General features: G+C 73.7%; 52 protein-coding genes (2 of these 52 cut by a window edge). 30 read left to right on the top strand and 22 right to left on the bottom strand.

Annotation, left to right across the window (positions count from 1 at the left end; translation table 11 throughout):
* A protein-coding gene (locus ACU436_RS04800; protein ID WP_459021997.1) for an ArsR/SmtB family transcription factor crosses the window boundary here: on the bottom strand, positions 1–782 show its 5' portion. 220 nt of this gene lie to the left of the window's left edge; only the first 782 of its 1002 coding nucleotides appear in the window; it begins with the start codon at positions 780–782; its stop codon lies off the left edge, out of view.
* Here ACU436_RS04800 and ACU436_RS04795 point away from each other — a divergent pair.
* Entirely contained in the window at positions 739–2100 is a 1362-nt protein-coding gene (locus tag ACU436_RS04795; protein ID WP_459021995.1) for an MFS transporter, read from the top strand. The two genes, ACU436_RS04800 and ACU436_RS04795, sit on opposite strands and share 44 nt — an antisense overlap.
* A 50-nt stretch (positions 2101–2150) precedes the next feature.
* Here ACU436_RS04795 and ACU436_RS04790 read toward each other — a convergent pair whose 3' ends face one another.
* Both ACU436_RS04790 and ACU436_RS04785 read right to left on the bottom strand, forming a co-directional pair.
* Entirely contained in the window at positions 2151–3968 is a 1818-nt protein-coding gene (locus ACU436_RS04790; protein WP_459021994.1) for an HNH endonuclease signature motif containing protein, read from the bottom strand.
* Between the two features lie 289 nt (positions 3969–4257).
* Positions 4258–4914: a hypothetical protein gene (locus tag ACU436_RS04785; protein ID WP_459022620.1), complete on the bottom strand. Its 657-nt coding sequence runs from the start codon at positions 4912–4914 to the stop codon at positions 4258–4260.
* 137 nt (positions 4915–5051) lie between these two features.
* On the opposite strand from ACU436_RS04785, the gene ACU436_RS04780 reads away from it, so the two are divergent.
* Positions 5052–6224, top strand: coding sequence for a sensor histidine kinase (locus ACU436_RS04780; RefSeq protein ID WP_459021992.1), 1173 nt, complete (start codon positions 5052–5054; stop codon positions 6222–6224).
* The gene (locus tag ACU436_RS04775) at positions 6212–6892 is read left to right on the top strand and encodes a response regulator transcription factor (protein WP_459021990.1); all 681 of its coding nucleotides are present in this window, start codon (positions 6212–6214) and stop codon (positions 6890–6892) included. Before ACU436_RS04780 ends, ACU436_RS04775 begins: the two co-directional genes overlap by 13 nt.
* Before the next feature lie 90 nt (positions 6893–6982).
* Here ACU436_RS04775 and ACU436_RS04770 read toward each other — a convergent pair whose 3' ends face one another.
* Genes ACU436_RS04770 through ACU436_RS04760 form a run of 3 tightly spaced genes read right to left on the bottom strand, consistent with a single transcriptional unit; the run spans position 6983 to position 10313 of the window.
* On the bottom strand, positions 6983–7747 hold the full coding sequence (locus tag ACU436_RS04770) for an enoyl-CoA hydratase (protein WP_459021988.1): 765 nt from the start codon (positions 7745–7747) through the stop codon (positions 6983–6985).
* Between the two features lie 34 nt (positions 7748–7781).
* Positions 7782–9101: an SLC13 family permease gene (locus ACU436_RS04765; RefSeq protein ID WP_459022618.1), complete on the bottom strand. Its 1320-nt coding sequence runs from the start codon at positions 9099–9101 to the stop codon at positions 7782–7784.
* A gap of 24 nt (positions 9102–9125) precedes the next feature.
* The gene (locus ACU436_RS04760) at positions 9126–10313 is read right to left on the bottom strand and encodes a CaiB/BaiF CoA transferase family protein (protein WP_459021986.1); all 1188 of its coding nucleotides are present in this window, start codon (positions 10311–10313) and stop codon (positions 9126–9128) included.
* A gap of 121 nt (positions 10314–10434) precedes the next feature.
* Here ACU436_RS04760 and ACU436_RS04755 point away from each other — a divergent pair, with 121 nt between their 5' ends.
* Complete coding sequence (locus tag ACU436_RS04755) at positions 10435–11346, top strand: LysR family transcriptional regulator (RefSeq protein WP_459021984.1); 912 nt, start codon at positions 10435–10437, stop codon at positions 11344–11346.
* Here the strand turns inward: ACU436_RS04755 and ACU436_RS04750 are convergent.
* On the bottom strand, positions 11313–12869 hold the full coding sequence (locus ACU436_RS04750) for a flavin-containing monooxygenase (protein ID WP_459022617.1): 1557 nt from the start codon (positions 12867–12869) through the stop codon (positions 11313–11315). The two genes, ACU436_RS04755 and ACU436_RS04750, sit on opposite strands and share 34 nt — an antisense overlap.
* 132 nt (positions 12870–13001) lie before the next feature.
* Here ACU436_RS04750 and ACU436_RS04745 point away from each other — a divergent pair, with 132 nt between their 5' ends.
* The 5 genes from ACU436_RS04745 to ACU436_RS04725 all read left to right on the top strand — a co-directional run bounded on the left by ACU436_RS04745 (position 13002) and on the right by ACU436_RS04725 (position 17874).
* Entirely contained in the window at positions 13002–13949 is a 948-nt protein-coding gene (locus ACU436_RS04745) for an alpha/beta hydrolase (RefSeq protein WP_459021982.1), read from the top strand.
* On the top strand, positions 13949–15397 hold the full coding sequence (locus tag ACU436_RS04740) for a thioredoxin family protein (RefSeq protein ID WP_459021980.1): 1449 nt from the start codon (positions 13949–13951) through the stop codon (positions 15395–15397). The genes ACU436_RS04745 and ACU436_RS04740 overlap by 1 nt, the downstream gene beginning before the upstream one ends.
* Positions 15394–15906: a UGSC family (seleno)protein gene (locus ACU436_RS04735; protein ID WP_459022615.1), complete on the top strand. Its 513-nt coding sequence runs from the start codon at positions 15394–15396 to the stop codon at positions 15904–15906. The genes ACU436_RS04740 and ACU436_RS04735 overlap by 4 nt, the downstream gene beginning before the upstream one ends.
* A gap of 104 nt (positions 15907–16010) precedes the next feature.
* Entirely contained in the window at positions 16011–16661 is a 651-nt protein-coding gene (locus ACU436_RS04730; protein ID WP_459021979.1) for a GPP34 family phosphoprotein, read from the top strand.
* Positions 16662–16716: 55 nt separating this feature from the next.
* On the top strand, positions 16717–17874 hold the full coding sequence (locus tag ACU436_RS04725; protein WP_459021977.1) for a mandelate racemase/muconate lactonizing enzyme family protein: 1158 nt from the start codon (positions 16717–16719) through the stop codon (positions 17872–17874).
* Here the strand turns inward: ACU436_RS04725 and ACU436_RS04720 are convergent.
* Together ACU436_RS04720 and ACU436_RS04715 are read right to left on the bottom strand one after the other, a co-directional pair.
* Complete coding sequence (locus ACU436_RS04720) at positions 17816–18796, bottom strand: iron-siderophore ABC transporter substrate-binding protein (RefSeq protein ID WP_459021975.1); 981 nt, start codon at positions 18794–18796, stop codon at positions 17816–17818. The genes ACU436_RS04725 and ACU436_RS04720 overlap by 59 nt on opposite strands.
* A gap of 103 nt (positions 18797–18899) precedes the next feature.
* Positions 18900–20498: a flavin-containing monooxygenase gene (locus ACU436_RS04715; RefSeq protein WP_459021973.1), complete on the bottom strand. Its 1599-nt coding sequence runs from the start codon at positions 20496–20498 to the stop codon at positions 18900–18902.
* Positions 20499–20657: 159 nt separating this feature from the next.
* Here ACU436_RS04715 and ACU436_RS04710 point away from each other — a divergent pair, with 159 nt between their 5' ends.
* Both ACU436_RS04710 and ACU436_RS04705 read left to right on the top strand, forming a co-directional pair.
* Positions 20658–22229 (top strand): AMP-binding protein, encoded by a 1572-nt coding sequence (locus ACU436_RS04710; protein ID WP_459021971.1) that lies wholly within the window; start codon positions 20658–20660, stop codon positions 22227–22229.
* A 31-nt stretch (positions 22230–22260) separates the two neighbouring features.
* Positions 22261–23037 carry a crotonase/enoyl-CoA hydratase family protein gene (locus ACU436_RS04705; protein ID WP_459021969.1) on the top strand — a complete coding sequence of 259 codons (777 nt, stop codon included), beginning with the start codon at positions 22261–22263 and terminating at the stop codon, positions 23035–23037.
* A gap of 8 nt (positions 23038–23045) precedes the next feature.
* Here the strand turns inward: ACU436_RS04705 and ACU436_RS04700 are convergent, their stop codons facing one another.
* Positions 23046–23852: a crotonase/enoyl-CoA hydratase family protein gene (locus ACU436_RS04700; protein WP_459021967.1), complete on the bottom strand. Its 807-nt coding sequence runs from the start codon at positions 23850–23852 to the stop codon at positions 23046–23048.
* A 79-nt stretch (positions 23853–23931) separates the two neighbouring features.
* On the opposite strand from ACU436_RS04700, the gene ACU436_RS04695 reads away from it, so the two are divergent.
* From ACU436_RS04695 to ACU436_RS04665, 7 genes are all read left to right on the top strand, one after another.
* Complete coding sequence (locus ACU436_RS04695; protein ID WP_459021965.1) at positions 23932–25185, top strand: acyl-CoA dehydrogenase family protein; 1254 nt, start codon at positions 23932–23934, stop codon at positions 25183–25185.
* Complete coding sequence (locus ACU436_RS04690; RefSeq protein ID WP_459021964.1) at positions 25182–26546, top strand: phosphotransferase family protein; 1365 nt, start codon at positions 25182–25184, stop codon at positions 26544–26546. The genes ACU436_RS04695 and ACU436_RS04690 overlap by 4 nt, the downstream gene beginning before the upstream one ends.
* A gap of 79 nt (positions 26547–26625) precedes the next feature.
* The gene (locus tag ACU436_RS04685) at positions 26626–27192 is read left to right on the top strand and encodes an SMP-30/gluconolactonase/LRE family protein (protein WP_459021962.1); all 567 of its coding nucleotides are present in this window, start codon (positions 26626–26628) and stop codon (positions 27190–27192) included.
* Positions 27189–28922 carry a class I adenylate-forming enzyme family protein gene (locus tag ACU436_RS04680; RefSeq protein ID WP_459021960.1) on the top strand — a complete coding sequence of 578 codons (1734 nt, stop codon included), beginning with the start codon at positions 27189–27191 and terminating at the stop codon, positions 28920–28922. The genes ACU436_RS04685 and ACU436_RS04680 overlap by 4 nt, the downstream gene beginning before the upstream one ends.
* Positions 28915–29682 (top strand): enoyl-CoA hydratase/isomerase family protein, encoded by a 768-nt coding sequence (locus ACU436_RS04675; protein WP_459021958.1) that lies wholly within the window; start codon positions 28915–28917, stop codon positions 29680–29682. The genes ACU436_RS04680 and ACU436_RS04675 overlap by 8 nt, the downstream gene beginning before the upstream one ends.
* Positions 29669–30742: a phosphotransferase family protein gene (locus ACU436_RS04670; RefSeq protein ID WP_459021956.1), complete on the top strand. Its 1074-nt coding sequence runs from the start codon at positions 29669–29671 to the stop codon at positions 30740–30742. Before ACU436_RS04675 ends, ACU436_RS04670 begins: the two co-directional genes overlap by 14 nt.
* Before the next feature lie 13 nt (positions 30743–30755).
* Complete coding sequence (locus ACU436_RS04665) at positions 30756–32042, top strand: acyl-CoA dehydrogenase family protein (RefSeq protein WP_459021954.1); 1287 nt, start codon at positions 30756–30758, stop codon at positions 32040–32042.
* Between the two features lie 386 nt (positions 32043–32428).
* Here the strand turns inward: ACU436_RS04665 and ACU436_RS04660 are convergent, their stop codons facing one another.
* Together ACU436_RS04660 and ACU436_RS04655 are read right to left on the bottom strand one after the other, a co-directional pair.
* Positions 32429–33574 (bottom strand): acetyl-CoA C-acetyltransferase, encoded by a 1146-nt coding sequence (locus ACU436_RS04660; protein ID WP_459021952.1) that lies wholly within the window; start codon positions 33572–33574, stop codon positions 32429–32431.
* A 352-nt stretch (positions 33575–33926) separates the two neighbouring features.
* The gene (locus ACU436_RS04655; protein ID WP_459021951.1) at positions 33927–34547 is read right to left on the bottom strand and encodes a TetR/AcrR family transcriptional regulator; all 621 of its coding nucleotides are present in this window, start codon (positions 34545–34547) and stop codon (positions 33927–33929) included.
* 85 nt (positions 34548–34632) lie between these two features.
* Here ACU436_RS04655 and ACU436_RS04650 point away from each other — a divergent pair, with 85 nt between their 5' ends.
* From ACU436_RS04650 to ACU436_RS04620, 7 genes are read left to right on the top strand one after another with little or no spacing between them, the layout of a single operon-like run.
* Entirely contained in the window at positions 34633–35838 is a 1206-nt protein-coding gene (locus ACU436_RS04650; RefSeq protein ID WP_459021949.1) for an acyl-CoA dehydrogenase family protein, read from the top strand.
* Positions 35835–36944: an acyl-CoA dehydrogenase family protein gene (locus ACU436_RS04645; RefSeq protein WP_459021947.1), complete on the top strand. Its 1110-nt coding sequence runs from the start codon at positions 35835–35837 to the stop codon at positions 36942–36944. Before ACU436_RS04650 ends, ACU436_RS04645 begins: the two co-directional genes overlap by 4 nt.
* Before the next feature lie 10 nt (positions 36945–36954).
* Entirely contained in the window at positions 36955–37740 is a 786-nt protein-coding gene (locus tag ACU436_RS04640) for an enoyl-CoA hydratase/isomerase family protein (protein ID WP_459021946.1), read from the top strand.
* Entirely contained in the window at positions 37737–38624 is an 888-nt protein-coding gene (locus ACU436_RS04635) for a crotonase/enoyl-CoA hydratase family protein (RefSeq protein WP_459021945.1), read from the top strand. Before ACU436_RS04640 ends, ACU436_RS04635 begins: the two co-directional genes overlap by 4 nt.
* Entirely contained in the window at positions 38621–39388 is a 768-nt protein-coding gene (locus ACU436_RS04630; RefSeq protein ID WP_459021943.1) for an SDR family NAD(P)-dependent oxidoreductase, read from the top strand. The genes ACU436_RS04635 and ACU436_RS04630 overlap by 4 nt, the downstream gene beginning before the upstream one ends.
* A 16-nt stretch (positions 39389–39404) precedes the next feature.
* The gene (locus ACU436_RS04625) at positions 39405–40166 is read left to right on the top strand and encodes a 3-hydroxyacyl-CoA dehydrogenase (RefSeq protein WP_459021942.1); all 762 of its coding nucleotides are present in this window, start codon (positions 39405–39407) and stop codon (positions 40164–40166) included.
* An 18-nt stretch (positions 40167–40184) separates the two neighbouring features.
* Positions 40185–41330 carry a thiolase family protein gene (locus ACU436_RS04620; protein WP_459021940.1) on the top strand — a complete coding sequence of 382 codons (1146 nt, stop codon included), beginning with the start codon at positions 40185–40187 and terminating at the stop codon, positions 41328–41330.
* A 248-nt stretch (positions 41331–41578) separates the two neighbouring features.
* Here the strand turns inward: ACU436_RS04620 and ACU436_RS04615 are convergent, their stop codons facing one another.
* Genes ACU436_RS04615 through ACU436_RS04590 form a run of 6 tightly spaced genes read right to left on the bottom strand, consistent with a single transcriptional unit; the run spans position 41579 to position 46731 of the window.
* Positions 41579–43150 carry a long-chain-fatty-acid--CoA ligase gene (locus ACU436_RS04615; protein WP_459021938.1) on the bottom strand — a complete coding sequence of 524 codons (1572 nt, stop codon included), beginning with the start codon at positions 43148–43150 and terminating at the stop codon, positions 41579–41581.
* Between the two features lie 57 nt (positions 43151–43207).
* The gene (locus ACU436_RS04610; protein ID WP_459021936.1) at positions 43208–43537 is read right to left on the bottom strand and encodes a Zn-ribbon domain-containing OB-fold protein; all 330 of its coding nucleotides are present in this window, start codon (positions 43535–43537) and stop codon (positions 43208–43210) included.
* Positions 43534–44673, bottom strand: coding sequence for a thiolase family protein (locus ACU436_RS04605; protein ID WP_459021934.1), 1140 nt, complete (start codon positions 44671–44673; stop codon positions 43534–43536). Before ACU436_RS04605 ends, ACU436_RS04610 begins: the two co-directional genes overlap by 4 nt.
* Entirely contained in the window at positions 44670–45146 is a 477-nt protein-coding gene (locus ACU436_RS04600) for a MaoC/PaaZ C-terminal domain-containing protein (RefSeq protein WP_459021932.1), read from the bottom strand. The genes ACU436_RS04605 and ACU436_RS04600 overlap by 4 nt, the downstream gene beginning before the upstream one ends.
* A gap of 16 nt (positions 45147–45162) precedes the next feature.
* Positions 45163–45927 (bottom strand): IclR family transcriptional regulator, encoded by a 765-nt coding sequence (locus tag ACU436_RS04595; RefSeq protein ID WP_459021931.1) that lies wholly within the window; start codon positions 45925–45927, stop codon positions 45163–45165.
* Between the two features lie 6 nt (positions 45928–45933).
* Complete coding sequence (locus ACU436_RS04590; protein ID WP_459021929.1) at positions 45934–46731, bottom strand: IclR family transcriptional regulator; 798 nt, start codon at positions 46729–46731, stop codon at positions 45934–45936.
* A 191-nt stretch (positions 46732–46922) separates the two neighbouring features.
* On the opposite strand from ACU436_RS04590, the gene ACU436_RS04585 reads away from it, so the two are divergent.
* From ACU436_RS04585 to ACU436_RS04565, 5 genes are read left to right on the top strand one after another with little or no spacing between them, the layout of a single operon-like run.
* Complete coding sequence (locus ACU436_RS04585) at positions 46923–48134, top strand: ABC transporter substrate-binding protein (protein ID WP_459021927.1); 1212 nt, start codon at positions 46923–46925, stop codon at positions 48132–48134.
* Positions 48135–48147: 13 nt separating this feature from the next.
* Entirely contained in the window at positions 48148–49014 is an 867-nt protein-coding gene (locus ACU436_RS04580; protein WP_459021925.1) for a branched-chain amino acid ABC transporter permease, read from the top strand.
* Positions 49015–49024: 10 nt separating this feature from the next.
* Entirely contained in the window at positions 49025–50782 is a 1758-nt protein-coding gene (locus ACU436_RS04575) for a branched-chain amino acid ABC transporter ATP-binding protein/permease (RefSeq protein WP_459021923.1), read from the top strand.
* On the top strand, positions 50769–51464 hold the full coding sequence (locus ACU436_RS04570; RefSeq protein WP_459021922.1) for an ABC transporter ATP-binding protein: 696 nt from the start codon (positions 50769–50771) through the stop codon (positions 51462–51464). The genes ACU436_RS04575 and ACU436_RS04570 overlap by 14 nt, the downstream gene beginning before the upstream one ends.
* A gap of 16 nt (positions 51465–51480) precedes the next feature.
* Complete coding sequence (locus ACU436_RS04565) at positions 51481–53058, top strand: AMP-binding protein (protein WP_459021920.1); 1578 nt, start codon at positions 51481–51483, stop codon at positions 53056–53058.
* Positions 53059–53176: 118 nt separating this feature from the next.
* Here ACU436_RS04565 and ACU436_RS04560 read toward each other — a convergent pair whose 3' ends face one another.
* The 4 genes in view from ACU436_RS04560 to ACU436_RS04545 are tightly spaced (at most 2 nt apart) and all read right to left on the bottom strand, a layout consistent with a single transcriptional unit that may run on beyond the window.
* Positions 53177–54241: an acyl-CoA dehydrogenase family protein gene (locus ACU436_RS04560; RefSeq protein WP_459021918.1), complete on the bottom strand. Its 1065-nt coding sequence runs from the start codon at positions 54239–54241 to the stop codon at positions 53177–53179.
* The gene (locus ACU436_RS04555; RefSeq protein WP_459021916.1) at positions 54238–55380 is read right to left on the bottom strand and encodes an acyl-CoA dehydrogenase family protein; all 1143 of its coding nucleotides are present in this window, start codon (positions 55378–55380) and stop codon (positions 54238–54240) included. Before ACU436_RS04555 ends, ACU436_RS04560 begins: the two co-directional genes overlap by 4 nt.
* Before the next feature lie 2 nt (positions 55381–55382).
* Positions 55383–56636 (bottom strand): CaiB/BaiF CoA transferase family protein, encoded by a 1254-nt coding sequence (locus tag ACU436_RS04550; RefSeq protein WP_459021914.1) that lies wholly within the window; start codon positions 56634–56636, stop codon positions 55383–55385.
* Positions 56633–56661 carry the 3' end of an ABC transporter ATP-binding protein gene (locus ACU436_RS04545; protein WP_459021912.1) on the bottom strand. Its footprint extends 994 nt past the window's final position, so only the last 29 of its 1023 coding nucleotides appear in the window; the start codon falls outside the window, past its right edge; its stop codon occupies positions 56633–56635. The genes ACU436_RS04550 and ACU436_RS04545 overlap by 4 nt, the downstream gene beginning before the upstream one ends.

Genomic DNA, 56661 nt, shown 5'->3' with positions numbered 1-56661 from the left:
CCGAGTAGCCGCACGGTGCTGTCGCCCGGTGGTTGGGCGCCGACGGTCCAGAGCGTTGCGGCGCCGCGTGCGGGGTAGCGCACCGTCGTCCGGGTGGAGGTGCGCTTCTTGATCAGGACGAATGAGGATCCGAGGACGACGGGCATGAGGACGAGCCCGCCGGGGCCACGGTTGACAACGCGGTCCGTGCGCCAGCGCTCGCCCGTGAGGATCAGCCGGCCGTCGCGCCAGTGCAGGTCCCGGTGCAGGTCGGGAAAGAGCGCTTCGGCTCCGCGGAGCGCGAGCTGACGAGCGCGGTAGGTGATGTCGGCCTCGAGCACGGCGCGGATGCGTGTCCAGTGCGGGGCGATGAGCCGCTCGTGGGTGAGCCGGAGCTCGTCCGCGACGGCGCGCAGACCTGACGCAGGACGAGCGGCGAGCGCAGCAGCAGCGGGAGGTGGATCGTCACCGAAGACGCGGGCGAGGCTGTGGCGCACCTGCCGCGCGGTGGTTCTGCGCAGGGCGTCCAGGTCCTCGTCGATGGAGGCGGAGGTGCCCTGCGGGGCGGGGACGAGGAACCCGGGCCAGTTGGGGCGGGTGCTCACCAACAGCGGCCAGGTGTTCGAGAGGTCGAGCGGGTCACGGGCGAGCTGATCCTCGGCCCAGCGCAGCCATCGCAGGTTGGCGGCGTTCCGGTCGCGCCCGCTCAGCTGCTGCAAGCCGGCGACCGTCTCCGACAGCGGCGAGACCGCGAACCGCGTGGCCGCCAGCTCGGCCACGCCCACCTCGATCGTGAGTGCCACACCGTCATCATGTAGCTGTCCGCTGAAACGTGTCGGAACTCCCCGCGGCGCCATGAGGCTGTCGTTCATGCGTGGGAAGGCCCGCGCGGCGCGGTCGTCCGCCGCGTACCGGCGGTTCCTCGTGGCGACTGTGATCGACAACGTCGGCAACGGCGCCTACTTCGCCGGCGTGCCGTTGCTCGCGGTCAACGTCACGGACGACCCGCGGTTGGTCACCGCGATCTCGACCGCGACGTTCTTGCCCTGGTTGCTGGTTTCGTTGCCGGTCGGCACGCTGGTGGACCGGTGTGACCGAGCCGGGCTGATGTGGCGCACCCAGCTGGTCGCCGGGGTCATCGTGTCCACCACGGCTGTGCTGGTGGAACTCGACAGGATCAGCATCACTGCGTTGGCACTGCTGGCGTTCGCGTTGGGGACATGTGACGTCGTGTTCAGCAACGCCGCCCAAGCACTCCTGCCGGGCATCGTTGCCCGCCAGGTGCTCCATCGGGCCAACGGCAACCAGCAGGTGGTCATCACCGCGGGCCAGCAGTTCGTCGGTCCCCCGGTGGGCAGCGGCCTGTTCGCGGTGGCGGCCGCGTTGCCGTTCGCTGTCGACGCCTGCTCGTTCCTGGTGTCCGCGTCGTTGCTGGCGAGGTTGCCCAAGGTGCGGCACCCGGTCCGTGAGCAGCAGTCGATGCGGGCTGCGATCGCGTGCGGCTGGACGTGGCTGAAGCGGCACCGGCTGATCCGGACGTTGGCCGCGTTGTTGGGGGTGAACGCCTTCTGCGGGCAGATGGCGAACGCGGTCCTGGTGCTGCTGGCGACGAAGGTCCTGAACATCAGCGCGCAGGCTTACGGCGTGCTGCTGGCCGCCGCAGCGGTGGGAAGCGTGCTCGGCGGGGTGGTCAACGCGCGCATTGTGCGGCGTACGGGTCCATTGCCGGCGCTGGTGACAGGGCTGGCGGCCAACATCGTCGCCCTCGCGGCGATCGGGTTCAGCCCCGATCCGTTCGTTCTCGGCGGCTTCCTGGCCCTGAACGGGTTCGCCACGACGATGTGGAACGTCGTGACCACGACCCTGCGGCAGGAGCTCGTGCCCTCCACGCTGCTCGGCCGTGTCACCAGCGTCTACAAGATGGTCGGCTGGGGCATGATCCCCGCGGGCACTCTCGCGGGTGGTCTGATCGCCCACTCCCTCGGTGTGCGGGCCCCGTACGAGCTTGCCGCCGCGGTACGGACCATCGCGCTGGTGGTGGCCGTGCCGGTCCTGGTGGTCGCCAGTCGCGCCGTTGCCACCGATGTCGGTCACTCCGATCCGGATGCGCAGTCCGGGTGATCCGGCGATCGCCTGTGATCGGCCGCTCGGTTCGGCCGCGGTTCCGATGGTCAGAACGGCGGCGGTTCGTCGTCGGGGAGTGGGGCCGGCTCGGGTGGCGGGGGTCGTGGTGGTTCGGTGGCTGGCCGCTGCAGGATTCGTGGTTCGTGGCGGCGTAGCCGCAGGTCCAGCTCGGCGGCGCTCTCCTCCTCGACGTCGTGCGTGGGTTCCGGGTCGGGAAGGTCCGGGCGGATCGGCTCGCCCCGGGTGCGGTGGGTGCGCCCGAGCGGGCTGATCCACACGAAGACTCCCGGTTCGGGCTGGGTGAGGGTCCAGCCGCGGTCCTTGTCGGGGTGGTGGCGCTTGCACGCGGGCCCGATGTTGACCTCGACGGTGCGGCCGCCGCGGCCGTGCTCCCGGGTGTGGTCCAGGTCGGAGCGCCGGGCTGAGCGGGTGCATCCTGGTCCGACGCAGTTGCGGTCGCGGATGCGGATGTGGTCGGCGAGTGCGCCGCGGGCGAACCGCGCCCTGGGGTGGGCGGCCAGGCGTTGACGGAACCGGTCGCGGTCGGTCCAGGCGTCGGCGATCTCGGCCAGGACTCCCGCCCACGCGCCGAGGTCGGGGTTGGTGCCGTGACGGTGCAGCTCCTCGACGGTCACGTGCAGCTCGACCACCCCACCGCGGACCGCGGAGGGCCTGATGGCAGTGCGGGGCCGCCGGCGTAGCGGTCCGGCCAGCAGCAGGTAGCCGTTGGCGTCGACGATGGCGAACCTCCACGCCGCGCCCCGGTGCTGCGCAGCGGCCGCGGTGCGGGCCACGTCGGCGCCGACCGGGCCGAGGCCGGGGATCTCACCGGGCCGATCGTCCAGCCCGGCCAGCGTGGCCAGGCCGGCCCGCACCTCAATGCCCTCCCGCACCGCGCCCCGACCGCTACCCGCGGGCGGTGCCGTCTCGGGAACGGTCGCCGCGGGAACCGTGGTCTCGGGGGCGGTGTCGGGTGCGTCTGTCTCAGAAACGGGAGCCTCGGGGTCGCGATGGTCCTCGGGCCGTCGCAGGGCGAGCAGCCGGTCGATGATCTCGTGTTCGGTCAGGCCGTGGAAGGTGCCGTTGAGCATGCCCAGGAACAGGTCCGCGGAGATCTGGGGTCGGGTGCCGGGGTGCCCGGCGCGTTTCGCGGTCTCGACCAGCCGGTCCAGCCTGGCGGCCGCGGCGGCGGCCTCGCCGGGCGGCAGGCCGTTGCCGACGAGGGTGGCGGTGCCGGTCCGGGGATCCAGGTACAGGGCGACGCTTCGCGCCTGCACGGCGCGTTGGTACTGCCGGCGCCGCAGGTTCGGGTCGATCGCGTGCAGAGCCCTGAGCAGCCGGTCCGACAGCTGTTTCGTCGTCAAGCGCGGGGCCAGTGGCACGAACCGTTCGCACAACCGCCGGGCCTGGACCTCGGTGACCTCGCCGTGGTCGGGGTCGAGGTAGTCGGCGAACACCCACGCCTTGCCCCGGTCGATGCGGCCTGCCAGCAGGGCTTCCTGCACCAGGGGGAGGCGCTGCACCAGGGCGGTGGCGAACCCGAGCTCCCGATCCGCCGCGGTGGGGGTCCAGGTGAGGGCGGCGGCGATCTCGTGCGCGGCCCACTCGAACCGCGTCGCGGCCCGCGCCACCACCTCGCCGCGCTCACCCTTCACATCGGCCAGGGCGACGGTGTGGGACAGCTCGACCAGCTCCGCGAACAGCTGGGCCTGTTCGTGCGCCAGCTGCCTCGAACGCGCCTGCAGGACCTCGACCCTCCGAGCGTTGGGCACCGGCTCGCCCGACAACTGCTCCAGCACCGCGGCCAGCCCGGCACCGGGCGGCAGGTCCACCGCCCGGTCCACGAGTGCTGCCACCCCGGCCATGACTCGAACCTACGTTCGACCCCCGACAGAACCGGGCCGTACCGACCGTCCCGCAGCAGTTCACCCGAAGAGCGCAATGCGACCGCCTCGGAGACCTGAAGAGGGAGGCTAGCTGGGAGGTCGGGACGGGCAGGGTCTCTCAATGAGCCGTCGTTGCGGCGTGGAGTCGAGCGCCCGTGGGCGTGACTACGAGCTCACCCCGCCCGTCGTTGTCGAGCGTGGTGGGTGGTGCAGAGGCGGTCAAGGGGCTGTTCGGGGGTCAGGCCGGCACCCAGGCGACGGAGCGCACCTATGCGCCGAGCCGGGTCAGCCATTGGCTGCGGAACGTCAGGGAGCGTTCGACAGCGGCGAGGGCCCCGGCGACGGGCAGGGCGACCTTGGCCCACGGGGGGAGGTGGATCGGGGAGGTGAAGGTGCCGGTGTGCTCGGTGACGACGGGGATCCGCGTGAGCGTCTCCGCGGCCAGGGAAAGGCTGGCGGCGAGCCCCACCAGGAGCGCGGCGACGGCCAGTGCGGCGACGACGGCGCTGGTACGGGGGTACCGTCGGCCGAACCTGGTTCGCCGTCCTTCCGGTGAACGGGGGTGTGGGCGCAGCGTGTGTTCGCGGCCGTCGTCGCGGACGTAGTGCATGCGTTTCAGCCCGTACTGGCTGGTGGCGACCTCGATGACGCCGCCGGGCACCGGGAACGCCGCCGGGAGGTTGGCGCGGTGGACCTGGACGCCGTCGCGGTAGAGCGCGGCCGGGCTCCTCCTGGTCGTGCTGTCCGCCATGTGTCGCACGTCGACCTCGAAGAGGTGCCTGCCCGTCGAACGGTCGGCGAGTTCGAGGCCGAACAGCGAACGGGAGAACATCTGCCAGAAGCGGTAGTCCTGGAGCGTGCTCCCGTCGCCGGGCTCGACCCTCGCGAGTTGCAGGCGCCGTCTGTACTTCTTCAACATCATCATCACCCGGTGTCGACGCTAGGGTGGCCACCCGCAGATGTGGATCACTCCACGGGCTCGGACCGCGCGACCGAAGTCGGAGCGGGCCTCCGCCCTCGGGGGGAGGTGGGCTCGCCGGCGGCCTGCCTAGGCTGGTCACGATGGTCGACACGGCAGGCACGCGGCGCGGGGCGGCCCGGGACTTGCTCGCCGACGGCGGGCTGGTCGCGTTCGCGGCACTGGCCGGGTTCGGGCCGGCCGTGTACTGGTACGGGACGGCCCCGGCGCAGCCCGTCGGGCTGCCGCACGTGGACTACCTCGCCGGTGCGCTCGGGTGCGTCGCGCTGTGGTGGCGGCGCCGCCTCCCGCTGGTGCTCGCCGCGGCCCTCGTCCTGCTGAGCGCCTTCTTCCTGTCCGCCGGAGCCGCGGCGCTCGTCGCACTGCTCACGGTGGCCGTCCACCGCTCGGCGAAGGCCACGGCGGTGGTGGCCGTCGGCAACGTGCTCTCGATCGTGGTCTTCCTGGTGCTGAGACCCGGGCCGTTCCCGTTCTCGTGGATGCTGGTCGCACTCCAGGCCGCGGTCGTCATCGGCGTGGCCGGGTGGGGGATGCTCATGCGCAGCCGGCGGCAGCTGATCGCGTCGTTGCGCGCGCGGGCCGCCGCGGCCGAGGTCGAGGCCGTGCTGCGGGCCGAACACTCCCAGCAGGAGGCACGTGCGGCCCTCGCACGGGAGATGCACGACGTCCTCGGCCACCGGTTGTCGCTGCTCAGCGTGCACGCGGGCGCGCTGACCTACTACCGCGGTGCCTCGGCCGACGAGATCGCCCGGGCCGCGGAGGTCGTCCGGGAGAACGCCCATCGCGCCCTGCAGGACCTGCGCGAGGTGATCGGCGTGCTGCGGGCCGCCGAGGGGGACCGCCCGCTGCCGGACGTCGACGACGTCGTCGAGCTGGTCGACGAGACCGGGCGTTCCGGCACCCCGGTCGACCTGCAGGACGTTCCCGGCGTGACGACCGGTGGTCGCGCCGTCCCCACGACGGTGGGCCGCACGATCTACCGGCTCGTGCAGGAGGGGCTGACCAACGCCCGCAAGCACGCCCCCGGTGCGCCCGTGCTCGTCCGGATCACCGGGGAACCCGGTGGCCACATGACCGTCGAGATCGTCAACGACCGGCCGCCCACGCTCCCCGCGGTCGTCGCGCCTCCGATCGGCGCAGGGGTCGGGCTGCGCGGGCTGGCCGAGCGGGCCACGCTCGTCGGCGGCCGGCTCGAGCACGGGCCGACCCGCTCCGGCGGGTGGCGGTTGGGCATGCGGCTACGGTGGCCGGCGTGAGCGAGGCCGGGCCGACCATCGACGTGCTCGTCGCCGACGACGACCCGGTCGTCCGCTTCGGGCTGAGCATGATGCTGCGCGGCGCCACCGATCTGCGGGTGGTCGCCGAGGCCGGTGACGGTGCGGAGGCGATCGAGCTGGCCGGCCGCCACCGGCCGCACGTCGTCCTGATGGACATCCGGATGCCCGGCATGGACGGGATCACCGCGACCGAGGCCCTCCGATCGCGGACCCCCGCGCCGCAGGTCGTCGTGCTCACCACGTTCGACGCCGACGCGCACGTCCTGCGCGCCCTGCGGGCCGGCGCGGCCGGGTTCCTGGTCAAGGACACCCCGCCCGACGAGCTCGTCGTCGCCATCCGGCACGCGGCGCAGGGGCGGCCGGTGCTGTCCCCGGAGGTCACCCGGCGGCTCATCGACCGCGTCGCCGGGTCCGAACAGGACACCCGTCGGGACGCGGCGCGCCGCAAGCTCGACTCCCTCGCCGGACGGGAGCGCACCGTGGCGATCGAGATCGGTGCCGGGCGGTCCAACGCGGAGATCGCTGCGCGCAACCACATCGGCCTGGCCACCGTCAAGACCCACGTGTCCGCGGTCCTGACCAAGCTCGACCTCACCAACCGCGTGCAGGTGGCCCTGCTCGTGCACGACGCGGGACTCGACTCCTGAGATCGGGGGCCGGCGACACCGAGAGCTGTGGCCGGACGTCGTGACCGCGGTCGTGCGCACGGCGCGACGGGGTGAGGAGCTCGCGGCCGGTCAGCGGCCGCGTTCGAGGAACGGGCGCATGTAGGCCTGCGGTTCACCGGTGGTGAAGGCCGCGCCGAACTCGGCGACGCTGGCGAGGGCGGCCTCGGCGACCGGCTGGTCTTCCCACTCCCGCAGCAGGCGCTTCTGCTGGCGGAGCACCTGCGGGCCGAAGCGGGTGAAGCGGGCGGTGTGTTCGGCGATGCGGGCGTCGAGCTCGGCATCGGGCGCGATCTCGTGCACCAGCCCCCAGGCCAGCGCGGTGTGGGCGTCGACGGACTCGCCGGTGAGGATCATCCAGGACGCCCGCGCGGCGCCGATCAGCCTCGGCATCAGGGCGGCGTGGATGACCGAGGGGATGCCGATGGCGACCTCGGGCATGCCGAAGCGGGCGGTGTCGCTGCTGATGCGCAGGTCGCAGGCCATCGCGAGCTCGAGGCCGGCGCCGAGGGCCCAGCCGGGGATGCGGCAGACGACGGGGACGGGGAACAGGCGGACGGCCTCGCACAGCCGGCGGAGGCCGTCGATGAACGTCTCGGCCGTGGCCTCGTCGAGGCGGGCCATCTCGTGGATGTCGGCGCCGGCGACGAACGCCTTGTCACCGGTGCCGCGCAGGACCAGTACCCGGAGGTCGTCGCGGTCGGCGAGGGCGGTGAGGGCCGTGGTGAGGTCCGCGACGACCGGGGTTCCGAGGATGTTCACCGGCTTGGCGTTCGTGATCGTCAGCGTGGCGAGCCCGGAGGCGTCCACGACGGCGGCCGCATGGGGGAGATCCATGCCGTCCATCCTCCGGCCTCCGGACCGGCCCGTCTCACCACCAGCAGAAGGCGAGCCAGGCGAGGAACGGGGCGACCACGACGGAGACGATCCCGTAGGTCAGCAGCTGGCGGAAAAGGCGCGGCCGGACCGACGGCTCGGCGGCGCCGAGGATCAGCCCTCCCGTGATCCCGAGCGGGTTGATGTCGACCAGCACCGAGGCCAGCGCGAGGGCGAGCACGCCGCCGACGGGGGAGAGCCCGTCGGCGACGAGCGCGGGCAGCAGCGGCATGACGGTCACGAACACGGCGATGGAACTGGCGGCGAACGACGTGATGCCGGCGAGGTAGCAGAGCACCAGCAGGCTGAGGGCGGGTGATCCGTGGACCTGGAGCAGGTCGTTCAGCTGCTTGAAGGCGCCCAGGTGCTGCATCAGGCCCACGTAGGTCAGCAGGCCCCCGATCAGCAGCACGACACCCCAGGGGATGCGCGACACGATCGCGTCCGGGTCCGACCGGAGCGCCAGTTGCAGGACGACCGCCGCAACCGCCCCGAGGTAGCCGACGTTCATGTCGAAGCCCACGGAGAGCACGACGACGGCGACCAGACACCCGACGGTGAGGGCGCGGACGCCGGGGGTCGCCGTCCTCGCCGCAGGCATGGTGGCCAGGGCGGTCGTGGGCCGGGCGCTCCCCACGCCGCCGGCGGGGTCGGGGTCCGGGCGCTCGTCGGGTTCGGCGGTCTGCGCCGCGGCCGGGACCCGGCCACGTGGCACGGCACCCGTGCGCAGACCGACGAGCAGGAGGCCCGCACAGACGAGCAGCCCGGTGAACAGGCCGCCCAGCAGGAAGGTCACCGGTGCCGAGCCGGGGAGCCCGATCCCGAACTTGGCGCTGAGCTCGCGGGCGGTGACGCCGTACACGGCGAGGGGTGACAGCAGCCCGCTGATGATGCCGGTGATACCGAGGACGGCCGCCACCAGCGGGGATATCCGGTACCTGGCGGCGAGGCCGAGGGCGATCGGCGCGACGATCGCGGTGGCGCCCGCGGGCAGCGTGCCGACGGCCGTCAGCACGGCGCCGATGACGAAGGGGACGAGCGCGACGAGCACCAGCCGGCCGCCGACCAGCCGGAGCAACAGGTCCAGCAGCCAGTCGAGCGTCCCGTTCAGCTGGGCGGCGCCGAACAGGGCGGTCACGCCGACGATGAGCACGAAGAAGTCGGCCGGGAAGAAGCCGGTCACGTCGGCGGCCGGCACGCCCGCGAGCAGGCCGAGGAGGAAGGCCGCGGCCAGTGCGGCCAGCCCCAGGTTGAACCCGGGTACCAGCGTCGCCACGAAGAGGGCGACGAGGACCCCGATGGACACGACTGCCATAGTCATGAGCACGCTCTTCCTCGGTCAGACCGCTCCTCGGCGGGTCAGGTCGTCGATCTCCGGTTCCGTCAGCCCGGCGAGGTCCCGCAGGACCTCGCCCGTGTGCTCCCCGAGGGCGGGGGCGCCGCCGCTGATCGTTCCCGCGAACCCGGAGAAGCGGCCCGCCGGGGCCTGCAGGAGCCGGGTCCGCCCGCTGCGTTCGTCCGCCACCTCCACCACCGAGCCGCGGGCGCGGATGTGCGGGTCCGCGCAGATGTCGGACGCCGAGTTCACCGGCCCGGCGGCCACGCCGGCCTCCAGGAGGAGGGACATCAGCGGCTCCAGGTCGTGCGCCGCGACGAACGCGGCGACCCTCGCCTCGATCTCCTCGCGGTGGGCGAGCCGGGCGGTCATGGAGTCGTGCACGGCGAGGTCCGGGGCGGCCATCACCCCGACCAGCCGCCGCCACATCTGCTCGGTCGATGCGGGGAGGGCCAGCCACCGGCCGTCCCGGGTCCGGTAGAGGCTGTTGGGGCTGATGTGCGGGTTGCGGTTGCCCTGGCGCTCCCGGTTCTCACCGGTCGAGCCGTACTCGACCACGAAGTCCTCCATCATCCGCAGCAACGGCTCGTAGAGGGGGATGTCGGCGAGCTGGGCCTCGCCGGTGCGGTCCCGCTGGCGCAGCGCCAGCAGCGCCGCGTACGCGGCGTAGATGCCGGTGACGCCGTCGGCGACGGGGTAGCCGGCGAAGACCGGCGGCTGATCCGGATCGCCGGTGCGGTAGGTCAGCCCGGCGAAGGCCTCCGCCACGCGGGCGAAGCCCGGCCGGTCGGCGTAGGGGCCGGTGCGGCCGAACGCGCTCACGTGCACCATCACCAGGTCCGGCCGGTAGGCCCGGAGGTCGTCGAAGTCGATGCGGAACCTGCGCAGCGTCGCCGGGCGGAAGTTGGTGACCACGATGTCGGCGACCGCGGCCAGCCGGCCGACGAGGTCGGCCGCGTCGGGGTGGTGCAGGTCGATCGTGACGCTCCGCTTGCCGCGCCCGAGCATCGCCCACGCCGTCGACTCGCCGTCCTCCAGCGGCGGGTACTGGCGCGCCGGGTCGCCGTGGACGGGGTGCTCGACCTTGATGACGTCCGCGCCGAACTCCCCGAGCAGCGAGGACGCCAGCGGGCCGGCCAGGATCGTCGACACGTCGAGTACGCGCACTCCGCTCAGCGGACCATCGGACACCAGGTATTCCCTTTCACCGGGGCTCGTATCGAGGACCGTGACCACGATGCCCTGCGGCTGCAGCGGGGAGAAGGCCTGATCGCCGCTCAGTGGTGAAAGGTGTTGCCTTTATGGTGGCGCGATGCGGGTGGAGAGAGCGCGGTACTTCCTGGCTGCCGTCGAGACCGGTTCGCTCCGGGCGGCGGCGGCTCGCTGCGGGGTCAGCCAGCCCACCATCGGCCAGCAGATCGCGTTGCTCGAGGAGGAGCTCGACCTGGTCCTGCTCACCCGCAGCCGCCGCGGCGTGCGGCCGACACCCGCGGGGGAGAACCTGCTCGATCCGCTGAACCGGCTGGTCGCCGCCGAGGACACGGTGCGCGAGTCGGCCATGGAGTCCAGCGGTGCGTACCGCGGCCGGGTCCAGATCGGCGGTGTCTCGGTGACGGCCGAGACGATCATCGGGCCCGTCGTGGGCCACCTGCGCGAGCACCACCCCGGGCTGCGGTTCACCGTCCGCGAGGGCGCCTCCGCCGACATCGAGGCCGCGGTGCTCCACGGCGAGCTCGACCTCGGCGTGATCACGATGCCCATGAGCCCGACCCCGAAGGGGCTGCAGCGGGTGCCGCTCGTCTCGGCGCCCGTCGGGGTCTGCGCGCGCACCGACCACCCGCTCGCGACGCGCGACCACCTGCACTGGCGCGACGTCGAGCCGCAGCCCGTCGTCACCATGCGGACCGGCACCGTGATGTGGGAGGTGCTGCACCGGCACGTCGCCGACCCCCGGGTCGTCGTCCAGGCCATGTCGGCGCGCACCGTCATGGTCATGGTCGGTCAGGGGGCCGGGCTGGGGATCCTCGCCCGGTTCGACACGTCGGCGGACATCCCCGGCCTGGTGTGGCTCCCGCTGCTCGACGCGCCGCCCGTCACCCTGTGCCTCAGCCAGCGCCGGGACAGCCGGCCCTCCCGGCCCGCGCTCATCGTCCGGCAGCTCATCCGGGCCAAGGCGGAGGAGCTGGCGCCTCAGCGGGCCGGCGTGAGGACGAACCCGTCGTAGCCCGCCGAGACGACCTCGTCGCACCTGCGGGCGTAGGTGGCGAACCCGCCGGCGTAGGGCAGGAACACGCGCGGCTTCCCGGGCACGTTGGCGCCCAGGTACCAGGACGTCGAGGCCATGGGGAGGAGCGTGCGGTCGGCGGCCTCGGCCACGTGCGCGCCCCAGGACCGTTCGGCGTCCTCGGTGGCCTCGATCCGGGCCAGGCCGCGGTCGCGCATGAACCCCATGCAGTCGCTGATCCAGTCGACGTGCTGCTCGATCGAGGTGGGCATGTTGGTCAGGACGGAAGGACTGCCGGGACCGGTGATCGTGAACATGTTCGGGAAGCCGGACACCTGCAGGCCGAGGTAGCTGTGTGGCCCCTCCGACCACTCATCCCGCAGCGACCGGCCTCCCTCGCCCCGGATGTCGACGGCCAGCAGGGGTCCGGTCAGGGCGTCGAAGCCGGTGGCGAAGACCAGGCAGTCGAGCGGGTAGGACGCCGACGCCGTGCGGACGCCGCTCTCGGTGATCTCGACGATCGGCGATTTCCGGACGTCGACGAGCGTGACGTCGTCGCGGTTGTAGGTCTCGAAGTAGTCGGTGTCGATCGGTGGCCGTTTGGTCGCGAACGGGTGGTCGTGCGGGAGGAGCCGCTCGGCCGTCGCCGGGTCCCGCACCATCTCCCGGATCTTCGCGCGGATGAACTCCGACGCCGTGTCGTTGGCCTCCTTGCTGGTCAGCAGGTCGGCGAAGGCGGCCCGGAACCGGAGCCCGCCGCGCTGCCAGGCGGCCTCGTAGATCGTTCTGCGTTCGTCGTCCACCACCGAGAGGGCGGACCGCGGGTCGAGGTCGAACGGGTGGCCGTTGGTCGACCCGCGCTGCGCGCGGCGGATCGCGTCGTAGTCGGCCTTGACCTCGCGCTGGAACGCCGGATCCATCGGCCCGTTGCGCGCCGGGATGCTGTAGTTCGGGGTGCGCTGGAAGACCGTGAGGTGCTGTGCCTGCTCGGCGATGACCGGGATCGCCTGGATCCCGGTCGAGCCCGTTCCGACCACGCCCACGCGCTGACCGGTGAAGTCGACGCCCTCGTGCGGCCAGCTGCCGGTGTGGAACCACCGCCCGTCGAACGTGTCGAGCCCCGGGATCCGCGGGACGTTGGCCGTGGACAGGCACCCCACGGCGGTGATGAGGAAGCGCGCCGCGTAGCGCTCGCCGCCGTCGGTGCGCAGCTGCCAGCGGTCGCCGCCGTCGTCGAAGGCGGCCTCGGTCACCCGCCTGCCGAACCGGATGTCCCGGCGCAGGTCGAACCGGTCGGCCACGTGGTCCAGGTAGCGCAGGATCTCCGGTTGCCGGGGGTAGCGCTCGGTCCACTCCCACTCCTGCTGCAGCTCGTCGGAGAACGAGTACGAGTAGTAGTAGCTCTCGGAGTCGCAGCGGGCGCCCGGGTACCGGTTCCAGTACCAGGTGCCCCCGACCCCGTCCCCCGCCTCGAGGACCACCACGGAGAACCCGAGGTTCCGGAGCCGGTGGAGCATGTACATGCCGGCGAAGCCGGCACCCACGACCACGGCGTCGAACGTGCGGAGCGGGGCGTCCTCCGGTGGCACGGCGGGTCCTCCTCATATCTCGCTGTGATCCGGGAAGCTCGTTTGGCATGCTAAGCGATCGTTCCGGTGCGCACCGTCCCGCTGGAGGAAGCGATGCCGCTCGACCCGCAGTTCCGCACGGTGATCGACCAGCTCGCGGCGGGGGGCGCCCTCCCCCTGGTCCGCGGGACCGGCCAGGAGACGAGGAGCCACTACCGCTCCCTCGCGATGGCCCGCCGCGGTGCCGGCTACACACCGGAGCCCGTCGAGAAGGTGGCGGACCACCTGGTCGACGGCCCGTCCGAGCCGGTGCCGGTCCGGGTGTACACGCCCGTCGTGGACCGCGGGCGGGTCGCCACCTACCTCCACGGCGGCGGCTGGGTGGTCGGCGACCTCGACACGCACGACCCGGTCTGCCGGCGGCTGGCGAACGCCGTCGGCGCCACCGTCGTGGCGGTCGACTACCGGCTGGCGCCCGAGCACCCGCATCCGGCCCCGCTCGACGACACGATGGCCGCGCTGGCGTGGACCGCGGACCGGTACCCCGGCCGGCCGCACGTGGTCGCCGGGGACAGCGCGGGTGCGAGCCTCGCCGCCGGCGCCGCGCTGCGGGCGCGCGACGGGAACGGGCCCGAGCTCGCCGCGCAGCTGCTCGTCTACCCGGCCACCGATCCGCGCATGGGCATGCCGTCGATCCGGGAGAACGGCGAGGGCTTCTTCCTCACCGAGGGGGACATGGCCTGGTTCTACGACCGGTACCTGCCCACTCCCGCCGGGCGCGCCGACCCCGTCGTCGACCTCCTGCGGGCCCCCGAGCTCGCCGGGCTTCCACCCGCCGTGGTCGCGACGGCCGAGTTCGACCCGCTGCGCGACGAGGGCGACGCCTACGCCGAGCGCCTGCGCTCGGCCGGCGTTAACGTGCGACACGTGCCCGGTCCCGGACTCATCCACGGCTACTTCGCCTTCCTCGGTGTGGTGACCGAGGCGGACGCGCGCAGCCGGGAGGTCCTCGGCGCGCTCGACGACCTCCTGTGATGACCCGGCACCGGGGCGGCACCGACCTCCCGCGCGACGGTCTCGTCGCTGTCGTCAAGCAGGACTGCCCGACCTGCCGGCTCGTCGAGCCCGTGCTCGCGCAGCTCGACGGGGTGCGGGTGTACTCGCAGGACGACCCCGCGTTCCCCGCGTCGGTGGCAGGTGTCCGCGACGACACCGCGCTGGACGTGAGCCTCGCCCTCGACATCAGGACGGTGCCCACGCTGCTGCGGTTCGCCGACGGCGGCGAGGTCGGCCGCACGGAGGGCTGGCTGCGGGGCGCGTGGGAGGGCCTGTCCGGTGTGGCCGGCCTGGGGGAAGGGCTGCCCGAGCACCGGCCGGGCTGCGGCTCGCGCACGGAGGATCCCGAGCTGGCCGATGTGCTGCTCGTGCGCACCCGCGGCGGCGACCTCCGCTCGCGGCGGGTCGAGCTCGTGCTCGAGGACGAGGTGGAGGCCGCGTACGAGCGCGGCTGGTCGGACGGGCTGCCGGTGGTGCCCCCGACCCCGGCGCGGGTGTTGCGGATGCTGGACGGCACCTCGCACGCGCCCGACGAGGTGGTCGCCGTCGTCCCACCGAACCTCGCCGAGGCCACCGTCGAGAAGGTGGCGGTGAACGCGGTGCTCGCCGGCTGCCGCCCGGAGTACCTGCCCGTCGTGCTCGCCGCCGTCGAGGCCGCGTGCACCACGGAGTTCAACGCGCACGGCCTGCTCGCCACCACGTACGCCGCGGGCCCGGCGATCGTCGTCAACGGGCCGGTCGCGCGGGAGATCGGGATGAACGCCCGCGGCAACGCGCTCGGCCAGGGCAACCGGGCGAACTCGACCATCGGGCGCGCGTTGCAACTGCTGATCCGCAACGTCGGCGGTGGGCGGCCCGGCGAGGTCGACCGCGCGGCGCTGGGACATCCCGGCAAGGTCGGGTTCTGCTTCGCGGAGGACGAGGCGGGCTCCCCGTGGGAGCCGTTGTCGGTGACCCGCGGGGTCGCGCCCGGCACGTCGGCCGTCACGGTGTTCGCCGCCGAGGGACCACGGCACATCGCCGACCAGATCTCGCGCACCCCCGGGTCGCTGGTGCGCTCGCTGGCCGCCGGCCTGCGCGGCGTCCACCACCCGAAGATGGCGATGGGGTTCGACGCGACGCTGGTCGTCTGCCCCGAGCACGCCCGGGTGTTCGCCGACGCGGGCTGGGACCGCGCCCGGTTCGAGGCCGAGCTCGCCGACGCGCTGCGGCTCGACCCGGCCGAGATCGAGCGGGGAGCGGGCGGCATCGAGGAGGGGGTCCCGGCGGGCCGGGCGGACGGACCGGTGCCCAAGTTCCGGCCCGGTGGGCTGCTGGTGGTGCTCGCCGGTGGCAGTGCCGGGAAGTTCTCGACGGTGATCGGTGGCTGGGCCGGCGGACCCCGCGGCAGCCAGCCCGTGACGAGGGAGGTCGATCGGTGGCGGTGACCCTGCTGGACCCGACGGACGAGCGCGCGCCGGCCGAGCGCGCGCCGCTGGCGCGGCCCGCGTCGCTCGACGGCGCGCGGGTCGGGCTGCTCGACATCTCCAAACCGCGCGGCGACGTCTTCCTGGACCGGCTCCAGGAGCTGCTCGCCGGGCGCGGGCTGTCGGTGCGCCGCTACGCGAAACCGACCTACACCAAGCCGATGCCGCCGGACCTGCGGCGGGAGATCGCCGCCGAGTGCGACGTGGTCATCGAGGCACTCGCCGATTGAGGCTCGTGCACGTCGTGCAGTGTGCACGACCTCGTTGCCCTGGAAGGCCAGGGCGTGGTGACCGTCTACGTCGCGTCCAGCGAGTTCGTCGAGGGTGGCGCGGCCCAGGCGCGGGCCCTGGGCTACGCCGCGGTGCCCGCCGTGCACGTGCCACACCCCATCCAGGACCGCACCGACGACGAGATGCGGGCACTGGCCGAGCACGCCCTGGGGGCGATCCTGGCCGCGGTGACCGGCTGACCCCGCGTGTCTGCTCTCTGTCCGGATGTGACCGGGGGCGCTAAGGTCCGGACCCGCCGCAGCGTCGGCTCATCGGTGAGCAGGCACGAGAGATCGGGCGTCGGATGACCCAGAACGCACTGGCCCGCAGGATGTTCCTGGTCCTGCACGACCCCTTCTCGGGCAAGGCGCTGGGGCCGCCCAAGCTGGTCCGGTACGCCATCGTCGCCGCGGGGCTCGCGGAGCTGGTGATGCAGAACCGGCTCACGGTGGGCGGAGGCCGCATCGCCCCGGCAGGCGAGTGGTACGACGGCGGCGGGGACGACGTGCGGGCGGTGCTCGTCGGCGGGGTCGGGCCCGCCGGCAGCGACATCACCCGCACCTGGGTGGAGGAGGTCGCCGACGCCGTGTACGAGCAGGTGGTGCGCGGGCTGGTCGCCGAACGGGTGGTCAAGCGCGAGACGCGCGGCGGGCTGCTGCGCCGGAACGTCCCGATGAGGTTCCCCGCCGTCGACCTGCTCACCGCCGCGGGCCCGCGGGTGAAGCTGGAGCACATGCTGCGTTCCCCGCACGACATGGACGTGGTCGGCTCCACCTTCGCCGCCATCCTCGACTACCTGCGCCTGGAGAGCGTGTTCGACGGCGACTGCGATCGAACCATGGTCAGGCGCGCCGCGTCGGCGGCCGTCCGGAGCCTGCCCGGCGACCTGCGCGAACTGCTGACCGAGGTCGCGAGGGCCGTCGCCGAGGTGACGCTGACCTTCCGGCGGCTCTAGCGATCAACCGATTCACACCTACCCCGGTCCCGTAGCGGGATGAACAGAGGTACCCATGACCGCTGCCGATCCCATCGTCACCGGGCTCGAGCTCGGCGCGCTCGCCACGCACTACCCCCGGACCGTGGGCCGCAACGCGCGGTTGGGCAGCCACGGCAGCGGCGGTGAGTCCCGGATCGCCGTGCTGCGCACCGACGACGGCCGCGCCGGCTGGGGCCTGGTGGAGGGTGACCTGGTGGAGGGCGGCGCCAGGCCGGTCGACTCGGTCGTCGGGCGGGCCCTGTCCGAACTGGTCGACGACGACGGGGTGCGCGATCCCGCGCACTTCCCCCTCGACATCGCGCTGCACGACCTGCTCGGCGTCGTCCGCGACCAGCCGGTGCACCTCCTGCTGGGCGGGCACGGCCCGAAGCGGGTCGAGGTCTACGACGGCGCCATCTACTTCGACGACCTCGACCCCGACGACGCCCCCCGCGGCATCGATGTGCTGCTGCAGGAGTGCCGCGCCGATCACGCCCTCGGCCACCGCGGGTTCAAGCTCAAGATCGGCCGCGGGAACCGGTGGATGGAGCGGGCCGCGGGCGACCGCCGCGACGTGGACGTCACCCGCACCGTGCGGGACGCCTTTCCGGACGCGCGGATCCTCGTCGACGCCAACGACGGCTACGACGTCGACGGGTTCCGCCGTTACCTCGACGCAGTCGCCGACGTCGGCCTGTACTGGGTCGAGGAGCCCTTCGCCGACGACGCGGACGACCTCGCCGCCCTGCGCACCCACCTCGACGCCGTCACCCCCGGCACCCGCATCGCCGAGGGCGAGACCCGCCCCGACGTCGACGCGCTGTTGCCGGTCGCCGAGTCCGGGGCCGTCGACGTGCTGCTGATGGACGTCATGTCCTTCGGCATCACCCGCTGGCGGCAGCTCATGCCCCGGCTGCGCGCGGCAGGCGTGGCCGCGTCCCCGCACGCCTGGGGCCGCCCGCTCAAGACGCTCTACGCCGCTCAGCTCGCTGCGGGCCTCGGCGGCATCGAGATCGTCGAGGGCGTGCCAGGGCACACCGACGGGGTCGACGACCGCGGATACCGCTTCGCCGACGGCGCGGTGACCGTCCCGGACCGCCCCGGCTTCGGCCTGCCGATTCCCCCGGTCGAGCTCAGCCGGTGGCGGTGGCGAGCTCCGGGATCGCGATGTCGAGGGCATAGGGCAGGCTGAGCGGGCTGCCGTAGCCGAGGGCGCCGTTGAACTCGGAGGCGAAGGTGCCGGTGTAGAAGGTCCGCCCCTCCCGCACGACGGGGAGCTGGGCGAACACCGGGTTGCCGAGCATGGCGTCCTCCTCCACACCCATGAGGACGAGGACGTCCTCGTCGAGCAGGCCGTACTGCTCCGGGGAGACCGCGCCGGTGTGGGTGGAGCCGACGAAGCCCAGGTCGGCGAAGAACTGGGCGCGCAGGTCGGTCGGCTCGAGGACGTAGCTGCTGGCCGTGTCCTCGCCGAGTGCGACGGCGACGCTCCGGCCCGCGAAGCCCGGGTGGGCCGCCGAGGCATCGGCGAACCGCCGCTCGACCGAGGAGACGAGGGCTTCGGCCTCGGCGGGCCTGCCCAGCGCCTGCCCGGTGATCCGCGTCTGCTCCTGCCACGTGGCCGTCGCCTCGGCGGACGGCGCAGCCACGGTGGGGGCGAGCCGGGACAGCTTGTCGTAGTCCGACGGCTCCATGAAGGAGTACACGCCCAGGATCAGGTCGGGCTGCAGCTGGGCGATCTTCTCGAAGTCGATCTGCTCGCCGCCGACCTTCTCCGGCGGCGGGCCGGTCATCAGCCCGCGCGCCCAGGGTCGCGTGTCCTCGTCGAAGGAGCCGATGAAGTCGCGCACCCCGACCGGTTGGGAACCGAGGGCGAGCACGAAGTCGGCCTCGTTGTAGCCGAGCGCGACGATCCGCCGCGGCGGCTGCTCGATCGTCGTCGCGCCGAACGCGTGCTCGATCGTCACCGGGAACCCGGGGACGGATGCGGCGGGTGGTGCCGCGGGCTCGCTGCCGCCGCCGCAGGCGGTCAGGACGGCGGCGGCCGCGGTAGCGACGACCGCGGCGGACAGGGCCCGGATGCGGCGCCCCACGCGCCGCTCGGGGGAGATCATCGTCGTCTCGGCCTTCGGCTGGGGGAGCAGGTCAGGTGAGGCTCACCTACGGGCGGTGGGGCCGTCAAGGCTCCCGCCGCGACCGTCACAGCGCCGGGCCGGGTCAGGTCCCGGTGCGGAAGCCCCGGTAGCCGTCGGCGACGACCTCGTCGCAGATCGCCCGGTACGTGCCGACGCCGCCGATGTAGGGCAGGAACACGCGCGGCTTCCCGGGCACGTTGGAGCCGAGGTACCAGGAGTTCGCGAGCGGGTAGAGGGTGCCGGCGCCGACCTCGGCGACGTGCTCCACCCACGTGCCCTGCGCCTCGCGCGTCGGTTCGATCGTGTCCCCGTCGAGGTGGCGCAGGCAGTCGGTGATCCAGTCGACGTGCTGCTCGATCGACACCACCATGTTGCTCAGCACCGACGGGCTCCCGGGCCCCGTGATCGTGAAGAGGTTCGGGAAGCCGGCGACGCCGAGACCGAGGTAGGTCCGCGGCCCGGCGGCCCACTCGTCGGCGAGCCGGACGCCCTCGCGGCCCCGGATGTCGATCGCGAGCAGGGCGCCGGTCATCGCGTCGAAGCCGGTGGCGAGCACGAGGTCGTCGACCTCGACGGTCTCCTCGGTGGTGCGCACCCCGCTCGTCGTGAACTCCAGGATCGGGGTCTTGCGGACGTCGACGAGCCGGACGTGCGGCAGGTTGTAGGTCTCGAAGTAGCCGATGTCGAGGCAGGGTCGCTTCGTGCCGAACGGGTGGTCGTCCGGGCAGAGGGTCTGCGCCGTGTCGGGGTCGTCGACGACCTCCCGGATCTTGTCCCGGATGAACTCGGCGACGGTGTCGTTCGCGGCGAGGTCGAGGCCGAGGTCGGCGTAGGTGCGCCGCAGCGCGCCGAGGCTCCCCTCCGCCCAGGCGGCCTCGAAGGCGGCCCGGCGTTCCGCGGGCGTCGCGTCGACGGCGTTGCGTTCGGGCAGCGCACCGAGCAGGCCGGCCGCGGACTCGCGGGCCTCCTGGCGGAACCGGCGGTAGTCGGCCTTCCGCGCCGCCTGCGCCGCCGGGTCCATCGGGGCGTTGTGCGCCGGGACGACGTAGTTCGCCGTGCGCTGGAAGACCGTCAGCTGCGCCGCCTGCGCGGCGATCAGCGGGACCGACTGCACCCCGGACGAACCGGTGCCGACCACCGCGACGCGGCGGCCGGTGAAGTCCACGCCGCCGTGGGGCCAGCGGGCCGTCGAGTGGACCGGGCCCGCGAACGCGTCGAGCCCGGCGATCTCGACGTCCTTGGGCTTCGACAGGCAACCGGTGGCGAAGATGCAATACCGCGCGGCGACGGTCTCCCCGCGGCTGGTCGTGACCTCCCAGCGCTCGCCGTCCCACGTGGCCGCATCGACGCGGGTGTCCAGCTCGACGTCGCGCCGCAGGTCGAACCGGTCCGCCACGTGCTCGACGTAGCGCAGGATCTCGGGCTGGGCGGGGTAGCGCTCGGTCCACTCCCAGTCCTGCTCGAGCTCCTCGGAGAAGGAGTAGGAGTACTCCAGGCTCTCGACGTCGCAGCGCGCGCCCGGGTAGCGGTTCCAGTACCAGGTGCCGCCGACGCCGCTGCCGGCCTCGAAGACCCGCGAGGACAGCCCGAGCTCGCGGATCCGGTGGAGCTGGTACAGGCCGGCCAGGCCGGCGCCGACGATCACGACGTCGGGGGTGCTGGTGCGCTGCGTTTCGGCCATCGGCGCTCCTTCGCGACGGGGCCCCCGCCGGGAGGAGGGGCACCTCGATGCTCGCTCATGCCGGGCGGGAGGTCGACCCCGCACCGTTGACACCCGCCCCGGGAGCGGCGATCCTGCGAGCTGAACGGCCGTTAAGTGAGGAGCGAGCGTGACGGGCGCGTGAAGCCGGGAGGAGCCGACGGGGCGGAGCCGGTCGAGGCCTACCGCGTGCGCGGTGCCCTCGGGTTCTTCGAGATCGCCGAGGCGGACCCGGACCGGATCGCGGTGATCGACGTCGACGGGTCGCGGACCACGTTCGGGGAGCTGCGCGCGCTGGCCGACCGGATCGCGCACGGCCTGCGCGCCCAGGGGCTCACGGAGGGCGACACGGTCGCCGTCGTGCTGCCCAACCACCGCGCGTTCGTCGCCCTGCAGCTCGCCACGGGCCAGATCGGGCTCTACCTCACCGCGCTCAACTGGCACCTGACCGCCCCCGAGCTCGCCTACATCCTCGGCGACAGCGAGGCGCGGCTGCTGCTCACCGGGCCGCGGGTGGCGGAGGCGGTCGCCGCCGCCGCGGACGCGGCCGGCCTGCCGCCGCGGGCCCGGTTCGCCATACCCGCGGTCGAGGGCTTCCGCTCGCTCGACGAGCTGGTCGACGGCATGCCGGCCACCGCGCCCGAGGGCAGGCGGCAGGGCTCGGTGATGCTCTACACGTCGGGGACCACCGGACGCCCGAAGGGCGTGCGCAAGCCGCTCCCGCCCGCGACGCCGGAGCAGAGCTTCGCGGCGCGGGTGTCGATCCTGCCGCGGATGCTGGGGCACACCGCGGGCGAGGGCGTGCACCTGGTGGCGGCGCCGCTCTACCACGCCGCCCCGAACGCCTACGGCCTCCTGTCGCTGCACATCGGGCACCCGCTCGTGCTCATGGACAGGTGGACCCCCGAGGGGTTCCTCGAGCTCGTCGAGCGCCACCGGGTGACCGCCACGCACCTGGTACCGATCATGTTCCACCGGCTCATGGCGCTGCCCGAGCCCGAGCGCAGCCGCCACGACCTGTCCTCGCTGACCCGCGTCGTGCACGCGGCGGCGCCGTGCCCGGTGCCCCTCAAGCAGGCGATGATGGACTGGCTCGGCCCCGTCCTGCACGAGTACTACGCCGCCACCGAGGGCGGCGGCACGTACGTGGCACCGCAGGACTGGCTGCGGCACCCGGGCACGGTCGGGCAGCCATGGGAGGGCAGCGAGGTGCACGTCCTCGACGACGACGGCGCCCCGCTGCCGCCCGGCGAGGTCGGCACGATCTTCTTCCGCAGCCCGGAGGAGTTCGAGTACTTCAAGGCGCCGGAGAAGACCGCCGCCGCCCACCGCGGCGACCTGTTCACCATCGGCGACCTCGGCCACGTCGACGCCGACGGCTGGTTGTACCTCAGCGACCGGCGCTCCGACCTGATCATCTCCGGGGGAGTGAACATCTACCCGGCCGAGGTCGAGTCCGTGCTGCTCACCCACCCCGCCGTCGCCGACGCGGCCGTGATCGGCGTGCCCGACGAGGAGTGGGGGCAGCGGGTGGTGGCGCTGGTCGAGCCGCGGGCCGACGTCGATCCCGCCGCGCTCGTCGACCACTGCAGGGCCCGGCTGGCCGCGTACAAGTGCCCGAGGGCGATCCAGCTGCGGCAGCTGCCCCGCACCCCCACCGGCAAGCTCAGCCGGGCGGCGTTGCGGGCCGAGTGGGCGGCCGCGGAGACGTGACGACATCAGTCCACCGACCGACAGGAGCGCCGTGACCGCCGACGACCAGCCAGTGCTCGTGACCACGCCCGCCGACGGCGTGCTCGTGGTGACCATCGACCGTCCGCAGGCCCGCAACGCCGTCACCGCCGCGGTGGCGCAGGGGATCGCCGACGCGATGGACCGCCTCGACGCCGACGACGCGCTGCGGGTCGGCGTCCTCACCGGCGCGGGCGGCACGTTCTGCGCGGGGATGGACCTCAAGGCGTTCGTCCGCGGGGAGCGTCCGGTCGTGCCCGGCCGCGGGTTCGCCGGCGTCACGCAGCGGCCGCCCGCCAAGCCGTTGATCGCCGCGGTGGAGGGGTACGCCCTCGCGGGCGGCTTCGAGCTGGTGCTCGCCTGCGACCTCGTGGTGGCGGGCGAGGGTGCCGTCTTCGGCATCCCCGAGGCGAAGCGCGGGCTCGTCGCGGCCGCCGGGGGGCTGCTCCGGCTGCCGAAGCGCATCCCGTACCACCAGGCGATGGAGCTGGCCCTGCTCGGCAACCACATCCCGGCCGGGCGGGCGCGGGAGCTCGGCCTGGTCAACCGGCTCGTGTCGGACGGCACGGCGCTCGACGCCGCGCTCGGGCTCGCCGCGGAGATCAGCGCGAACGGGCCGCTGGCCGTCGCGGCCAGCAAGAGGATCGTCGCGTCGGTGGGCGGGTGGCCCGAGGACGAGATGTGGGAGCGGCAGGCGGAGATCGCCGGTCCGGTGTCGGCGTCGAAGGACGCCACCGAGGGCGCACGGGCGTTCGCCGAGAAGCGCGCCCCGGTGTGGAGCGGCGAGTAGCGCCGCGGTCACGCCTCCTCGAACGCAGGCGGCCGCTTCTCGAAGTTCGCCGCGACGGCCTCGACCTGGTTCGGGCTGCCGATGAGCGCCCCGATCTCGGCCTGCTCCGCGGCGAAGCCCGTGGCGAGGTCGACGCGGCCCGCCAGGTCGAGCAGGCGCTTGGCGGCGCGGACGGCGTGCGGGCTGCGGCCGGCGATCTCCCGCGCGAGCGCCAGCGCGGCGCCCCGCGGGTCCGGGTCGGCGCGCGTGCACAGCCCGAGCTCGACGGCCTCCTCGCCGCCCACCACGCGGCCGGTGAAGGCGAGCTCCTTGGCCACGTCCCGGCCGACGAGCTCGGGTAGCAGCTGGGTGCCGGTCATGTCCGGCACCAGCCCCCACCGGATCTCCATCACCGAGAGCCGCGCGTCCGGCGCGACGATGCGGATGTCGGCGCCGAGGGTGATCTGCAGGCCGCCACCGAGCGCGTTGCCGTGCACGGCGGCGATCACCGGTACCGGCAGCTCGGCCCAGACGTGGGCCGCGCGCTGGCCGGTGGCCCGGGCCGGACCCTCGGACGGCGGCAGCCGCACGGTCGCCGACAGCCGCTCTCCGGACCCCATCGCCCGGAACGCGCCGAAGTCCAGCCCCGCGCAGAAGTCGGGACCGTCGCCGGACAGGACGACCGCCCGCACGCCGGCCGCCGCCTTCAGCCGCTCACCCGCGGCGACGAGGCCGGCGAACATGGCCGGGTCGAGCGCGTTGCGCTTGTCCGGCCGAGTCAGCCGGACGTCGGCGACGCCGTCGCCGACCGTGACGTGCACCCGCTCCTCGCTCACGTCCACTCCTGCGGCTCCCCTCTTCCCTCGACGACGGGGGCGGTGCAATGCTAGCTGAACGATCGTTAAGGAGGTCGGTGTGGACTTCGCACTCCCGGTGGAGCTGACCCGGCGCCTCGCCGAGCTGGACGGGTTCATCGAGCGGGAGATCCGGCCACTCCAGGAGCAGGACGACAACGAGCGCTTCTTCGACCACCGCCGCGAGTACTCCCGCACCGACTTCGAGAACGGCGGAGTGCCGCGCCGCGAGTGGGAGGAGCTGCTCGGCGAGATGTTCCGGCGGGCCGACGCCGCGGGCTGGCTGCGCTATGCGCTGCCCGAGGAGATCGGCGGCTCCGACGGCACCAACCTGGACATGGCGGTGATCCGCGAGCACCTGGCGCGCAAGGGCCTCGGCCTGCACAACGACCTGCAGAACGAGGCGTCGGTCGTCGGCAACTTCCCGTTCGCGCACATGCTGCTGGAGTACGGCACCCCCGAGCAGAAGCAGGAGTTCCTGGAGCCGATGCTCAGCCGCACGAGGCGGATCGGGTTCGGGCTCACCGAACCCGAGCACGGCAGCGACGCCACCTGGATGGCCACCACCGCCGTCCGCGACGGCGGCGACTGGGTGATCAACGGGGCCAAGCGGTTCAACTCCGGCATGCACGCGGCAACCCATGACGTGGTCTTCGCCCGGACCTCCGGGAAGCCCGGCGCCGCACGGGGCATCACGGCGTTCTTCGTGCCCACCGACAGCCCCGGCTTCTCGGTCGACTTCCACTGGTGGACGTTCAACATGCCCACCGACCACGCGGAGGTGACGATCCGGGACGTGCGGGTCCCGGACTCGGCGATCTTCGGCGCGGAGGGGGAGGGGCTCGCCGTCGCCCAGACCTTCGTGCACGAGAACCGGATCCGGCAGGCGGCGTCCGGGGTCGGCGCCGGCCAGTACTGCATCGACCGCAGCGTGGCGTACGCGCGGGAGCGGAACACGTTCGGCCAGCCGCTGGCCACTCGGCAGGCGATCCAGTGGCCCCTTGTGGAGCTGCAGACCGAGGCGGAGATGCTGCGCGGCCTGGTCCGCAAGACCGCGTGGGAGCTCGACCGGGTGCCGCACCTGGAGATCAGCGACAAGGTCTCGATGTGCAACTACCGGGCCAACCGGTTCGTCTGCGACGCCGCGGACCGCGCCATGCAGGTGCACGGCGGCCTCGGCTACACCCGCCACACGCCGTTCGAGCACATCTACCGCCACCACCGCCGCTACCGGATCACCGAGGGCTCCGAGGAGATCCAGATGCGCAAGGTGGCGGGCTACCTGTTCGGCTTCGCCGGCCCCCGCGGGCGATGACGTCCGCTGACCCGGACGTGCTCGCCGGCCTGCTCGCGCGCAGGCTGACCGCCGTGCTGGGCACCGGGGTCACGGTGCCTCCGCCCACCCGGTTGACCGGCGGGGCCAGCCGGGAGACCTGGTCGTTCACCGCGCAGCCCGCACACGGCCCGCCGCGCAGGCTGGTCCTGCGCCGGGACCCGCCCGGAGCGGGCCGCCCGGACGGCATGGCACTGGAGGCCGCCGCCATCGCCGCCGCGGCCGCCGCCGCGGTGCCGGTGCCCCGGCTGGTCGACTCGGGCACCGACCCCGCCGTGCTGGGCGCGCCGTACCTCGTCACCGAGCACGTCGGCGGCGAGACGATCGCCCGCAGGCTGCTGCGCGAGGAGCGGTACGCCGCGGCCCGCGAGGGGTTGGCCGCCGAGCTCGGCCGCACGCTGGCCCGCATCCACGCGATCCCGGTCGCCGCCGTGCCGAACCTCCCGGCCGTCGATCCGCTCGAGCACCTGCGCGCCACGTACGACGCGCTGGGCGAGCCGCTGCCGACGATCGAGATCGCCATGAGGTGGCTCGACCGCAACCGGCCGTCCAGCGTGCCGGAGACCGTGGTGCACGGCGACTTCCGCACCGGCAACCTGATCGTCGACCCGTCCGGGCTGCGGGCGGTGCTGGACTGGGAGGTGGTGCACCGCGGCGACCCGCGGGAGGACCTCGGCTGGCTGTGCGTGAAGTGCTGGCGGTTCGGCTCGCCGTTCCCCGCGGGCGGCTTCGGCCCGGTGGAGCAGCTGCTGGACGGCTACGCCGAGGTCGCGGGGCACCGCCCGGACGCCGGGGCGGTGCACTGGTGGCAGGTCTTCGGCACGGCCCGGTGGGCCGTCGGCTGCCGGGGGATGGCCGAGCGGCACCTGTCGGGGGAGACGCCGTCGATGGAGCTCGCCGCGGTCGGCCGCCGGGTGTGCGAGCAGGAGCACGACGTGCTGCTGGCGCTGGGCGTGCCCGACTCCGACCCCGCCCCGGGCCCGCCCGCCCCCGGCTCCGATCTGCACGGGCGCCCGACGTCCGCCGAGCTCGTCGCCGCGGTCGCGATGTTCCTGCGCGAGGACGTCATGGCCGCCACCGATGGCCGGCTGAACTTCCTCGCGCGGGTGGCCGCCAACACACTCGACGGCGTCGGCCGCGAGCTGCTCTCCGGCCCCGAGCAGGAACGCCGGCACCGCGAGCGCCTCGCGGCGTTCGGCTGCCGCGACCAGGCCGAGCTCGCCGCGGCGATCCGGTCCGGCGCGATCTCCGCCGACGACCCCGCGCTGCTCGCGACCGTCCGGGCCGCGGTGACCGACCGGCTCACCGTGGCCAACCCCCGCTACCCGTCCCACCCGGGCTGACCGGCCGTTGACACCGCAGGGACCGCGACCTAGCGTCACTTAACGATCGTTCAGCTCGCTCGGAGCGAAGGGCTGGAACATGGTCAGTGCCGACCCCGCCGCCGACGTCCACATGCGTCCCGTCGCCACCGGCCTGCAGTTCCCGGAAGGGCCGATCGTGTTGCGCGACGGCAGCGTCCTGCTCGTGGAGATCCGGCGCGGCACGCTGACGCGGATCACGCCCGACGGGCGGGTGAGCGTCGTCGCGCACGGCTCCCGGGTCTACGTCGCCGAGACCGGGCCCGGCCGGGTCTGGTCCTGGGACCTCGCGGGCCCGGGGCGGATCCGCGAGGACGAGGCGGCGATCGGCCCGGGCGGCGCCACGCTGCTGCACGGGTTCTCGGGCTACCAGCCGCTCGACTCGCTCGCCGTCGACGGCGACGGCAACGTCTGCGTCGCCACCCTGGTCACGGGCGCGGTGAGCGTGCTCGCCCCGGACGGCACCCTGCTGCGCCAGGTCCGGGTGCCCGAACCCGACCCGTTCGTCACCAACATCTGCTTCACGGGGGCGGACTCGCGCGCCGCGTACATCACGTCCTCGGGGCGCGGGATCCTCTACACGCTCGAATGGGCCACGCCGGGCCTCGACCTGGCGTTCGCGGCATGACCGGCAGCACGGCTGTGGGCGTGCGGGCGGCGCTCGTCGCGCGGTTCACCGCCCCGGGCGCCGAGTTCGAGGTCGTCGAGCGGGTGGTCGGGGGAGTGCCGATGCGCGTCTACTCCGGCGGCCCGCAGACCCTGCGCGAGGTGCTGCTGGAGAGCGCGGTGTTCGGTGACCGCACCCACCTCGTGTACGGCACGGAACGCCGGACGTTCGCCGAGCACCTGCGGCTCGTGGCGGGGCTGGCTCGCTCCCTCACCGGCGAGTACGGGCTGCGCACGGGCGACCGGCTCGCGGTCACCATGCGCAACTACCCGGAGTGGGCGCCGGTGTTCCACGCGGCGCAGGCCGTCGGCGTCGTCGTGGTCCCGCTGAACGCCTGGTGGACGGCCGGCGAGCTGCGCTACGCGCTCGCCGACTCGGGGGCGCGGCTGGTGGTCGCCGACGCCGAGCGCAGCGCGTTGATCGCACCGAAGCTCGGTGACCTCCCGCTCGTCGAGGTGCGGGGCGGCGCGGAACCGACGCCGGGAGCGCGGCCGTGGGCCGACCTGCTCGCCTCGCTCGACCCGGACGCCACGGTGCCCGAGGCCGACGTGCGGCCCGACGACGACGCCACCATCCTCTACACGTCCGGCACCACGGGCCGGCCGAAGGGCGCCATCGGGACGCACCGCAACCACTGCACGAACGTCCGCAACACCCGGCTCGGCGCGTACGTCGGCGCGGCGATCGCGAACGGCGGTGAGCCGCCCACACCCGACCCGGACGCCCCACAGCAGGGCGGGCTCTGCACCTTCCCGCTGTTCCACATCGCCGGGATCACGAGCATCTGCTACTCGCTGCACACCGGGGCGAAGCTCGCCACCCAGTACCGGTGGGACCGCGCCGAGGCCGTGGACCTGATCGTCCGGGAGCGGCTCACCGGCGCGTCCGGCGTGCCGACCGTGATGCGCCAGCTCGTCGAGGACGCCTCCGCCGACCCCGGCCGGGTCGCGACGCTCGCGGGGGTCAGCATGGGCGGCACACCGGTGCCGCCGGACCTCATCGGCCGCATCGACTCCGGGTTCGCCTCCCTCGTCGCGCCGGGCAACGGCTACGGGCTCACCGAGACCACCTCGGCCGTCGTGTCCAACAGCGGCGCCGACTACGTCACCCACCCCGACAGCGTCGGGCGCTGCGCGCCGGGGGCGGACGTGCGCGCGGTCGACCCGGCCACCGGGGAGGACGTGCCCGAGGGCGAGGTCGGGGAACTGTGGTTCCGCGGCCCGAACGTCGTGCGCGGCTACTGGAACAACCCGGAGGCGACGGCGGCGGCCTTCACCGGCGGCTGGTTCCACACCGGCGACCTGGGCCGGTTGCGCGACGGCTGGGTGTACGTCGTCGACCGCATGAAGGACGTGGTGATCCGCGGCGGCGAGAACATCTACTGCGCCGAGGTCGAGGCCGCGCTGTTCGAACACCCGGCCATCGGCGACGTCGCGATCGTCGGGATCGCGCACGAGTCGCTGGGCGAGGAGGCGGTCGCGGTGGTGCACCTGCGCCCCGGCGCCACACCCGGCCCGGAGACCGCCGGGCAGCTGCGCCGGTACGTCGGCGAGCGGCTGGCGTCGTTCAAGGTGCCGGCGCACGTGGTGTTCCGCGACGAGCCGCTGCCGCGCACGCCCAGTGGCAAGGTGCTCAAGCGCGACCTGCGGGGACCGGTGGCCGCCGAGGTACGGGGGAGCGGCCATGGGTGAGCCCGACGTCCGGTACGAGGTCGACGGCCACGTCGGGCTCGTGACCCTGAACCGCCCCGAGGTGCACAACGCGCTGCGTCGCCGCACGTACGACGAGCTCACCGAGCTGGTGCGCACGACGGGCGCGCGGGTGTTGGTGATCACCGGGGCCGGCCGGTCCTTCTGCTCGGGCGACGACGTCCGCGAGCTGATGCGCGGTGGCGAGGGCGCCCCGCCGCGGCCCGCGCCCCGGCTCACCCCCGCCGCCGGTGCACTGCTGTCCACCGACGTCCCGGTGGTCGCCGCCGTCAACGGGCCCGCGGTCGGCTGGGGCATGGAGCTGGCGCTGATGGCCGACCTGCGGATCGCGGCCCGGCGGGCGCGGTTCGGGGAGCTCTTCGTCAAACGCGGCCTGTGCAGCGACGTCGCAGGCATCGCCCGGCTCGCCCAGCTCGTCGGGCGGGAACGGGCCGCGGAGCTGCTGTTCACCGGCGAAGTGATCGACGCCGATCGGGCCGAGCGGATCGGCCTCGTCGGGCGAGTGGTCGACGACGACCAGCTGCTGCCCACAGCGGTGGAGCGGGCACGGACGATCGCGGCCAACCCGCCGCTCGCCGTCGCCGCGCTCAAGCGGGGCCTGCGCCGCGCGCTGGACCCGGACTGGACCGACCTGGGGACGTGGGTGAGCAGCACCCTCGGCGAGCTGTTCACCACCGAGGACCACCGCGAGGGCGTGCGGTCGTTCCTGGAGAAGCGGGAGCCGCGGTATGTCGGTCGGTGAGGACACGCAGCTCGCGGGCATCGACCGGGCGCGGGTGGGGCCCTGGCTCGCCGCGCACGTCGACGGGCTGGTCGGCCCGGTGGAGCTCGCGCTGGTCTCCGGCGGGCGGTCCAACCTGACCTACCGGGTCACCGACGCCGCGGGCCGGGTGTACGCCCTGCGCAGGCCGCCGACCGGCGGCGTGCTCACGACCGCCCACGACATGAGCCGCGAGTGGCGGTTCATCTCCGCGCTCGCGCCGACCGCCGTCCCGGTGGCACCGCCGCTGGCGTTCTGCGCCGACCCCGGGGTCACGGGCGCGGAGTTCTACGTCATGGGCTTCGTCGACGGGCACGTGCTCGGCGACCGCGCCGCCACGCTGGCCATGACCCCGGCCGCGCGCGCCCGCGCCGCGGAGCACATCGTGGACGTGCTCGTCGCGCTGCACGCGCTCGACCCGGCCGAGGTGGGGCTGGGCGACCTCGTACGCCGCACCGGGTACGTCGAGCGCCAGCTGCGCCGCTGGCACGGCCAGCTGCACACGTCGGCCGCCGAGCTCCCCTCCCTGGCCGCCGAGGTCACCCTGCTCGACGAGGTGCACGACCTGCTCGCCGCGCACGCGCCCGCGCAGGGCACGGGCATCGTGCACGGCGACTACCGGCCCGGGAACATGTCCTTCGGCCCGGACGGCACCGTCCGCGCGGTGTTCGACTGGGAGCTCGCCACCACCGGCGACGCGATGGCCGACCTCGGCTGGCTCGCGGCCACCTGGGCGGACCCGGGCGAGGCGCTCTCTCCGGAGGCGGCGACGGCGGGGCCGAGCATCGCTCCCGGCTTCCCCTCGCGCGCCCAGCTGGTGGACCGCTACGCCCGCGGGTCCGGCCGCGACGTGTCGCAGCTGCCGTACTGGATGGCCTTCTCCCGCTGGCGGCTGGCCTGCATCGGTGCCGGCGTGCAGGCTCGTTACCTCGCCGGACACATGGCCGACGACGGGTATCTGGAACAGGCACGGGCGCGCGTCGACCGGGACGCGCGGCTGGCCGAGGCGGCCCGCGCCGGCCTGCGCGAGCTGGGGATCTGAGGAGAGGAGCGCTATGGCCTGGGACTTCTCGACCGAGCCGGAGTTCGAGGAGAAGCTCGAGTGGATGCGCGGGTTCGTCCGCGACGAGATCATCCCGCTCGAGACGCTGAACCTCGACGGCCCATCGCTGGCCCGGGCCACCGAACCCTTGAAGGAGGAGGTCAGGGCCCGCGGCCTGTGGGCGGCGCACCTGCCGCCCGAGCTGGGTGGCCACGGCTTCGGCCAGGTCAGGCTGGGACTGATGCACGAGATCCTCGGCCGGTGCGTCTACGCGCCCGCCGTGTTCGGCAACAACGCGCCGGACTCGGGCAACGCCGAGCTCCTCGCGGTCGGGGCTGACGACGAGCAGAAGCGCAGGTGGATGCAGCCCCTCCTGGACGGGAAGCTGCGCAGCGCGTTCTCCATGACCGAGCCGGGGGCGGGCGCCGACCCGACGCTGCTCGCCACCCGCGCCGAGCGGATCGGCGACGAGTACGTGATCAACGGCCACAAGTGGTTCACCTCGAACGGCTCGGTGGCCGACTTCCTCATCGTCATGGCGGTGACCAACCCGGACGGGCCGCCGCGGCGGCGGGCCTCGATGTTCGTGGTGCCCACCGACACCCCGGGCGTCGACATCCTGCGTGACGTGCCGACGATGGGCGACCCCCACGAGCACCCCGGGCGGCCCGGCGGCCACGCCGAGATCGTCTACCGGGACGTGCGGGTGCCGGCGGAGAACCTCATCGGCGGCGAGGGCGAGGGCTTCGTCCTCGCCCAGAAGCGGCTCGGCCCGGGCCGGATCCACCACTGCATGCGCTGGCTGGGCCAGTCGAGGCGGGCGTTCGACATGCTGTGCGAGCGGGCCGTGTCCCGGTACACGCACGGGTCGGTGCTCGCGGACAAGCAGATGGTGCAGGACTGGATCGCGACCTCGGCCGCCGAGATGACCGCCGCCCGCCTCATGACCCTGCAGGCCGCCTGGAAGATGGACCAGGGCGGCACCGCGGCGGCGCTCACCGACATCGCGATGATCAAGTTTTACGGCGCGACGGTGCTGTACAACGTGATCGACCGGGCGATCCAGGTCCACGGCTCGCTGGGCTACACCACCGACCTGCCGCTGGAGTCGATGTACCGCCACGCCCGCGCCGCCCGCATCTACGACGGCCCGGACGAGGTGCACAAGGTCACCGTGGCGCGGCGGGTGCTGCGCGACTACGAGCGCCGTGACGTCCCCTCCGAGCACGTCCCGACCCGCCGCGAGGCCGCACGGGAGAAGTTCGCGCACCTGCTCGACACGGCGGCGGTGAACAGCTGAGCCGAGGGCACTCCGAGTCGTGACGTGCCCTCGCCGGGCCCAGCTCGGTCGTCTCGTGGGGGTGCGAGTTGGTGGGGTTGGCGCGATTCTCGGGCGCCTTCGCGTCAGCTTGCCGGAGACGCGGGTGGGCATGTGGATTTCATGATCAGGTCGACGCCACGTGTCTCGGATCGAGCACGCATGGGGGCGACATGATCATGCGCAGGTCGGCGTGCCCCGGACATGATCGTTGCGAGATCGCGTTCAGCGCCCGGGGTGGGGCGCCCCGGCGCAGTTCGGATCGATCATGCGACCTTGATCGCTGCGAGACCACGGTTCGCGCCCCCGTGGGGGCTGGTTCCCGCATCTCGGATCGATCACCAGGTGTCGATCCGCGCGCTCGCCGCTCAGACCCGCTCGATGATCGTGGCGTTGGCCTGCCCGCCGCCCTCGCACATCGTCTGCAGGCCGTAGCGCCCGCCGGTGCGTTGCAGCTCGTGCACCAGCTTGGTGGCGAGGACGGCACCGGTGGCGCCCAGCGGGTGGCCGAGGGCGATCGCGCCGCCGTTGACGTTGGTCCGCTCCAGGGACGCGCCGGTCTCCTGCGCCCAGGCGAGGGGGACCGGGGCGAAGGCCTCGTTGACCTCGAACAGGTCGATGTCGTCGATGGTGAGCCCGGAGCGGGCGAGGGCGGCCTGGGTGGCCGGGATCGGGCCGGTGAGCATGTACACCGGGTCGTCGCCGACGACGGTGAGCGTGTGCACGCGGGCGAGCGGCGTGAGCCCGTGGGTGCGCACGGCCTGCTCGGACGCGACGAGCAGCGCGGCCGCGCCCACCGACATCTGGCTCGCGACGGCGGCGGTGACCGCCCAGCCCTCGCGCAGCGGCTTCAGGTTCCCCATCGACTCCAGCGACGTGTCGCGGCGGGCGCCCTCGTCGGTGTGGAGCCCGCTCACCGGCGTGATCTGGCCGGCGAAGCGGCCCTCGTCGATGGCCCGGACGGCCCTGCGGTGGCTCTCCAGCGCGAACCGCTCCAGGTCGTCGCGGGTGTAGCCCCACTTCTCGCACATCAGCTGGGCGCCGCGGAACTGGGAGATCTCCTGGTCGCCGTAGCGCTCCACCCAGCCGTCGCCGCCGTGGGAGGACGCGCCGAGCTCCTTGACCACGATGGCGTTGGAGCCCATCGGCACCATCGCCATGTTCTCCACGCCGGCGGCGATCACGAGGTCCTGCGTGCCGGACAGGACGCCCTGCGCGGCGAAGTGCAGGGCCTGCTGGGACGAGCCGCACTGCCGGTCGATCGTCACGCCGGGCACGCTCTGCGGCAGGCCGGCCGACAGCCATGCGGTGCGGGCGATGTCGCCCGCCTGCGGGCCGAGCTGCACGACGCAGCCCATGATCACGTCCTCGACGGCCGACGGGTCGACGCCGGTGCGGGTGACCAGCTCGCGCAGGACGTGCGCGCCGAGGTCGGCGGGATGGGCGCCGGCCAGGGCGCCCTTGCGGGTGCCGACGGGAGTGCGGACGGCGCCGACGATGTATGCCTCAGCCACGGATGTCCCCTTCGTCGCGGATCTTAACGAGCGTACAGTCGGGAACCCGTGATCGGGAGCATCCGCCGCGGAGCGAACGTGCCGCTCGCGCGGATAGGTGCCTGGTGATCGGTCCGAGATGCTGGAGACTGCCCTCACGAGGGCGTTCGGCGTGGTCTCGCGGCGATCAAGGTCGCATGATCGGTCCGAAATGCGGTGGATCGCCCTGTGTGGGGCGCTGAGGCCGACCTGATCATGAACGGGCGGCTTGGCGCGCCGGCCAAAGCGACGGCACCCGGGAATCGCGCCAACCCCACCCGCTCTCGGCCCCACACGCGGCGAGCGAAGGTGCCGTTCGCTCCCCGGAGCGCCGTCAGGGGCGGTGGTCCACTATGCGGAGAGCGATGGCCGTGTAGCGCTTCACCAGATCCGGGAGGGTGATCTCGCCGCCGGGCTCGTACCACTGGGCGATCGCGTTGCAGGCCGCCACGATGGCGCGGCGCGCGTCGTCGGGATGGGTGCAGTGGAACTCGCCCCGGGCCACGCCGTCGGCGACGATGTCCGCCCACAGCTGCGATGCCGAGCGCCGGACCCCGTCGAGCCGTTCGCGGTTGTCCGGCTCGAGGTTGCGCCACTCCAGGGTGGCGATGTTGCTCTCGACGCGCATGCTCACCCGGTACTCCACCGTGGCCCGCACGAGCGCGCGCAGCTTCGCGGCCGGGTCGTCGCCCGCAGAGCGCAGGGCGCGGTCGCAGCGCTCGGAGTAGTCGTGCTGGATCTCCTCGATCAGCGCCGCGAGCAGGTGCTGCTTGCTGGGGTGCCAGTAGTAGAGGGCCGAGAGGGACAGCCCGGCGCGCTTCGCGATGTCGCGGATCGAGGTGCCGTGGTAGCCGCGCTCGGCGAAGATCTCCCGGGCGGCCGCGGTGATGGCGTCCCGGCCGCCGCCGCGCGGGATGACCGGCGCGCCGTTCCCCTCCGCGGGTGCGATGCTCACGGGCCCAGCATATGGGCGGCGGCCCGGGCGGAAGTGCCCGGACGACTGTTGTCAACTTAACGAGTGATCGGTAAGTTCGACCGATGTGACAGTGGTCGAGGACTACCGCAGCTCGGTGCGTGCCTGGCTGCACGCGCACGCCCCGGCCGCCGGCACCGCCCCGGCGGACTACCTGCGTGTGGCCCGGGAGTTCCAGGCCGCGCTGTACGACGCCGGGTACGCCGGGATCACCTGGCCGGAGGAGGTCGGCGGGCAGGGGCTCACCACCGCGGAGCAGCAGGTCTTCTCCGAGGAGGCCGCCGAGTACGAGCTGCCGACCTACCCGTTCATCATCGGCATGGGGATGTGCGGTCCGACGCTCGTGGACCTCGGCACGCCGGAGCAGAAGGCCCGCTACCTGCAGCGGCTGCTGTGCGGCGAGGAGATCTGGTGCCAGCTCTTCTCCGAGCCGGGCGCGGGGTCGGACGTCGCGAGCCTGCAGACCCGGGCCGTCCTCGACGGCGACCACTGGGTGGTCAACGGCCAGAAGGTCTGGACGACCAACGCGCAGTTCGCCGACTTCGGGGCCCTGCTCGCGCGCACCGACCCCGACCGGCCCAAGCACGCGGGCCTGACGATGTTCGTCATCGACATGCACGACCCCGGCGTCACCGTCCGGCCGCTGAAGGACATGTCCGGGCGCGCCCCCTTCAACGAGGTCTACTTCGACGACGTCCGGATCCCGGTCGAGAACGTGATCGGCGAGGTCGGCCGCGGCTGGCACGCCGCGGTCACGATGCTCGGCCACGAGCGCGTGTCGATCGGGGCCAGCCGCAGGCCGAGGAGCAACCCCCTCGACACCGCCTCGCTCGTCGAGCTGGCGCGCCGGTCCGGCGTCGCGGACGTGCCCGCGCTGCGGGAGCGGATCGCCGAGCTGTACGCCCACGAGCGCGCGCTGGAGCTGTTCAACGTCCGGATGCGCCAGGAGACGGCGGTCGGCCGGCCGCCGGGGGCCCGCGGCTCGGTCGCGAAGCTGGCCGGTGCCCTGCTGCTGCGGCGCGCGATCGGGGTCGCCGGGGAGATCGCGGGCGCGGGCGCGGTGGCCTGGGAGCCGGACGACGCGCGCGGCGCGGAGCTCGCGCTCGCCGTCAACTCCGCACCCGCCTCGGCCATCGCGGGCGGCACCAACGAGATCCAGCGCAACATCATCGGTGAGCGGATCCTCGGGCTGCCGAAGGATCCGCAGGTGGACCGCGATGTCCCGTTCCGGGAGCTCAGGGTCGGCACGCAGCGGAAGGACGATGGCCGATGAGGCTCGTGCTGGATCCCGAGCAGGAGGAGCTGCGGGCGGCGGTGCGGCGGTTCCTCGCCGACCGGGCGCCGTCGGCGAAGGTGCGGGCGACGCTGGAATCCGCGGCGGGCTACGACGCCGACGTCTGGGCCGGGCTCGCCGGGATGGGCGTGCTCGGCCTCGTCGTGCCCGAGGAGCTGGGCGGCGGGGGTGCGGGCCACGTCGAGCGGGCGGTCGTGGCCGAAGAGCTGGGGCGCTCCGTCACCCCCGCCCCCTTCCTCGCCTCCGCCGTGCTCGCCACCGACGCCCTGCTCGCCCTCGACGACGACGCCGCCCGCACGGAGCTGTTGCCGAGGCTCACCACCGGTGAGCTCGTCGGCACCGTCGCCGTGGCCGAGGGCGGCGGGGCGTGGGACCGCGCGGGCGGCGCGACCACCGCCGTCGAGCGCGGCGGCCGGTGGGAGCTGTCGGGCGTGAAGACGCCCGTACTCGCGGGCGACGTCGCCGACGTCGTGCTCGTCCTCGCCGGCACGCCGGACGGGCCGGGCTGGTTCGCCGTGGAGCGGGATGCGGCCGGCCTCACCCGCACCCGGCTCACCGGCCTCGACCCGACCCGGCCCCTCGCGAAGCTGGTCTTCGCCGGTACACCCGCGCGCCGGCTCGCGTCCGCGGACGCGGCCGCCGTGCTCGACGTCGTCGCCGACCTCGCCGCCGTCGCGCTCGCCGCGGAGCAGGTGGGCGTCCTCCAGCGGGCGATGGAGCTGACGGTCGACTACGCGAAGGTACGGGTCCAGTTCGGGCGCCCGATCGGGTCGTACCAGGCGGTCAAGCACGGGTGCGCCGACGTGTACAGCTCGTGGGAGCACGCGGTGTCGGTGCTGCGCTACGCCGCGTGGACCGCCGACCACGACCGCGCCGAGCTGCCCCTCGCAGCCGCGCTGGCCCAGACCTACATCGGGCCCGCGTGCTTCGAGGCCGCGACCGCGATGGTGCAGTACCACGGCGGGATCGGTTACACATGGGAGCACGACGCGCACCTGTACTACAAACGTGCCAAGAGCGCCGAGCTGCTGCTGGGCCCGCCTGCCGGGCACCGGGCCCGGCTCGCCGACCGGCTGGGCGGGTAGGGGAGGAACCATGGCCGACGACGTCCTGCTCGCCACCCGCGACAGCGGCGTGCTGACCCTCACGCTCAACCGGCCGCGCCGCAAGAACGCGATCGACGGCGAGCTGTGGGACGCGCTGCGCGCGCAGCTCACGGTCGCCCGCGACGACGCCGACGTGCGCGCGATCGTGCTCACGGGCGCAGGCGGCGACTTCTGCGCCGGCGCCGACCTGTCCGGCGGGGTGTCGCGCGGGCATCCGCTGGACCGGATGCGGCGCGTCAACGAGGTGGCCCTGCTGCTGCACGAGCTGCCGGTCCCGTCGGTCGCGAAGGTGGACGGCGTCGCGGTCGGCGCCGGGTGGAACCTCGCCCTCGGGTGCGACCTCGTGGTCTCCACCCCCACCGCGCGGTTCTCCCAGATCTTCGCCAAGCGCGGCCTGTCCCTGGACTTCGGTGGGTCGTGGCTCCTGCCGAAGCTGGTGGGGATGCAGCAGGCGAAGCGGCTCGCCCTGCTGGCGGAGATGATCGACGCCGCAGAGGCGCACCGGCTGGGCCTGGTGACCTGGGTGGTGGAGCCCGAGGAGATCGACGGGTTCGTCGCCGACCTCGGCAAGCGGCTCGCGGCGGCGGCGCCGGTGGCGGTGGCGCAGTCGAAGGCACTGCTGCACGAGGGTGCGGACGGCACGCTGCGCGACGCGCTCGCCGCCGAGGCGCGCGCCCAGACCATCAACTTCGCCACCGGTGACGCGCCGGCGGCGTTCGCGGCCTTCAACGAGAAGCGCGAGCCGGTGTTCACCGGGGAGTGGGCGGTGCGGTGACCGAGTACACCGAGATCCGGCTCGACGTCGCCGACGGCGTCGCCACGATCACCCTGCACCGCCCGGACCGGCTCAACGCGTTCACCACCACGATGTTGCGCGAGCTCCTCGCGGCGTTCGACGCCACCGACGCCGACGAGGACGTCCGCGTCGTGCTCATGACGGGGGCGGGGCGCGGGTTCTGCGCCGGCGCCGACCTCGGCCGCGGCGCGCGCACGTTCGACGCCTCCGACGAGCGCCGCAGCGCCGAGCGCGGGGACCTCGGCAGGATCGGCGGGGCGCCGCGGGACGGCGGCGGGATCGTGTCGCTGCGGATCGCGGCCTCGGTGAAGCCGGTGATCGTCGCCTACAACGGCCCGGCGGTCGGCGTGGGCGCCACGATGACGCTGCCCGCGGACATCCGGATCGCCGCCGAGTCGGCGCGGTTCGGGTTCGTGTTCGCCCGGCGCGGCCTGGTGCCGGAGGCGGCCTCCAGCTGGTTCCTGCCCCGGATCGTCGGGATCTCGCAGGCGATGGAGTGGGTGGCGACGGGACGCGTGTTCGACGCGGCGGAGGCCCTCGCGGGGCGGCTCGTGTCGCGGGTGGTCCCGGACGCCGAGCTGCTGCCGACGGCGCGAGCGCTCGCGGCCGAGATCGCGGAGAACACCTCGGCGGTGTCGGTGGCGCTCTCGCGCCGGATGCTGTGGTCGATGCTCGGCGCGTCGACGCCGTGGGAGGGGCACCGGGTCGACTCGAACGCGATCTTCCGGGTCGGGCAGGGCCCGGACGCCAAGGAGGGCGTCACCTCGTTCCTGGAGAAGCGGCCACCGACGTTCCCGGGGCGGGTCGCCGACCACCTCGACGTCGTCCCCGCCTGGCCCTCCCGGCCGGAGGACATGCCATGACCGACCTCTTCGACCTCACCGGGCACGTCGCGCTGGTCACGGGCGGCAACTCCGGCATCGGGCTCGGCATGGCCCACGGGCTCGCGCGGTGCGGCGCGGACGTCTGCGTCTGGGGCACGAATGCCGGGCGGAACGAGGCCGCGGCGGAGGAGCTCGCGAAGCACGGCACCCGGGTGCGTGCGATCCGGTGCGACGTCGGCGACGAGGAGGCCGTCACCGCGGGTTTCGCCGAGACGCTCGGGCACTTCGGCCGGGTGGACTCGTGCTTCGCGAACGCCGGCGTGACCGGCTCCGGCGCGCGGTTCGTGGAGACGAGCCTCGCGGACTTCCGCGCCGTCACGCGGGTGAACCTCGACGGGGCCTTCCTCACGCTGCGCACGGCCGCCGCGCACATGGTCGAGCGCGGCGGCGGTGGCGTGCTGGTCGGCACCTCGAGCGTCTCGACGGTCCACGGCGCCCCGCGCGGTCAGGCCTACGCGGCGAGCAAGGCCGGGCTGACGGCGATGATCAAGGGGTGCGCCGTGGAGCTGGCGCGGTACGGGATCAACGCGCACGCGATCGTGGCGGGCTGGACCGAGACCCCGCTGGCGTCCCCGAAGCTGCACGACGAGACGTTCGAGCGGAACGTGATGAAGCGGATGCCGCACCGGCGCTGGGGCCGGCCGGACGACTTCGCGCGCCTCGCCGTGTACCTGGCCGCGGGGATCGGCGGGTTCCACACCGGCGACGAGATCGTGGTCGACGGCGCATACTCGATCTTCTGACGAGAGGACGGTACGAGTGGACATCAACGGATCGGTCGCGCTGGTCACCGGCGGGGCCTCCGGCCTGGGGCTGGCGACCACGGAGAAGCTGCTCGACGCCGGCGCGAGCGTGGTGATCCTCGATCTGCCCACCTCCGCGGGTGCCGCGGTCGCGGAGAAGCTGGGCGACCGGGTGCGGTTTGCCCCGGGCGACGTCACCGACGAGGCGAGTGTCGCCGCGGCCCTCGACGCGGCGGGGGAGCTGGGCACCCTGCGGGTGGCGGTGAACTGCGCGGGCACCGGCAACGCGATCAGGACGGTCGGCAAGCACGGCCCGTTCCCGCTGCCCGACTTCACGCGGATCATCACCATCAACCTCATCGGCACGTTCAACGTGATCCGGCTGGCCGCGGAGCGGATCGCCGCGGCGGAGCCGCAGGGGGAGGAGCGCGGGGTCATCGTCAACACCGCCTCGGTGGCGGCGTTCGACGGCCAGATCGGGCAGGCGGCCTACTCGGCGTCGAAGGGCGGCGTGGTGGGGATGACGCTGCCGATCGCGCGCGACCTCGCCCAGATCCGGATCCGCGTGGTGACGATCGCGCCGGGGCTGTTCGACACGCCGCTGCTCGCCGGCCTGTCCGAGGACGCGAAGACATCGCTGGGCGCGCAGGTGCCGCACCCGGCCCGGCTGGGCGACCCGGCGGAGTTCGGCGGGCTGGTCGCGCACATCGTGGCCAACCCGATGCTCAACGGCGAGGTCATCCGGCTGGACGGCGCCATTCGCATGGCGCCGCGGTAGAGACGGAGGAGGAGCGGGATGCGGGACGCGGTCGTCGTCGATGCGGTACGGACACCGATCGGCAAGCGGCGCGGTGCGCTGTCGGGCGTGCACGCGGCGGACCTCTCGGCTGAGGTGCTCACGGCGCTGGTGGAACGGACCGGCGTCGACCCCGCCACGGTGGACGACGTCGTCTGGGGCTGCGTGAGCCAGGTCGGGGACCAGTCGAGCAACATCGGCCGGTTCGCGGTGCTGGCGGCCGGCTGGCCCGAGCACGTGCCCGGGGTGACGATCAACCGGGCGTGCGGGTCGAGCCAGCAGGCGGTCGACTTCGCCGCGCAGGCGGTGATGTCCGGGCAGTACGACGTCGTGGTCGCGGGCGGCGTCGAGACGATGAGCCGCGTGCCGCTCGGAGCGGCGCGCGAGTCCGGGCAGCCCTACGGGCCGCGGGTGCTGGAGCGGTACGACGACTTCGAGTTCAACCAGGGCGTGGGCGCGGAGCTGATCGCGCAGCGCTGGAGGCTCTCGCGGGAACAGCTCGACGAGTTCGCGGCGGCCTCGCACGCGCGGGCGGCCGCGGCGATCGACGAGGGGGTGTTCGACGACCACATCGTCCCCGTCGATGTCGAGGGCACCAAGTTCGCGGTGGACGAGGGGCTGCGGCGGGGCACGTCGGTGGAGACGCTCGCCAAGCTCAAGCCGTCGTTCCGCGAGGACGGGGTGATCCACGCCGGGAACGCGTCGCAGATCTCCGACGGGGCGGCGGCGCTGCTGATCACCACGTCCGAGCGGGCGCGCGAGCTGGGGCTCACCCCGATCGCGCGCTACCACAGCGGCGCGGTGTCGGGCGCCGACCCGATCATGATGCTGACCGGGCCGATCCCGGCCACCGAGAAGGTGCTGCGCCGATCGGGGATCGGCATCGACGAGATCGGGGCTTTCGAGGTCAACGAGGCGTTCGCGCCCGTACCGCTGGCCTGGCTGGCCGACACCGGCGCCGACCCGGCCAAGGTCAACCCGCTGGGCGGGGCCATCGCGGTCGGGCACCCGCTCGGCGCGTCGGGGGCGATCCTCATGACCCGCCTGCTCGCTCGGATGCGGCGGGAGAACCTGCGCTACGGCCTGCAGACGATGTGCGAGGGCGGCGGCACCGCCAACGCCACGATCGTCGAGCTGCTGTCGTAGCACTCAACCCTCATCTCCGTACGAGCGGCACCTTCGTCCGATAGGTGCGAGCGAGGGTGCCGCTCGTGCAACGGAAGCACGCGGATCGGCGGCCGGTGATCGATCCGAGATGTTAGAAGCCGCCCTCACGAGGGCGTTCAGCGTGGTCTCGCGGCGATCAAGGTTGCATGATCGGTCCGAGTTGCGGGGGATCGCCCTGCCCGGGGCGCTGAGCCGCATCCCGCAACGATCACGTCCCGGGCGCGCGATCAGACGGCGGGTTCGGCGACCGTCCGGCCGGCGCCGAACCGCTCGCGCAGCGCGGTCTTGAGCACCTTGCCGCTCGGGTTGCGGGGGAGCCCGTCCACGATCCGGATCTTCCGGGGCCGCTTGTAGCCGGCGAGGTGCTCGCGGGAGAACTCCTCGATCTCGGCGGCGGTGGGCGGGTCGGCGGGGTCGCGCGGCGCGATGACCGCGAGCGGGGTCTCGCCCCACTTGGGGTCGGGGACGCCGATCAGGGCCACCTCGGCGATCTTCGGGTGGCCGGCGAGGACGTTCTCCACCTCGGCGCAGTAGATGTTCTCCCCGCCGGAGATGATCATGTCCTTCTTGCGGTCGACGACGTAGTAGTAGCCGTCCGGGTCCTCGCGGACCAGGTCGCCGGAGTGGAACCAGCCGCCACGGAACGCCGCGGCGGTCTCGTCCGGCTTGTTCCAGTACTCCTTCATCACCATGGGGCTGCGGTAGACGATCTCGCCGACCTCGCCGCGCGGGACGTCGTTCATGTCCTCGTCCACCACGCGGACCTCGACGCCGACCATGGGCGTGCCGACCGAGCCGATCTTGCGGATCGCGTCCTCGCCCCGCAGGTTGGTGGTGACCGGGCTGCACTCGGTCTGCCCGAACGCGGTGCACACCTCGGCCTGCGGGAACGAGTCGATCATCGTGCGCAGCAGGGTGGTGGAGGCGGGCGCGGCGCCCCAGGAGATCCGGCGCAGCCGCGACAGGTCGTAGGAGGCGAGGCCGGGCACCGCGCAGACCGCCTGCCACTGCGCCGGGACCATGAAGCAGCCGCTCACGCCCTCGTCGGCGAGGGTCCGCACGGTCGCGACCGGGTCGAACCCGCCCGACGGCGGGATGACGGTCTTCCCGCCGGTGATCAGCACCGGCAGCATCCCGGACAGCCCGGCGATGTGGAACAGCGGCGCCGCCGACATCCACACGCGGTCGTCGCCCGTGGTGCCCAGCGTCGCCATCGAGCAGAAGCCGTGCAGGTAGAGGTTGCGGTGTGTGAGCACCGCTCCCTTCGGAAAGCCCGTGGTGCCGGACGTGTACATGATGAAGGCGGGCGCCGCGTCCGGAACGGGGACCTCGGTGTAGCCGTCCGGCGCGGCGGCGAGGAGCCGCTCGTACTCGTCGCCGTAGGTGAGGACCGAACGCACGGCGGGAGCCGCGCCGCGCGCCTGCTCGACCGCCGGGGCGAGCGCGGCGTCGGACACCACCACGCACGCCCCGCTGTCGTGCAGCACGTAGGCGATCTCGTCGGCGACGAGCCGGAAGTTCACCGGCACCACGATCCCGCCGACCCGCAGCACCGCCAGCCACGACTCCACGACCTCGATGCGGTTGGGCCCGAGCACCGCCACCCGGTCGCCGGGCCGCACCCCCCGCTCGACGAGGACGCTGCCGAGCCGGGTCACCCGCTCGTCGAGCTCGCGGTAGGTCCGGCGGCCCCACGGGTCGGTCAGCGCCTCCTCGTCGGGCCGGATCCGGGCGTGCCGGGCGACCATGTCGCTCATCGTCATGCCGTGCCCGGTGATCGTTCCGCTCGTCGCGCTCATCGACATCCTCGGCGTGGTCGCGTGAACTTGCTGAACCTTACTGAACGATCGTTATGTTTACCGGACTTCGGCCGCGTGCGGCACCCCGTCGACGAACCCGATCGAGACCCGCGCCCCGATGCGCGCGGCCGGGTCGCAGCGCGTCATGACCGTGACCCCCTCGTCGAGCTCGACGAGGCAGACGCCGAAGGGCGCGGCGGGCCCGTGGTGCAGCACCGTGCGCGCGGCGACCACCCCGGTGCCGGCGCCGGCGCGGCCCTCGACCTCCGGCGAGCCGCAGGAGGGGCACCGGCTGCGGCGCAGGTACCAGCGACGGCCGCAGGCCCGGCACCGCGAGACGACGATCCGGGGGACGCCGTCGGTCCAGTCCGGTTCGCGGGCCGTCACGTTGCGCGCTCCAGCACGAGGCTCACGTGGGCCGACAGCACGCCGCCGTCGGCGTGCACGAAGCCGGTGCGGGGAAGCCGTGGCAGGGCGCGGTCCGGCGCCTCGCCGCGGAGCTGGGCGATGACCTCGGCGAGGTGCGCCATGCCGCCCGCCACCCCGCAGTGGCCGTAGGACAGCAGGCCGCCGTGGGTGTTGAGCGGCAGCGGGCCGGTGAGGTCGAACCGGCCGGCTGCGGCGTCGGCGCCGCTGCGTCCCGGATCGGCGAAGCCGATCTCCTCGAGCAGCAGCGCCAGCGTGATCGTGAACGAGTCGTAGACCCCCGCGACGTCGACGTCGCCGAGCTCCCGGTCGGCCTGCGCGAGCGCGCGCCCCGCTGCCTCGCGGGCGCCGAACGAGGCCGGGTCGGCCTCGCTGACGTGCTGGTGGCGATGGGCCTCGCCGATGCCGAGCACCCGCACGTTGCGCTTCGCACCCGGGCGGCTCGTCACGACGAACGCCGCGCCGCCGTCCGAGACCGGGCAGCAGTCGAGCAGGTGCAGCGGGTCGGCGACCGGGCGCGAGCCGAGCACGTCCGCGGCGGTGACCGGAGTGCGGTGGTGCGCGCCCGGGTGCCGCGCGGCGTGGGCCCGCATCTGCACGGCGAGCGGCGCGAGCGCCGTCCGGTCGAGGCCGTGGCGGTGCAGGTGGGCGGAGGCGAGCAGGGCGTAGTAGCCGGGCACCGTGCACCCGGTCGGCACCTCGTAGTCGCGGTGGCCGACCTGGGCGAGGGTGCGGGTGGAGGTCTCGCCGCTCTGCCCGCTCGCCCGGTCCTCGCCCGCGGCCACGAGCACCGTGTCGGCCGCTCCCGCCTCGACGAGCCGGACCGCCGCCGCCACCATCGCGAGCCCCGTGGCACCGCCCGAACTCAGCCCGCTCGCCACGACGGGCCGGATCCCGAGCTGCGCGGCGAGCAGGTCGGCGGGCATCAGGTGGCCGAGGGTCGTCGCGTACCCGGCGAACACGGCGTCGACCTCCTGCGGGCGCAGGCCCGCGTCGTCGAGGGCGGAGAGCGCCGCCGTGCTCTGCCAGGCCAGCGCGTCCCGGCCGGGCTGCCGGCCGAACGGGGTGAGCCCGCTGCCGCTGATCCACGCCGTCATGCGACCCCGGCGGTGCCGGCGGGTCGGACCGCGACCATGACGTCCATCCGGCCGTCCTGCAGCGTCGTGCCGTGCTGGTCGACCAGGGCGAAGCGCCGCTGCACCACGCCCGCGTCACCCCGGCTGGTGAGCCGGCAGCCCTCGATCGTGATGCGGCAGTGCACCGTGGAGCCGATGAGCAGCGGCGCCCGGAACGTCCAGCCGTCGATGCCGAGCAGGGCCACCGCGCTGCCCTCGAAGATCCCGGTGCGGGCCATCAGGCCCAGGCACAGCGACGTCCCGAGCAGCCCGTGGGCGAGCCGCTCGCCGAAGCGCGTGGTGCGGGCGAACTCGGCGTCGGTGTGGATCGGGTTGTAGTCGCCGGTCCAGGCCGCGAACGACACGACGTCGGCCTCGGTGACCGTGCGGGCCGGAGTGGTGAACGCCTGGCCCTCGGCGAAGTCCTCGAAGTACATCGGCGGGTGGGGCGGCATGCGGGGTCCCTCCTCGTCACGGTTCCGGTTCGCTGTGGCAGCGCGCGGCGATGTCGCGCACGACGTCGTGGACGGACCCGGCCTCGGCGGGCCCGAGGGCTTCGGACAGCCCGAGCACGACGAGCACGCCCTCCAGTCGGCCCCGGGAGTCGAGCACCGGGCAGGACACGGCGTGCACGCCGTTGACGTACTCGTTGCGCGAGACCACGACGTCGCCCGGCCCGAGCGCCGCGACCTGGGCCCGGTGGGCGGTGGCATCGGTGAGCGTGTGCGGGGTGACCTGCGGCAGCCCGTCGGCGAGCAGCCGCTCCCGCTCCGCCTCGTCGGCGAAGGCCAACACCCACTTGCCGTAGGACACGGAAAGGATCGGGAACCGGTTGCCGACCGAGACCGTCACGTGCGCGTTCGGGCCCTGCTCCTTGGCGACGTACATCATCCGGTCCGCCGACACGCGCTGCACGAACGCGGCGGTGAGCCCGGTCCGCTCGGCCGCCTCCGCCAGCAGCGGCCGGACCCGTTGCAGCGCGTCGAGGCCCTCCTCGGCCCGGGCGCCCAGGACCACCGCGAAGTAGCCGAGGCGGTAGCGCTTGCCGTGCTCGTCCTGCGCGAGCAGGCCGTGCGCGACGAGAGTGCGGATCACCCGCAGGCACGTCGTCTTCGACACGCCCAGGGCCGTGGCGATCTCCGACAGCGTGGCGGACCGGGTGCGGTAGCGGCTCAGCAGCTGGAGAACCCGCGCGGCGGTGTCGACCGACGGTGAGAAGTACGCCGGGGTGTCCACCGGTCGTCACCCGGCGATCCGGTCGGGCTCGCGACCGCCGGCCGCCTCGTCCGGGTGGGCGGTGCACCGGGCCGCGATCTCCCGCACGGTCTCGCACACCGCCTGCCGGCGTTCCCGGTCGAGGGCGTCGAGGCGGCCGAGGACGACCAGCACGCCCGCCAGCTCGTGCCGCTCGTCGACGACGGCGCACGACACCGCGTAGACGCCTTCGACGTACTCGCCCCGCGACTCGAGGACCTCGCCGACGCGCAGCGCGTCGACCTGCTCCAGGTACCGCGCCCGCTCGGTGGTCGTGGCTGCGGTGATCCGCGGCAGGCCGCCGGCGAGCAGGCGTTCCCGCTCCGCGTCGGCGGCGAAGGCCATGACCCACTTGCCGTAGGAGACCGAGGTGACCGGGAACCGGTTGCCGACCGAGACCACGACCCCGCCGGGCGCCTCCTGCTTCGCGACGTACATCATCCGGTCCGGCCCGGCCACCTGCACGAACGCCGCGGTCAGTGCGGTGCGGCGGGCTGCGGCGGTGAGCAGCGGCCGGACCCGCGTCAGGGTGTCGAGTCCCTCGGCGGCCCGCGACCCGATCACCACCGCGTACTCGCCGAGGGAGTAGCGGCGGTCGGCCTCGTCGTAGCCGAGGAGGCCGTGGGCCTGCAGCGTGCGCAGCACCCGCAGGCAGCTGGTCTTCGGCATGTCCAGCGCGGCGGCGATCTCCGACAGCGTCAGGCAGCGGGTGCGGTAGCGGCTCAGGAGTTTCAACGTGCGTGCCGCGAGATCCGCGGCGGGGGAGTGGTAGCGCAGGTGTTCCATATTTGAAACTCCATGCTGTATATGAGACGAATTCGCACTTTCCCAGCGGTTGTCGCGGGTGTCAACACGGCGGATGAACCCCGATTTCACCGGCGGAACAGCGGGTTGACACCCCGGTCGGGCTGGTAAAGCGTCTGCGGCGTAGGCAGGGAGGCCGGGTGACGATGAGGTCGCGGTGGGCACCGTCTTTTGTGCAGACGCAGTCTCGCGTGCGGGTGCTGGCCGCTTCCGCGGTGTTCGCGCTCGCCCTCGCGGGCTGCGGGGGTGGATCCGACGGTGAGACCGGCGGCGGAGCGGGTGCCGTGCAGATCGGCGCCCTCTTCGCGATGACCGGCGAGGGCTCGTTCTACGGCGACGTGATGAGCAAGGGCTCCCAGATCGCCGTCGACCAGGTCAACGCGGGCGGCGGGGCCGAGGGCCACCGGTTCGAGCTGCAGGTGGAGGACCACCGCAGCGGCAACGTCGACGCCGCGGTGTCGGCCGCGCGCAAGCTCGTCAACATCGACGGGGCGGGTGTGGTGCTGTCGTCGTTCACGGCCCCGACCGTCGCCGTCCAGCCGATGGCCGTCGACCAGGGCGTCCTGCTGCTCAACGGCGGCGGTGTCGGCGACGACCTGGTCGGCAAGGAGCACCTGTTCAACAACCGGATGCTCGGCAAGCAGCTGCTGCCGTCGCTGGTCGGCTGGACCGCCGGGCAGAACGGCGTCCAGCGCGTCGCCACGATCTTCTGGAACGACGCCGCGGGGACGTCGGACAACGAGGCCGTCAAGGAGGGCTGCCAGGCCGCAGGCTGCGAGGTGGTGGCCGAGGAGCCCCACGAGATCGGCGCCACCGACTACGCCACCCAGCTCGCGCGCATCCGGGCCGCGGACCCGCAGCTGCTGGTCATCGGCTCCTACGGCAACGACGTCGGCTACATCATCCAGCAGGCCCGCAGGCTGGGCCTCGACGTGCCGATCATCGGCAACGAGTGGACGCCGGACGCCGCGAAGGTCGCCGGGCCCGCCATGGACGGCTACGTCGCGATCATCGACCGGTTCGACCCGGGCAGCGGCGACCCCGAGGGGACGGCGTTCGCACAGGAGTACCGGAAGCGGTTCGGCGCCGACCCGGAGTTCTACGCCGCGAACTACTACGACCTCGTCCGGTTCGTGCTCCCCGACCTCGTCGCGATGGCCGGCCAGGCGGGACGCGACCCGGCCGAGCCGGGCGTGCTCGCCGAGGAGATGACCGCCGCCGTGCAGCAGGGCCACGAGTTCGGCACCGTCTACGGCGACTCCATGACGTTCCACCCGGACGGCACCGTGGAGAAGCCCGCCGCGGTGTTCCGCGCCGACGGCCAGGGGAAGATCGCCCCGATCGCCACCTTCACCGACGGCCGGATCGTCCCGGCCGCCGGCTGAGCGGGGCGCGGCGATGCTCCTCGCACCCCAGCTCGCTCTCGACGGGCTGCTCGTCGGCAGCTTCTACGCGATGCTCGCGGTGAGCTTCGGGATCATCTTCGCCACCACCCGCACGTTCCACTTCGCCCACGCCCTGACGTTCACGGTCGGGGCCTACGCCGGGGTGCTCGGCGCCGAGTTCGGCCTGCCGTTCTGGGCGGCGGTGGTCGTCGGCGGGCTGGTGGCCGCCGGCTTCGGCGTGGCGACGGACCTGGTGGTGTACCGGCCGTTGCGGCGGCGCGGCGCGAGCACGCTGAACGTCTTCCTCGCATCGCTCGGTCTCCTCATCGCCGGTCAGGCCGTCGTGCAGTACCTGTTCGGGCCCAACTCCCGCCCGCTTCCCGGCGCACCGGGCGGCGGGCTGCAGGTCGGCCCGATCGCCACCGGGTGGCTGCAGGTCCTCATCGCCGTGCTCGGCTGGTGCGCCGTGCTGGCCGTCGCCGCGTTCCTGCGCTTCACGAAGTACGGGCTCGCGGTCCGCGGCGTGGAGAGCAACGCGGTGCTCGCCGAGGCGTTCGGCGTGAGCCGGCTGCTGATCTTCGAGCTGGTCTTCGGCATCGGGTCGCTGCTGGCCGGGGTCGGCGGGGTGCTGTACGCCGCGCGGGACACCGCGACGCCGACGATGGGGGTCGAGCCGCTGCTCGCCGGGTTCATCGCGGTGTTCATCGGGGGGATCGGCAGCATCCCCGGCGCGGCCGTCGGCGGGCTCGTCCTCGGCCTCGCCACCAGCCTCGGTGCGATCGTGCTGCCCGGCTACCTGACCGGCATCGTCGCGTTCGTGATCCTCTTCGCCGTGCTGGTCGTGCGACCGCGCGGGCTGCTCGCGCGCGGGGCCGGGTGAGGCGGGCGCCGTGGACTTCTACGTCGACATCGTCAACTCCGCGCTCATCGTCTCGGTGCTCGGGTTCTCGCTGAACCTACTGATCGGTTACACCGGGCTCCTGTCGATGGCCCAGGGTGCGATGTTCGGCGTGGCCGCGTACACGACGGCGATCGCGGCCACCGCGGGCGGGCTCCCCTTCCCGCTGACCGTGCTGCTGTCGGTCGTCGTCACGGCGGCCGGGTACGCCCTGGTCTCCTGGCCCGCGCTGCGCGTGACGGGGGAGTACCTCATCCTGCTCACGCTCGCGATCCAGTTCGTGCTGGTCGGGGTCTACACGTCCTGGACGTCCGTCACCGGCGGCAGCGGGGGCATCTCCGGGATCCCGCGGCCCACGGCCCTCGCCGGCACCCGGTACCCGGACCCGCCCGACCTGCTGCCGTTCGTCCTCCTGATCTTCGCGGTCGGGCTGGTGCTCGCGCTGTGGGTGGGCCACTCGCCCTACGGGCGCCTGCTGCGCGCGGTGCGCGAGGACGACGTCGCGGCGACGAGCATCGGCACGAACGTCACCTACTACAAGGTGACCGTCTTCCTGCTGGCCGGCGTCCTCGCGGGCCTCGCGGGCGCCGCGTACGCCCACTACCTCGCGTTCGTGAGCCCGATCAGCTTCTCCCTCGACCAGTCGATCTTCCTGATCGCGGTGATCGTGCTGGGCGGGGCGGGCAACGTGCTCGGCACGGTGCTCGGCGCCTTCATCCTGGTCGGCGCCCCGCAGCTGATGTTGCTCCTCGAGCTGGACAACCAGGTCGCGGGCCTCGTGCAGCGGTTCGCCTACGGGCTGCTGCTGGTGCTCTTCATGATCTACCGGCCGCAGGGGATCGTTCCGGAGCAGGTCCGCATCCCGCTGCGGTGGCGGCGGCGCACCGGCAAGCGCGAACCGGCGCCCGTGCGTCCGCCCGCGGGCCGCGGCGGGGACGGCCCGGTGCTGGTGGCCACCGACCTGACCAAGAGCTTCGGCGGGGTCCGGCCGGCCGACGGGCTGAGCCTCACGCTGCCCCGCGGGGAGATCACCGCGCTCGTCGGGCCGAACGGGGCCGGGAAGACGACCCTGTTCAACCTGCTCACCGGGACGGTCCCGCTCGACGCCGGGCGGGTCGAGCTGCACGGCCGCGACGTGACCGCCCTCCCGGCGTGGCGGCGCACCGGCCTCGGGCTGGCGCGCACGTTCCAGGACGTGCGGATCTTCGACGCCATGACCGCGCTCGACAACGTGGCCGCCGCCGTCCCGGGCCAGCCCGGCGCCCGGGTGGGGTCGCTGTTCGGCCGACCGGCGGCCACCTGGCAGGCGCGCGCCGAGACGACCGCGAAGGCCATGTCCTACCTCGAGTTCGTCGGGCTCGCCGACCGCGCCGACCAGCCGGCCTCGACACTCGCCTTCGCCGAGCAGAAGCTGCTGGCCCTCGCCCGGCTGCTGGCCACCGATGCCGACGTCCTGCTGCTGGACGAGCCCGCGTCCGGGGTGGACCGGCACTGGGTCGAGAAGATCCTGCAGCTGGTGCGCGAGCTCGCGGCCGGGGGACGCACGGTCTGCGTCGTCGAGCACAACCTGGAGATCGTCCGGGCGCTCGCGAGCCACGCCTACTTCATGGACGCCGGGCGGATCGTCGCGGAGGGCCCGCCGGACGAGCTGATGGCCGATGAGCGCCTCACGAGCATCTACTTCGGCACGACCCACGCCCGTCCGGAGAACCGCGGGGGACACCAGGAGGGCGAGCATGCTGTCGATTGACCGGCTGCGCACCGGCTACGGGGCGCGCGAGGCGGTGTTCGACGTCTCGCTGTCGGTCGGCGAGGGCGAGGTGGTGACCCTCGTCGGCCACAACGGGGCGGGCAAGACCACCACGCTGAAGGCGGCGATGGGGCTGCTCCCGGTGTGGGGTGGCGAGGTCCGCTTCCGTGACCGGCCGATCACGAACTCGTCGAGCGCCGCCAACGTCCGCCGCGGGATGTGCATGGTGCTGGAGGACGACTTCGTCTTCCCGGACCTCACCGTGGACGAGAACCTGCAGCTCGCTGCGTTCACCACACCGGCGGGCCGCGCCGCCGAGATCCGCCGGGACGTGTCCGACCTGCTGCCGGTGCTGCACGAGCGGCGCGGCCAACGCGCGGGCACCATGAGCGGCGGCGAGCGTCGCATGCTCAGCATCGGCATGGCGTTGATGTCGCAGGCGCGGATGCTGCTGCTCGACGAGCCGTCGCTCGGCCTCGCGCCGGTCCTCGTGGAGCAGGTCATGGAGCTGGTCGGCCGGCTGGTCGCCGAACGGGAGCTGTCCGTGCTGATGGTGGAGCAGAACGTCGACCAGGCGCTGCGCATCGCCGACCGCGTCTACGTCCTGCGCGCGGGACGGATCGCGCTGGAGGAGGACGCCGCCGTGCTGAGGCGCCGGTCGCAGTGGTGGGACCTGTTCTGATCGGGGAGGAGCCGGGGTGCGGGGCACGCTGACGGGCCTGTTGACGTCGTTGGTCGGAGAGCGGGCGGACCGGGCGGCGCTCGTCGACCCGGACTCGGGGCGGACGACGACCTTCGGCGAGCTCGACCAGCGGGCGCGGCGCGCGGCCACGGGCCTCGCGGCGCTGGGGATCGGCCGCGGCGACCGGATCGCGCTGTGGCTGCCGAACCTCCCCGAGTGGCTGGTCGTCCAGTTCGCGGCGGCCCGGGTCGGCGCGGCCGTCGTGGCCGTCAACACCCGGTTCCGGGCCCAGGAGCTGGCCGACATCCTGCGCGTCTCGGGTGCCGTGCTGCTCGTGCTGCCCGTCGGCTACCGGCAGATCGACTTCGCCGGGATCCTCGCCGAGGCCCGCCACCGGGGCGGGCTCGCCACGGCACCACCGGTCGTCGCCGTCGGTGCCGGCGAGCTCCCCGGGGGAGCGCTGCCCTGGGAGCGGCTGGACGCGCACCCGCCGATGGCCGGGGACGACGCCCGGCCGGACGACGCCGCCGCCGTCTTCGCGACGTCCGGCTCGACCGGCGTGCCGAAGCTGGCGGTGCACCGGCAGGCGGCGATCGTGACGCACGCGCACAACGACGTGGCGGCGTTCGACATGGCGCCCGGCGAGGTGTCGCTGTGCGCGCTGCCGCTGTGCGGCGTGTTCGGGTTCAACGCGGCGCTGTCGGCGCTCGCGTCCGGGTCGACCGCGGTGCTGCCCGCGTCCTACGACCCGGCCGCCTCGGCCGAGGCGATCGCGCGCCACGGCGTCACCCACTTCCACGCCGCCGACAACATGCTCCGCGACGTGCTCGCCGTCGCCCGGGAGCGCGGGCTGCGGATGGACACGTGGCGGGAGGGAGCGTTCGCGAGCTTCTCCGGAGGGGGTGCCGCCCTGGTCCGGGACGTGGAGCGGGTGGCGGGTGCGCGCCTCACCGGCGTCTACGGGGCGAGCGAGCTGTTCGCCCTCATGACCCGGTGGCCGCGGGAGTGGGACGCGGAGCCGCGCAGCCTCGGCGGCGGCTTCCCGGTGGGCGACATCGAGGTGCGGGCGACCGACCCCGACACCGGCGCCGTCCTGCCCCACGGTGAGGCGGGCGAGCTGCAGTTCCGCGGCTACAACGTCGCCGACGGCTACCTCGGCAACGAGGAGGCGACCGCGGCCGCCTTCACCCCGGAAGGCTGGTACCGCAGCGGCGACCTCGGCCACACCCGCGACGACGGCGCCTTCGTCTACCTGTCCCGGATGAAGGACTCGCTGCGGCTGCGCGGCTTCCTCACCGACCCCGGCGAGATCGAGCAGCACCTGCAACGCCACCCCGCGGTCGTCCTCGCCCAGGTCGTCGGCGTCCCGGCGCCGGACGGCGGCGAGGCCGCGTTCGCCTTCGTCGAGCTGCACGCGGACGCCACGGCCGCCGACGGCGAGCTGCTCGACCACTGCCGCCGCGACCTGGCCGACTACAAGGTGCCCGCCGCCGTCCACGTCGTCACGGACTGGCCGACGGTGGAGGGCACCAACGGCCGGAAGATCCAGAGGTTCCGCCTGCGGGACCGGGCCGTGGAGCTCGCGTCGGGGTGAGGGGCGGAGCGGACGGATCTGTGATCGCTGCGAGATCCGCCGGTACGACCGTGGCCGGGCGGTCGGGCGGATCTGGGATGGATCACCGGTCGATTCTTGCTGCGAGATCCGAGGATGCTCAGGACGGGGCGAGCAGCCCGGTCGCGATGCGCGGCCACAGCCCGTCGGCGCCGAGCCCGGCCACGTGGCCGCCCAGCCGGGCGCTCCAGTGGCGTTCGCCGCCGAACTCGTCGCGCCACGCCCACAATCTCCTGGTGAGCTGGCCCAGCTCGTACTCCCTCGTCATGCCGATGGCGCCGTGCGCCTGGTGGGCCGCCTTGGCCGCCGCGGAGGCCGCCTCCCCGGCCACGATCTTCGCCGCGGCGATCTCGAAGGAGCCGGGCTCGGAGGCGGCGACCGTGGCGGCCATCGCGGCCGCCTGCGCCTCCTCCGCGATCCGGACGAGGTGGTGCTGCACCGCCTGGAACCGCGCGATGGGCCGGCCGAACTGCTCCCGCTCGCTCGTGTACCGCACGGTCAGCTCGGTGACCCTGGCCAGCGCGCCGGCGATCAGGTTGGCCCGCGCGAGCGCGCCCCGGAGCACGAGCGCGTCGGACGTCACGTGGTCGGGTGCCGGGGCGACGGCGTCGTCGGGCACGGCCTCATCGTCGAGGAGAACGGTGTCCCGCGGCTCCCCGGCGAGGTTGTGCCCCCGCTCGACGGACAGCGGCGTCAGGGAGAGCACGAACGGCTCCGGCCCGCGCTGCGCCAGCACGACGACGCGCTCGGCCTCGCGCGCCCAGGGCACCCGGTGCAGCCGGCCCGAGACGCGCCACCGCCCCGGCCCGCCGGTCAGCTCGGCCGCGTCGTCGGGACGGCCGACGGCGACGGTCGCGGGACCCGCGGGCAGGGCGATCCCGGCGGACGCGAGGGCCCACGCCGCGAGCAGCCCGGTCTCCGCGAGCGGGACCGGGGCGGCGAACCGGCCGGCAACCCGGAGCACGGCGCACGCGTCGGCGACGTCGCCCCCGGACCCACCGGCGTCCTCCGGCACCGACACGAGGGGGAACCCCGCGGCCGCGAGGCCGTCCCACAGCGGCCCGGCCCACCCGGTCTCCTCCGCGGCGGTGACGGCCTCGGGCGGGCAGAGGTCGCGGAACAGGCCGGTGGCCACCTCGGTGAGCAGCGCGCGGTCGTCGGTCATCGGTCGAGCCCCTTCGCCGCGATGGAGCGCAGCACCTCGGTCGTGCCGCCCCGGATGGTGAACGACGGCCCGGTGAGGATCGCCTGCGCCAGCAGCCGCTCGAACAGCGAGCCGCGGCGGGGGTCGATCTCGGTGCCGGCCGCTTCGCGCAGCACGGCGACGACCTCCTGCTCGAACGTCGTCCCGATGTCCTTGACCAGGGCGGACTCGATGGCAGGTGCCTCCCCGCGGTCGATCGAGCGCGCCACCGACAGCGACATCTGGCGGATCGTCCAGTAGCGCGCGGTCAGCCGCCCCGCGGTCGCGGCGTCCGCCGGGCTCAACCCGGCGCCGGCCCGCGCCCGCTCGCGGAGGAACTCCCGGAACGGCGTGAACGGGCTCATGTAGCGATCCGGGCCCGACCGCTCGTAGGCCAGCTCGGAGGTCACCTGCCTCCACCCGGACCCGACCTCGCCCAGCACCATGTCGTCCGGGACGAACACGTCGTCGAGGTGGACCTCGTTGAAGTGGTGGGTCCCGTCGAGGAACGGGATCGGGGAGATCTTCACCCCCGGCGCCCGCAGGTCGACGATGAGCTGGCTCAGCCCGCGGTGCCGGTCGCCGTCGGCGGGCGAGGTCCGCAGCAGCACGGCGAAGTAGTGGTTGAGGTGGGCGCCGCTGGTCCAGACCTTGGTGCCGTTGACGACCCACCCACCGTCGACCTTCGCGGCCGCCGTGCGCACGGAGGCGAGGTCGGATCCGGAGCCGGGCTCGCTCATGCCGAGGGAGAACCAGCACTCGCCCGCGCAGATCCGGGGCAGGAACCGCCGCCGCTGATCCTCCGTGCCGAAGTGGAGGAGGGTGGGACCGGTCTGCCGGTCGGCGACGAAGTGCGCCCCGAACGGGGCACCGGCGGCCAGCAGCTCCTCGACGACGACGAAGCGGTCCACGGCCGAGCGCCCGCCCCCGCCGTACTCCGGCGGGATCGCCATGCCCACCCATCCCCGTGCGGCGAGCTTGCGCGAGAACTCCGGGTCGTGGCCCGCGGCCATCCCCAGGCCCGGCCGGTGGCCGGCCGGCAGCTCCGTGGCGAGGAAGTCGCGGACCTCGCGGCGCAGGTCCTCCTCGGCGCGGGTGAGGGCGGTCGGTGCGAAATCCATGGTCACGTCCTCCGGGCGGTGACGACGGCCCCGCAGTCGCGCAGCGCCGCCGCCTCGGCGTCGTCGAAGCCCAGCTCGGTGAGCAGGGCGTTGGTGTGCCGGGCGAACGGGGGTGACGCGGCGCCTGCCGCGAACGGGGTCCCGCTCATCCGGAGCGGGGCGCCGAGCCCGCGGTAGCGGCCGACGGACTCGTGGTCGTGGTCCGCGACGAGCCCCTCCGCCTCCAGGTGCGGGTCGAAGAGCATCTCGTCCACGTGGCGGACCTCCGCGACGGGGACCTCCCGGGCCCGCAGATCGGCGATCCACTCGGCGCTGGTGCGGGTGACCAGCAGGGCCGCGAGCCCGGCCCGGGATGCGTCGGGGTCGGTCTGGAGCGCGTCCTCGTCGAGCCCGGTCACCTCGGCGAGCCGCGCCCGCGCCGACGGGCTGCCCGCCCCGACGGCGATGGCGCCGTCGGCCGTCCGGAACGTGCGGTAGTGCGCGGTGTGGATCGGCGCGTCGGGCCGCAGCGCGCGCCGCACCCGTTCGATCTCGGCCAGGCCCGCGCCCGCGGCCCGCAGCTGCGGCAGCCGGTCCTCGACGAACTCGCGGCGCCAGTCGTCGGCCTCGTGGACGTGGGCGAGCGAGTTGTTCTGCAGGGCCAGCGCGCCGCCGAGCAGGGAGGTCTCCACCTTCTGGCCGCGCCCGGTGCGCTCGCGGGCGTACAGCGCGGCAGCGATGCCGCCGAAGAGCAGCATGGCGGTCGAGTAGTCGGCCGCCTGCACCTCGCTGTGGTGCGGCAACCCGTCGACCTCGGCGGCGAGCGAGCTCATCAACCCCGACCGCGCCTGCACGACGACGTCCATGCCGGGCAGCCCGGCCTCCGGTCCGACGTGCCCGTACGCGCTGACGGCGCCGTAGACCAGGCGCGGGTTGCGCGCCGCGACGCTCTCGTAGTCGAGCCCGCGGCGCCGGACGGCGGCGGGACTGAGGTTGACGAGCACGACGTCGGCCAGCTCGACCAGCCGGTGCACGACGGGCTGCGCCCGCGGGTGGCCGAGGTCGATCGCGATGCTCTGCTTGCCCCGGTTCTTGACGAGGAACTGCCGGGTCTCCCCGGGGGCGAGCGGGGCGGGCCCCGAGCGGTACGCGTCGCCGGCCGGCGGCTCGACCTTGATCACCCGGGCGCCGCCGTCGGCCAGCAGCTGCGCGCAGAAGGGGACGACGACGAACTGCCCGAACTCCACCACCGTGATGCCGTGGAACGGGCCCGTCACGCCTTCACCTCGGTGCGCGACAGCG

It is taken from the genome of Pseudonocardia wallangbongensis, from assembly GCF_054486945.1.
Note: the sequence above shows the minus strand (reverse complement) of the source record. Positions and strands in the feature narration are given on the sequence as shown.

Coding starts and splice junctions, on each gene's coding strand:
- ACU436_RS04790 (WP_459021994.1), bottom strand. CDS start 3,968: ATGGCCGGGGTGGCAGCACTCGTGGACCGGGCGGTGGACCTGCCGCCC.
- ACU436_RS04770 (WP_459021988.1), bottom strand. CDS start 7,747: ATGGATCTCCCCCATGCGGCCGCCGTCGTGGACGCCTCCGGGCTCGCC.
- ACU436_RS04675 (WP_459021958.1), top strand. CDS start 28,915: ATGGGTGAGCCCGACGTCCGGTACGAGGTCGACGGCCACGTCGGGCTC.
- ACU436_RS04780 (WP_459021992.1), top strand. CDS start 5,052: ATGGTCGACACGGCAGGCACGCGGCGCGGGGCGGCCCGGGACTTGCTC.
- ACU436_RS04580 (WP_459021925.1), top strand. CDS start 48,148: ATGCTCCTCGCACCCCAGCTCGCTCTCGACGGGCTGCTCGTCGGCAGC.
- ACU436_RS04755 (WP_459021984.1), top strand. CDS start 10,435: ATGCGGGTGGAGAGAGCGCGGTACTTCCTGGCTGCCGTCGAGACCGGT.
- ACU436_RS04685 (WP_459021962.1), top strand. CDS start 26,626: ATGGTCAGTGCCGACCCCGCCGCCGACGTCCACATGCGTCCCGTCGCC.
- ACU436_RS04785 (WP_459022620.1), bottom strand. CDS start 4,914: ATGATGATGTTGAAGAAGTACAGACGGCGCCTGCAACTCGCGAGGGTC.
- ACU436_RS04605 (WP_459021934.1), bottom strand. CDS start 44,673: ATGACGGCGTGGATCAGCGGCAGCGGGCTCACCCCGTTCGGCCGGCAG.
- ACU436_RS04615 (WP_459021938.1), bottom strand. CDS start 43,150: ATGAGCGCGACGAGCGGAACGATCACCGGGCACGGCATGACGATGAGC.
- ACU436_RS04555 (WP_459021916.1), bottom strand. CDS start 55,380: ATGGATTTCGCACCGACCGCCCTCACCCGCGCCGAGGAGGACCTGCGC.
- ACU436_RS04560 (WP_459021918.1), bottom strand. CDS start 54,241: ATGACCGACGACCGCGCGCTGCTCACCGAGGTGGCCACCGGCCTGTTC.
- ACU436_RS04715 (WP_459021973.1), bottom strand. CDS start 20,498: ATGGCCGAAACGCAGCGCACCAGCACCCCCGACGTCGTGATCGTCGGC.
- ACU436_RS04630 (WP_459021943.1), top strand. CDS start 38,621: ATGACCGACCTCTTCGACCTCACCGGGCACGTCGCGCTGGTCACGGGC.
- ACU436_RS04640 (WP_459021946.1), top strand. CDS start 36,955: ATGGCCGACGACGTCCTGCTCGCCACCCGCGACAGCGGCGTGCTGACC.
- ACU436_RS04590 (WP_459021929.1), bottom strand. CDS start 46,731: ATGGAACACCTGCGCTACCACTCCCCCGCCGCGGATCTCGCGGCACGC.
- ACU436_RS04690 (WP_459021964.1), top strand. CDS start 25,182: ATGACGTCCGCTGACCCGGACGTGCTCGCCGGCCTGCTCGCGCGCAGG.
- ACU436_RS04750 (WP_459022617.1), bottom strand. CDS start 12,869: ATGTACATGCTCCACCGGCTCCGGAACCTCGGGTTCTCCGTGGTGGTC.
- ACU436_RS04765 (WP_459022618.1), bottom strand. CDS start 9,101: ATGGCAGTCGTGTCCATCGGGGTCCTCGTCGCCCTCTTCGTGGCGACG.
- ACU436_RS04620 (WP_459021940.1), top strand. CDS start 40,185: ATGCGGGACGCGGTCGTCGTCGATGCGGTACGGACACCGATCGGCAAG.
- ACU436_RS04730 (WP_459021979.1), top strand. CDS start 16,011: ATGACCCAGAACGCACTGGCCCGCAGGATGTTCCTGGTCCTGCACGAC.
- ACU436_RS04725 (WP_459021977.1), top strand. CDS start 16,717: ATGACCGCTGCCGATCCCATCGTCACCGGGCTCGAGCTCGGCGCGCTC.
- ACU436_RS04670 (WP_459021956.1), top strand. CDS start 29,669: ATGTCGGTCGGTGAGGACACGCAGCTCGCGGGCATCGACCGGGCGCGG.
- ACU436_RS04740 (WP_459021980.1), top strand. CDS start 13,949: ATGACCCGGCACCGGGGCGGCACCGACCTCCCGCGCGACGGTCTCGTC.
- ACU436_RS04720 (WP_459021975.1), bottom strand. CDS start 18,796: ATGATCTCCCCCGAGCGGCGCGTGGGGCGCCGCATCCGGGCCCTGTCC.
- ACU436_RS04570 (WP_459021922.1), top strand. CDS start 50,769: ATGCTGTCGATTGACCGGCTGCGCACCGGCTACGGGGCGCGCGAGGCG.
- ACU436_RS04600 (WP_459021932.1), bottom strand. CDS start 45,146: ATGCCGCCCCACCCGCCGATGTACTTCGAGGACTTCGCCGAGGGCCAG.
- ACU436_RS04665 (WP_459021954.1), top strand. CDS start 30,756: ATGGCCTGGGACTTCTCGACCGAGCCGGAGTTCGAGGAGAAGCTCGAG.
- ACU436_RS04680 (WP_459021960.1), top strand. CDS start 27,189: ATGACCGGCAGCACGGCTGTGGGCGTGCGGGCGGCGCTCGTCGCGCGG.
- ACU436_RS04645 (WP_459021947.1), top strand. CDS start 35,835: ATGAGGCTCGTGCTGGATCCCGAGCAGGAGGAGCTGCGGGCGGCGGTG.